Origin of the sequence: Myroides marinus, from assembly GCF_900109075.1 — a bacterium.
Lineage (GTDB): Bacteria > Bacteroidota > Bacteroidia > Flavobacteriales > Flavobacteriaceae > Flavobacterium > Flavobacterium marinum_A.
In genome coordinates this window covers 46039-103709 of record NZ_FNYS01000009.1, presented here as the reverse complement: position 1 = coordinate 103709, position 57671 = coordinate 46039, and the positions used below count along the sequence as shown (strand labels likewise).

At 33.3% G+C, this 57671-nt stretch carries 59 protein-coding genes and 1 tRNA gene (1 of these 60 running past the window's edge); 43 read left to right on the top strand and 17 right to left on the bottom strand.

Annotated features, from left to right (window positions below; genetic code table 11):
- Positions 1 to 360, top strand: the final stretch of a protein-coding gene (locus tag BMX53_RS10885; RefSeq protein WP_074746282.1) for a tyrosine-protein phosphatase. It extends 378 nt beyond the left edge of the window; 360 of the gene's 738 nt are visible here — the last part of the coding sequence; the start codon falls outside the window, past its left edge; the stop codon is at positions 358 to 360.
- A gap of 78 nt (positions 361 to 438) precedes the next feature.
- Here BMX53_RS10885 and BMX53_RS10880 read toward each other — a convergent pair whose 3' ends face one another.
- Positions 439 to 828, bottom strand: coding sequence for a DUF1573 domain-containing protein (locus tag BMX53_RS10880; protein ID WP_063174995.1), 390 nt, complete (start codon positions 826 to 828; stop codon positions 439 to 441).
- Between the two features lie 230 nt (positions 829 to 1058).
- Between BMX53_RS10880 and BMX53_RS10875 the strand changes: the two genes are divergently transcribed.
- The 3 genes from BMX53_RS10875 (at position 1059) to BMX53_RS10865 (ending at position 5184) form a co-directional block, all read left to right on the top strand.
- Complete coding sequence (locus tag BMX53_RS10875) at positions 1059 to 3692, top strand: valine--tRNA ligase (RefSeq protein WP_074746280.1); 2634 nt, start codon at positions 1059 to 1061, stop codon at positions 3690 to 3692.
- Between the two features lie 106 nt (positions 3693 to 3798).
- A complete protein-coding gene (locus tag BMX53_RS10870) occupies positions 3799 to 4434 on the top strand; it encodes a TatD family hydrolase (RefSeq protein ID WP_074746344.1) in 636 nt (211 codons plus the stop codon).
- A gap of 33 nt (positions 4435 to 4467) precedes the next feature.
- Positions 4468 to 5184, top strand: a complete 717-nt coding sequence (locus tag BMX53_RS10865) for a tRNA threonylcarbamoyladenosine dehydratase (protein ID WP_074746278.1) — start codon at positions 4468 to 4470, stop codon at positions 5182 to 5184.
- A 138-nt stretch (positions 5185 to 5322) separates the two neighbouring features.
- Here BMX53_RS10865 and BMX53_RS10860 read toward each other — a convergent pair whose 3' ends face one another.
- The 3 genes from BMX53_RS10860 to BMX53_RS10850 form a co-directional block, all read right to left on the bottom strand.
- The gene (locus BMX53_RS10860) at positions 5323 to 5979 is read right to left on the bottom strand and encodes an NAD(P)-dependent oxidoreductase (RefSeq protein WP_074746276.1); all 657 of its coding nucleotides are present in this window, start codon (positions 5977 to 5979) and stop codon (positions 5323 to 5325) included.
- A gap of 125 nt (positions 5980 to 6104) precedes the next feature.
- Positions 6105 to 7304, bottom strand: coding sequence for an aromatic amino acid transport family protein (locus BMX53_RS10855; protein WP_074746274.1), 1200 nt, complete (start codon positions 7302 to 7304; stop codon positions 6105 to 6107).
- 48 nt (positions 7305 to 7352) lie between these two features.
- Entirely contained in the window at positions 7353 to 8558 is a 1206-nt protein-coding gene (locus BMX53_RS10850; RefSeq protein ID WP_074746272.1) for an aromatic amino acid transport family protein, read from the bottom strand.
- A 203-nt stretch (positions 8559 to 8761) separates the two neighbouring features.
- Here BMX53_RS10850 and BMX53_RS10845 point away from each other — a divergent pair, with 203 nt between their 5' ends.
- Positions 8762 to 9178, top strand: coding sequence for a Fur family transcriptional regulator (locus BMX53_RS10845; protein WP_038986213.1), 417 nt, complete (start codon positions 8762 to 8764; stop codon positions 9176 to 9178).
- On the opposite strand, the gene BMX53_RS10840 is transcribed toward BMX53_RS10845, so the two are convergent.
- The 4 genes from BMX53_RS10840 to BMX53_RS10825 form a co-directional block, all read right to left on the bottom strand.
- Positions 9175 to 10158, bottom strand: a complete 984-nt coding sequence (locus tag BMX53_RS10840; RefSeq protein ID WP_074746270.1) for a YpdA family putative bacillithiol disulfide reductase — start codon at positions 10156 to 10158, stop codon at positions 9175 to 9177. The genes BMX53_RS10845 and BMX53_RS10840 overlap by 4 nt on opposite strands.
- A 122-nt stretch (positions 10159 to 10280) precedes the next feature.
- Positions 10281 to 10985, bottom strand: a complete 705-nt coding sequence (locus BMX53_RS10835; RefSeq protein WP_038986211.1) for a YceI family protein — start codon at positions 10983 to 10985, stop codon at positions 10281 to 10283.
- A gap of 246 nt (positions 10986 to 11231) precedes the next feature.
- Complete coding sequence (azu, locus tag BMX53_RS10830; RefSeq protein WP_038986209.1) at positions 11232 to 11744, bottom strand: azurin; 513 nt, start codon at positions 11742 to 11744, stop codon at positions 11232 to 11234.
- A 101-nt stretch (positions 11745 to 11845) separates the two neighbouring features.
- Entirely contained in the window at positions 11846 to 12346 is a 501-nt protein-coding gene (locus tag BMX53_RS10825; protein WP_074746268.1) for a DcrB/PsbP domain-containing protein, read from the bottom strand.
- A gap of 154 nt (positions 12347 to 12500) precedes the next feature.
- Here BMX53_RS10825 and BMX53_RS10820 point away from each other — a divergent pair, with 154 nt between their 5' ends.
- The 29 genes from BMX53_RS10820 (at position 12501) to recN (ending at position 37632) form a co-directional block, all read left to right on the top strand.
- On the top strand, positions 12501 to 13076 hold the full coding sequence (locus BMX53_RS10820) for a DJ-1/PfpI family protein (RefSeq protein ID WP_074746266.1): 576 nt from the start codon (positions 12501 to 12503) through the stop codon (positions 13074 to 13076).
- A 121-nt stretch (positions 13077 to 13197) separates the two neighbouring features.
- Entirely contained in the window at positions 13198 to 14058 is an 861-nt protein-coding gene (nadC, locus tag BMX53_RS10815; protein WP_074746264.1) for a carboxylating nicotinate-nucleotide diphosphorylase, read from the top strand.
- Between the two features lie 12 nt (positions 14059 to 14070).
- Positions 14071 to 15450, top strand: a complete 1380-nt coding sequence (locus tag BMX53_RS10810) for a hypothetical protein (RefSeq protein WP_074746262.1) — start codon at positions 14071 to 14073, stop codon at positions 15448 to 15450.
- 1 nt (position 15451) lies between these two features.
- On the top strand, positions 15452 to 16453 hold the full coding sequence (locus tag BMX53_RS10805) for an SPFH domain-containing protein (RefSeq protein WP_074746261.1): 1002 nt from the start codon (positions 15452 to 15454) through the stop codon (positions 16451 to 16453).
- A 3-nt stretch (positions 16454 to 16456) separates the two neighbouring features.
- On the top strand, positions 16457 to 16696 hold the full coding sequence (locus BMX53_RS10800; protein WP_074746260.1) for a hypothetical protein: 240 nt from the start codon (positions 16457 to 16459) through the stop codon (positions 16694 to 16696).
- Between the two features lie 23 nt (positions 16697 to 16719).
- The gene (locus tag BMX53_RS10795) at positions 16720 to 17619 is read left to right on the top strand and encodes a YihY/virulence factor BrkB family protein (RefSeq protein ID WP_074746258.1); all 900 of its coding nucleotides are present in this window, start codon (positions 16720 to 16722) and stop codon (positions 17617 to 17619) included.
- Between the two features lie 38 nt (positions 17620 to 17657).
- Positions 17658 to 18086 (top strand): DUF2147 domain-containing protein, encoded by a 429-nt coding sequence (locus BMX53_RS10790; RefSeq protein ID WP_038986194.1) that lies wholly within the window; start codon positions 17658 to 17660, stop codon positions 18084 to 18086.
- Positions 18087 to 19069: 983 nt separating this feature from the next.
- Complete coding sequence (locus BMX53_RS10785; RefSeq protein WP_083394412.1) at positions 19070 to 19639, top strand: DUF2306 domain-containing protein; 570 nt, start codon at positions 19070 to 19072, stop codon at positions 19637 to 19639.
- Positions 19636 to 20568 (top strand): YARHG domain-containing protein, encoded by a 933-nt coding sequence (locus BMX53_RS10780; protein WP_074746254.1) that lies wholly within the window; start codon positions 19636 to 19638, stop codon positions 20566 to 20568. Before BMX53_RS10785 ends, BMX53_RS10780 begins: the two co-directional genes overlap by 4 nt.
- A gap of 282 nt (positions 20569 to 20850) precedes the next feature.
- Positions 20851 to 21117 carry a hypothetical protein gene (locus tag BMX53_RS10775; RefSeq protein ID WP_074746252.1) on the top strand — a complete coding sequence of 89 codons (267 nt, stop codon included), beginning with the start codon at positions 20851 to 20853 and terminating at the stop codon, positions 21115 to 21117.
- 7 nt (positions 21118 to 21124) lie between these two features.
- Positions 21125 to 21496: an immunity 22 family protein gene (locus BMX53_RS10770; protein WP_074746250.1), complete on the top strand. Its 372-nt coding sequence runs from the start codon at positions 21125 to 21127 to the stop codon at positions 21494 to 21496.
- Between the two features lie 74 nt (positions 21497 to 21570).
- Positions 21571 to 22014 carry a hypothetical protein gene (locus BMX53_RS10765; RefSeq protein ID WP_074746249.1) on the top strand — a complete coding sequence of 148 codons (444 nt, stop codon included), beginning with the start codon at positions 21571 to 21573 and terminating at the stop codon, positions 22012 to 22014.
- Between the two features lie 26 nt (positions 22015 to 22040).
- Positions 22041 to 22541: a hypothetical protein gene (locus BMX53_RS10760; protein ID WP_074746248.1), complete on the top strand. Its 501-nt coding sequence runs from the start codon at positions 22041 to 22043 to the stop codon at positions 22539 to 22541.
- A 330-nt stretch (positions 22542 to 22871) separates the two neighbouring features.
- On the top strand, positions 22872 to 25322 hold the full coding sequence (priA, locus tag BMX53_RS10755; RefSeq protein WP_074746342.1) for a replication restart helicase PriA: 2451 nt from the start codon (positions 22872 to 22874) through the stop codon (positions 25320 to 25322).
- A gap of 26 nt (positions 25323 to 25348) precedes the next feature.
- Positions 25349 to 25888, top strand: a complete 540-nt coding sequence (locus tag BMX53_RS10750) for a DMP19 family protein (RefSeq protein WP_038986183.1) — start codon at positions 25349 to 25351, stop codon at positions 25886 to 25888.
- A 112-nt stretch (positions 25889 to 26000) separates the two neighbouring features.
- The gene (gene rpsF, locus BMX53_RS10745) at positions 26001 to 26342 is read left to right on the top strand and encodes a 30S ribosomal protein S6 (protein ID WP_038986181.1); all 342 of its coding nucleotides are present in this window, start codon (positions 26001 to 26003) and stop codon (positions 26340 to 26342) included.
- A gap of 5 nt (positions 26343 to 26347) precedes the next feature.
- Positions 26348 to 26644 carry a 30S ribosomal protein S18 gene (rpsR, locus tag BMX53_RS10740; RefSeq protein WP_010256901.1) on the top strand — a complete coding sequence of 99 codons (297 nt, stop codon included), beginning with the start codon at positions 26348 to 26350 and terminating at the stop codon, positions 26642 to 26644.
- 65 nt (positions 26645 to 26709) lie between these two features.
- Complete coding sequence (gene rplI, locus BMX53_RS10735; RefSeq protein ID WP_038986178.1) at positions 26710 to 27153, top strand: 50S ribosomal protein L9; 444 nt, start codon at positions 26710 to 26712, stop codon at positions 27151 to 27153.
- A 220-nt stretch (positions 27154 to 27373) separates the two neighbouring features.
- Positions 27374 to 28015, top strand: coding sequence for a hypothetical protein (locus BMX53_RS10730; RefSeq protein WP_074746247.1), 642 nt, complete (start codon positions 27374 to 27376; stop codon positions 28013 to 28015).
- Between the two features lie 61 nt (positions 28016 to 28076).
- Positions 28077 to 28550, top strand: a complete 474-nt coding sequence (locus BMX53_RS10725; RefSeq protein WP_038986175.1) for a DUF6495 family protein — start codon at positions 28077 to 28079, stop codon at positions 28548 to 28550.
- A 14-nt stretch (positions 28551 to 28564) separates the two neighbouring features.
- Positions 28565 to 30562 (top strand): NAD-dependent DNA ligase LigA, encoded by a 1998-nt coding sequence (gene ligA, locus BMX53_RS10720; RefSeq protein ID WP_074746245.1) that lies wholly within the window; start codon positions 28565 to 28567, stop codon positions 30560 to 30562.
- Positions 30563 to 30627: 65 nt separating this feature from the next.
- Entirely contained in the window at positions 30628 to 31137 is a 510-nt protein-coding gene (locus BMX53_RS10715; protein WP_074746242.1) for a DUF6913 domain-containing protein, read from the top strand.
- Between the two features lie 14 nt (positions 31138 to 31151).
- On the top strand, positions 31152 to 32033 hold the full coding sequence (gene dapA, locus BMX53_RS10710) for a 4-hydroxy-tetrahydrodipicolinate synthase (protein ID WP_074746240.1): 882 nt from the start codon (positions 31152 to 31154) through the stop codon (positions 32031 to 32033).
- 11 nt (positions 32034 to 32044) lie between these two features.
- Positions 32045 to 32560 carry a ferritin gene (locus tag BMX53_RS10705; protein ID WP_038986167.1) on the top strand — a complete coding sequence of 172 codons (516 nt, stop codon included), beginning with the start codon at positions 32045 to 32047 and terminating at the stop codon, positions 32558 to 32560.
- A 162-nt stretch (positions 32561 to 32722) separates the two neighbouring features.
- Positions 32723 to 33529, top strand: a complete 807-nt coding sequence (locus BMX53_RS10700; protein ID WP_038986165.1) for an outer membrane protein assembly factor BamD — start codon at positions 32723 to 32725, stop codon at positions 33527 to 33529.
- 14 nt (positions 33530 to 33543) lie between these two features.
- Positions 33544 to 33861 (top strand): DNA-directed RNA polymerase subunit omega, encoded by a 318-nt coding sequence (locus BMX53_RS10695; protein WP_038986164.1) that lies wholly within the window; start codon positions 33544 to 33546, stop codon positions 33859 to 33861.
- Positions 33862 to 33873: 12 nt separating this feature from the next.
- On the top strand, positions 33874 to 35082 hold the full coding sequence (coaBC, locus tag BMX53_RS10690; RefSeq protein ID WP_074746239.1) for a bifunctional phosphopantothenoylcysteine decarboxylase/phosphopantothenate--cysteine ligase CoaBC: 1209 nt from the start codon (positions 33874 to 33876) through the stop codon (positions 35080 to 35082).
- Positions 35075 to 35959 (top strand): type IX secretion system protein PorD, encoded by an 885-nt coding sequence (porD, locus tag BMX53_RS10685; RefSeq protein WP_038986161.1) that lies wholly within the window; start codon positions 35075 to 35077, stop codon positions 35957 to 35959. The genes coaBC and porD overlap by 8 nt, the downstream gene beginning before the upstream one ends.
- A gap of 17 nt (positions 35960 to 35976) precedes the next feature.
- The gene (gene recN / locus BMX53_RS10680; RefSeq protein WP_074746235.1) at positions 35977 to 37632 is read left to right on the top strand and encodes a DNA repair protein RecN; all 1656 of its coding nucleotides are present in this window, start codon (positions 35977 to 35979) and stop codon (positions 37630 to 37632) included.
- Between the two features lie 33 nt (positions 37633 to 37665).
- Here recN and BMX53_RS10675 read toward each other — a convergent pair whose 3' ends face one another.
- Complete coding sequence (locus tag BMX53_RS10675; protein WP_074746233.1) at positions 37666 to 38514, bottom strand: DUF4249 domain-containing protein; 849 nt, start codon at positions 38512 to 38514, stop codon at positions 37666 to 37668.
- 5 nt (positions 38515 to 38519) lie between these two features.
- The gene (locus BMX53_RS10670; RefSeq protein ID WP_244154502.1) at positions 38520 to 40868 is read right to left on the bottom strand and encodes a TonB-dependent receptor; all 2349 of its coding nucleotides are present in this window, start codon (positions 40866 to 40868) and stop codon (positions 38520 to 38522) included.
- 382 nt (positions 40869 to 41250) lie between these two features.
- Here BMX53_RS10670 and BMX53_RS10665 point away from each other — a divergent pair, with 382 nt between their 5' ends.
- Together BMX53_RS10665 and BMX53_RS10660 are read left to right on the top strand one after the other, a co-directional pair.
- On the top strand, positions 41251 to 42063 hold the full coding sequence (locus tag BMX53_RS10665; protein WP_244154501.1) for a sensor histidine kinase: 813 nt from the start codon (positions 41251 to 41253) through the stop codon (positions 42061 to 42063).
- Positions 42039 to 42737, top strand: coding sequence for a LytR/AlgR family response regulator transcription factor (locus tag BMX53_RS10660; protein WP_074746229.1), 699 nt, complete (start codon positions 42039 to 42041; stop codon positions 42735 to 42737). The genes BMX53_RS10665 and BMX53_RS10660 overlap by 25 nt, the downstream gene beginning before the upstream one ends.
- A 60-nt stretch (positions 42738 to 42797) precedes the next feature.
- On the opposite strand, the gene BMX53_RS10655 is transcribed toward BMX53_RS10660, so the two are convergent.
- The 6 genes from BMX53_RS10655 to BMX53_RS10630 all read right to left on the bottom strand — a co-directional run bounded on the left by BMX53_RS10655 (position 42798) and on the right by BMX53_RS10630 (position 51250).
- Positions 42798 to 45017: an NADP-dependent isocitrate dehydrogenase gene (locus tag BMX53_RS10655; protein WP_074746228.1), complete on the bottom strand. Its 2220-nt coding sequence runs from the start codon at positions 45015 to 45017 to the stop codon at positions 42798 to 42800.
- A 240-nt stretch (positions 45018 to 45257) separates the two neighbouring features.
- Positions 45258 to 47657, bottom strand: coding sequence for a GumC family protein (locus BMX53_RS10650; protein WP_074746227.1), 2400 nt, complete (start codon positions 47655 to 47657; stop codon positions 45258 to 45260).
- A gap of 4 nt (positions 47658 to 47661) precedes the next feature.
- Positions 47662 to 48447, bottom strand: a complete 786-nt coding sequence (locus BMX53_RS10645; protein WP_038986291.1) for a polysaccharide biosynthesis/export family protein — start codon at positions 48445 to 48447, stop codon at positions 47662 to 47664.
- A 231-nt stretch (positions 48448 to 48678) separates the two neighbouring features.
- Positions 48679 to 49419, bottom strand: a complete 741-nt coding sequence (gene lptB, locus BMX53_RS10640; protein WP_038986149.1) for an LPS export ABC transporter ATP-binding protein — start codon at positions 49417 to 49419, stop codon at positions 48679 to 48681.
- Between the two features lie 18 nt (positions 49420 to 49437).
- A complete protein-coding gene (gene tatC / locus BMX53_RS10635) occupies positions 49438 to 50283 on the bottom strand; it encodes a twin-arginine translocase subunit TatC (protein ID WP_240485489.1) in 846 nt (281 codons plus the stop codon).
- A gap of 1 nt (position 50284) precedes the next feature.
- The gene (locus BMX53_RS10630; protein ID WP_074746222.1) at positions 50285 to 51250 is read right to left on the bottom strand and encodes a KpsF/GutQ family sugar-phosphate isomerase; all 966 of its coding nucleotides are present in this window, start codon (positions 51248 to 51250) and stop codon (positions 50285 to 50287) included.
- 89 nt (positions 51251 to 51339) lie between these two features.
- Between BMX53_RS10630 and BMX53_RS10625 the strand changes: the two genes are divergently transcribed.
- Positions 51340 to 53535 (top strand): RecQ family ATP-dependent DNA helicase, encoded by a 2196-nt coding sequence (locus BMX53_RS10625; protein ID WP_038986147.1) that lies wholly within the window; start codon positions 51340 to 51342, stop codon positions 53533 to 53535.
- 83 nt (positions 53536 to 53618) lie between these two features.
- Positions 53619 to 54068, top strand: coding sequence for a hypothetical protein (locus tag BMX53_RS10620; protein WP_167357247.1), 450 nt, complete (start codon positions 53619 to 53621; stop codon positions 54066 to 54068).
- 599 nt (positions 54069 to 54667) lie between these two features.
- Here the strand turns inward: BMX53_RS10620 and BMX53_RS10615 are convergent.
- Complete coding sequence (locus BMX53_RS10615) at positions 54668 to 54904, bottom strand: hypothetical protein (protein WP_038986143.1); 237 nt, start codon at positions 54902 to 54904, stop codon at positions 54668 to 54670.
- Between the two features lie 258 nt (positions 54905 to 55162).
- Between BMX53_RS10615 and idi the strand changes: the two genes are divergently transcribed.
- The 5 genes from idi (at position 55163) to BMX53_RS10590 (ending at position 57669) form a co-directional block, all read left to right on the top strand.
- Positions 55163 to 55690 (top strand): isopentenyl-diphosphate Delta-isomerase, encoded by a 528-nt coding sequence (gene idi / locus BMX53_RS10610; RefSeq protein WP_038986141.1) that lies wholly within the window; start codon positions 55163 to 55165, stop codon positions 55688 to 55690.
- A 4-nt stretch (positions 55691 to 55694) separates the two neighbouring features.
- Positions 55695 to 56108, top strand: coding sequence for a 6-carboxytetrahydropterin synthase (locus BMX53_RS10605; protein ID WP_038986139.1), 414 nt, complete (start codon positions 55695 to 55697; stop codon positions 56106 to 56108).
- Positions 56109 to 56216: 108 nt separating this feature from the next.
- Positions 56217 to 57185 carry a type I phosphomannose isomerase catalytic subunit gene (locus BMX53_RS10600; RefSeq protein WP_074746218.1) on the top strand — a complete coding sequence of 323 codons (969 nt, stop codon included), beginning with the start codon at positions 56217 to 56219 and terminating at the stop codon, positions 57183 to 57185.
- A 65-nt stretch (positions 57186 to 57250) separates the two neighbouring features.
- Positions 57251 to 57514, top strand: a complete 264-nt coding sequence (locus BMX53_RS10595; protein ID WP_038986136.1) for a hypothetical protein — start codon at positions 57251 to 57253, stop codon at positions 57512 to 57514.
- Positions 57515 to 57595: 81 nt separating this feature from the next.
- Positions 57596 to 57669: transfer RNA gene (locus BMX53_RS10590), tRNA-Thr, on the top strand.
- Positions 57670 to 57671 lie beyond the last annotated feature (2 nt).

The window sequence follows — 57671 nt, the reverse complement described above, 5'->3', positions numbered from 1 at the left end:
TCATACATCAATCCACCTATACAACTGATGGATATCCTGTTTCACTTAAAGTCTAATGGATACGAGATAGTCCTAGCACATCCAGAGCGTTATAACTTCTATCACAAGAATACAGAGATGTATAAGAAATTGAAGAAGGCAGGGTGTAAGTTTCAGATGAACTTATTATCTACTACTGGATATTACGGAGGGCATGTATTAGAAGCGGCTAACTATCTATTGAATAATGATATGATAGATTTCGTAGGATCAGATATCCACCATACAAAACACATAAAAGGATTTGAAGCTAAGATCCAAATCAAAGCAGTAAACAACTTTGAGAAAGCGATAGCTAATAATGTGTTCTTTAAGAAGTAAAAAAATAACTCGAAAAGAGGTACTAATAAAAAAGGGATTGCATTTGCAATCCCTTTTGTTTTTCTGTCTATTTTGTAATTAGTTGTTTACAACTTCACCTTTAATGCGTAATGCTACTACACCGTTAGTATAGTTAACCGCATTAGACTCTACAGTAATAGTTCTGCTGATCTTACCAGGAGCCATATTATACTGTACGTCTATTTTACTTTTTTGACCAGGTAAAATAGGTTCTTCTGGTTTAGAAGGTACTGTACATCCACAAGTAGATCTAACTGCTGTAATGATTAATGGCTCATCACCAACGTTAGTAAACTCAAAAGTTCTAACTCCATTATCTTTTCCTCTTACAACTGTACCGTAATCGATTGTGTTGTTTTCTGCCTTAAACTGAATTTTAGGTCCTTTTTGTGCGAATGTTACTGCACTTGTCAAAACCAAAACTAATAATGCTAAAATGTTTTTCATTATTTTTCTATTTGTTGTTTTGTAAAATTAAAAACTTTAGGATTACGTGCAAATAAAAATAAACATTTAAAGTAATGTGTTATCTTTTGTAATTACGTAGTAATCCATATTTTTGCATATAACAAAGATACGTAAAAAGAAGTAGTGCTTAAATTAAAATTTGATTAAAGTATTGTTATCTTTGATTACGTCTTTAAATAATGTTAAAAACAAGTAAAATTAATAAGTAAATGACAATTCCTGCACAATTTGACGCGAAGCAAGTAGAGCAAAAATGGTATCAGTACTGGATGGAAAACAACTTTTTCCACTCTACACCTGACCACAGAGAGCCTTACACGATTGTAATCCCTCCACCTAACGTGACTGGGGTATTACACATGGGACATATGTTGAACAATACGATTCAAGATGTATTAATACGTCGTGCTCGTTTAAAAGGGCTTAACGCTTGTTGGGTACCTGGAACGGATCACGCCTCTATCGCTACTGAAGCTAAAGTCGTCGCAAAATTGAGAGAGCAGGGTATCAATAAAAACGATTTAACACGCGAAGAGTTCATGGCACATGCGTGGGAATGGAAAGAAGAGTATGGTGGAGTAATCCTTGAGCAGCTTAAGAAGTTAGGATGTTCTTGTGATTGGGATCGTACGAAGTTTACCATGGACCCAGAGATGTCTGAGCAAGTGATAAAAGTATTTGTTGACCTATATAATAAAGGATTAATCTACAGAGGATACCGTATGGTAAACTGGGATCCTGAGGCTAAGACTACTTTATCTGATGAGGAAGTAATCTACGAAGAACGCCAAGGGAAACTATACCACTTAAAATACCAAATAGAAGGAACTAATGACTATTTAGTTATCGCGACTACTCGTCCAGAGACTATCTTAGGAGATTCAGCTATCTGTATTAACCCTAATGATGAGCGTTATGCACACTTAAAAGGGAAAAACGCTATCGTACCGATCTGTAATCGTGTAGTGCCTATCATCTTTGATGAATACGTAGATATGGAGTTCGGAACAGGATGTCTTAAAGTTACTCCTGCTCACGATGTGAATGATAAGGATTTAGGAGAAAGACATAATTTAGAGATTATCGATATCTTTAATGCTGATGCTACTCTTAATGAATTAGGATTACACTATGTTGGTAAAGACCGTTTCGTAGTTCGTAAAGAGATCGAGACTGAGTTACAATCTATAGGAGCTTTAGATAAAGTAGAAAACTACGTGAATAATGTAGGAACTTCTGAGCGTACTAAAGCTGTTATTGAACCAAGACTTTCTGACCAATGGTTCCTTAAGATGGAGCAATTGGCTAAGCCTGCTCTTGATGCTGTAATGGAAACTGAAGATGTGAAGTTATATCCAAGTAGATATAACAATACTTATAAAAGCTGGTTAGAGAACATCCGCGACTGGAATATCTCTCGTCAGTTATGGTGGGGTCAGCAGATTCCTGCATATTACTATGGTGCTGGTAAAGAGGACTTCGTAGTAGCAGAGAATATCGAAGCAGCTGTAGAATTAGCGAAAGTGAAGTCTGGTAATGCAGCTTTAACAGCAGCTGATCTTAAGCAAGATGAAGATGCGTTAGATACATGGTTCTCTTCATGGTTATGGCCTATGTCTGTATTTAACGGAATTACACAGCCAGATAACGAAGAGTATAACTACTACTATCCAACAAATGACTTAGTGACTGGTCCAGATATTATCTTCTTCTGGGTAGCGCGTATGATTATGGCTGGATATGAGTACACTGGTAAGAAACCATTTACGAATGTTTACTTCACAGGTATTGTAAGAGATAAACAACGTCGTAAGATGTCTAAGTCATTAGGAAACTCTCCTGATGCATTAGGATTAATCGACAAGTTCGGTGCTGATGGTGTACGTGTAGGATTATTATTATCTGCGTCTGCTGGTAATGATATTATGTTTGACGAGGAGTTATGTGCTCAAGGTAAAGCCTTCACTAATAAAGTGTGGAACGCGTTCCGTCTAATCAAAGGATGGGAAGTATCTGAAACATTAGCACAACCTGAGTCTGCTAAAGTATCATTAGCATGGTATGAAGCTAAGATGCAAAGTGCATTAGTAGAGATAGAAGATCACTTCTCTAAATACAGAATTTCGGATGCGTTAATGACTATCTATAAATTAGTATGGGATGACTTCTGTTCTTGGTTCTTAGAAATGATTAAACCAGGATACCAACAACCAATTGACAAAGCTACTTTTGACAAGACTATCGAGTTATTAGAAGCTAACCTTAAGTTGTTACATCCATTTATGCCATTCTTGTCAGAAGAGATTTGGCAACATATTAATGAGCGTACAGCTGAGGATGCATTAGTAGTATCTTCTTGGCCAGAGATGAAGTCATTCGATGAGAACTTGATTAAAGAGTTCGAATTCGCAACTGAGGTTATCGCTGGTATCCGTACAATCAGAAAAGACAAAAACATTTCGTTTAAAGAAACGATTGATTTAAAAGTAATCAATAACGAGAAAACGTCTTCATACTTTGACAGTATCATCTCTAAGTTAGGAAACATCGTTTCTATAGAGTATGTGACTGAGCAAGTAAGCGGGGCGCTATCTTACCGTGTGAAATCTAATGAGTACTTCATTCCTGTAACAGGAAGTGTAAACTTAGAAGAAGAAATCGCTAAGTTAGAAGAAGAGTTGAAATACTTAAAAGGATTCTTGAAATCTGTACAAGGGAAACTATCTAACGAGAAGTTCGTAGGTGGAGCTCCTGCTCAGGTTATCGAGAACGAAAGAAAGAAAGAAGCAGATGCTTTAGCTAAAATAGCTACTATCGAACACAGCTTAGCTGGACTGAAATAGTAAGTAATCTCTCAGATATAAAGCTCCTAATTAGCAATAGTTAATTAGGAGCTTTTTTTATTCATAGTATTAGGCTAATGTGTTATCAGGTTTTATCTTCGTATTTATGAAAATCAATGTACACACACATCATCCTAAAGGACTGTCAAAAGGAGTAGAGATCGTTAATCAGTACCTTGCTACTTTAGACAATAGTTTGCCTGCATATTCTGTAGGTATCCATCCATGGTATATCAATGAAGATACAGTAGAGGAGGAATTAGCCTTATTAGAGCAGCAGATACAACAACCTAATTGTATAGCGTTAGGGGAGTGTGGGTTAGATAAGAAAACCAATATTTCGTTAAATCTTCAAGTAGAAGTATTTAAGAAGCAATTACTACTTGCAGAGAAGTATAAAAAAGCAGTAATTTTGCACGTCGTTTCAGCTTATCAAGAAGTTATAGCTATAAAGAAAGAGATGAATATTACAGTTCCTCTTATTGTTCATGGCTTTAATAAGAAGGAGCAAGTAGCAGAGAGCCTTTGGAAGAATGGCTTTTACCTGTCTTTTGGTAGGCATCTGATTTATAACGAAGGATTGAGAAATACCTTTGTCAATGTTCCGAGAACACAAGTGTTCTTAGAGACAGATGATACAGAAGATATAACCATAGATGAGGTATATGTGGTAGCTACTTCTTTAGACAGAGAGATCGAAGCGATTATAGAGCAGAATTATAAAACAGTATTTAATAAATAACATCAGTCTTAGATTGATATAAAAATAGAATTAATGGCAATTTGGCAAGAAAGAGCAGAATTACTTTTTAAAGAAGAAGGATTGCAAAAATTAAAAGATGCAAAGGTATTAGTAGTAGGATTGGGAGGAGTAGGATCTTTTGCAGCAGAGTTTTTAGCAAGAGCAGGAGTAGGAAATATGACTATCGTAGATGGAGATACGGTAGATATAACGAATATCAATAGACAGTTGCCAGCATTACATTCTACTATCGGAATGCCAAAGGTGAAGATAGTAGGAGATAGACTGATGGATATTAACCCAGAGCTTAACTTAATACGTATAGAAGAGTTTATCTCTCCTGAGCGTGCACATGAGATCGTAACAGAGGACTTCGATTATGTGTTAGACTGTATCGATAGTATCACACCTAAGATTAATTTAATCTTAGCGGCTAAACGCAAGAGAGTAAAAGTAATCAGTGCGATGGGTGCAGGTGGTAAGATGATGGCTAATAAGATAGTGGTAAAAGACATCAGTAAAACAGATGTGTGTCCATTAGCTAAACAAATCAGAAAACGCCTAAAGAAAGAAGGTATTTCTTCTGGAGTTAAGGCAGTATTCTCAACAGAGAAACCAGATGAGAGTAGCTTAAAGATGACGGATGGTACTAACTTTAAAAAGTCGTTCTTCGGTACGAATAGTTGGATGCCAGCATTGTTTGGGTTAAACTCAGCAGAACAAGTAGTGAGATATATTATATCTAAATAAAAAGAAAAAGGCTGTATCGGTTAGTGATACAGCCTTTTTTAGTAAAGGAAGAATTGCTATTATTTGTTGTTGATATGTTGTTTCCTTATGTGGGGACTTATTTGTTGTTTTCTTTTATGGGGACTTAGTATATATTTATTAATATCCTATTGTAAATTGTCTGTTTAAGAACTGACCATTCTCTACTTCATCTGCGATAGTTACGGCTACGTCTTCCACAGATACTCTACTTCTACACTCACTATCGTATACGGGAGCATTAGTACCTAATCTGAAGTGTCCTGTGCGTTTACCAGGGTTTAAATAATTCATCTCTATAGCAGGGCTAAAGTATGTCCAAGCAAAGCTTTCTTCTTTGCTTAGTATATTCTCAAAGTAGTCTCTTACTGCTGTAGCTCCGGGTTTTATAAACTCAGGAAAGTCCGCAGAGTCTACTAGTTGTAAACCTGGTTTGATATACAATGTTCCCGCACCACCTATAACGATTAATCGCTTCACTTTAGCTTCTCTTACAGCATTGTGTATAGTTTGTGCTCCCGTTGTAAAGTCATCGTATAAGTTAGGATTATTCCATCCTGCGTTAAATGCACTGATGACAACATCTGCACCTTTTAATGCTTTTACTAGTTCTGCTTGATTAGTGATGTCTAATGCTAACTTTTTGACTAATGTATTATTGGTGATAGATGAAGTATTTCTTGCAATAGCAGTTACTTCATTTTGGCGGTGAATTAATTCGTTTAATATAGCTGAACCTACATATCCAGTTGCTCCAATCAAAACTATATTTTTCATATTTCGTTGTTTTATAGTACAAATGTACTGAGGAGTAACGCTTTAAAATAAGAAAGCCGACTTAATCTAGAAATTTCTTAATCTAGATTAAGTCGGCTGCTATATTGTATATAGTTGTTTTAAGCTTAGTATGCTGGTATAATCTCAGCTACCATAAGACCTTGAAGTAAAAATATAAGAGCAGATAGAGCCCATAAGAATAAGAAGGCTATTTTCTGTGTTATAGGTTGTTTTACTCCTGCTTGTTTTTGAGCTTTAGAGAGCATTAGCATAGGCATAATCAACGCTAATACTACTAAAGGAACAGAGGCATACCCTAGAGCTATGACAAAACCATCAGGATAGAATATAGCAAATACTAAAGGTGGAATAAACGTCAACAACATTGCAGAGAAAGTGTTTTTAATTAATGGTTTATTCTTTCCTAAGTCTTGTATATAATCTTTTAAGGCCATTGCTACTCCCCAGAAAGAAGTTAGTAATGCTGCAGAGGCAAATAGTGTAAAAGATACGCGTATCATATCAGAATCATTTACCTGTCTTACTGCTTTTACTAAACCGTCTAATTTAGAGTTTTCGTTAAGTATAGTTACGAATGTATTACTGTCTAGATTACCTAAGAATGTAAGTTCCCATACTAGGTATAAGATTAGAGGAGTAATACTTCCTATCAGAAATACCATTTTTAGCTGTTTAATATTACCCTCTAAGTATTTCACTAAGCTTGGTATTACAACGTAGAACCCAAAGCTAGTAAAGATAACAGGGATAGTCGCTAGTACAGGAATACTTGTGCTAGGCATATGTTGTAAGTGTATAGCTTCTATTTTTGGTAATAGTAATGCCATAACAATACATAAAAAGAATAGCTTGATAGAGAAAACAATCTTATTACTAAAGTCAACTACTCTCGTACCAAAAGCAATAATACTCCCAAAGACAGCAGAGAATAAGAAAGCTGATATATGAGAAGAGATCTCTATATCTAACCAGTTCTCTAAATTTGTTCTAAGTATTTCACCTCCTCCAGTGATATAAGCACTTACTAAAGCGTACATTAATACTAACATACTGATTGCCGTTACTACTGCACCTGAGTTACCTAGGTATTTTACAGTAAGTGTATTTAGCCCATCAGTAGGAGGGTTATATTTATAGACATCTACCAAAAGTATAGCAGTATAATACATAGCAAACCAGATACAGAACAAGATAAAGGCCATAAAGGTAAAGCCTACACTTGCTGAGATAATTGGCATTGCTAACATTCCTGCTCCAATTGTCGTACCTGCGACAATTAGGATACTTCCGATAATTTTTTGCATTTCTATTTGTTTAAATTTATTTAATTCGTTGAATTAGTTTTTGTTTCATTAATCTAAGATTGGGAGAATTCCCGCTGTCATTAATACTTGTATTACCAAGATGCTCGTTCCAAAAGCAAAAATCAGGCTAAAAGCTATCTTTTGGAATAAAGTTATAGATTCTTTTCTCTCTTGTTTTACTTTAATGTACATCAGTACAGGAATAAATAGAGACGTGATCACTACAGATATCGCTGCATAACTAAGAGCTATTACAAAGCCTTTTGGGTAGTACAAAGCAAATAGTAAAGGTGGAATAAATGTGATTAGGTATATAATCACTGTGTTTTTTCCAAATGACTTTTTCTTACTCAGGTCTTTCACATAATCAAATAAAGCCAGTGCAACTCCTAAGAATGAAGTAAGGATAGCTGCTGCAAAGAATATGTTTAATGGTATATTCATCCATTTAGATTCAGATACTCCATTTACAGCTATGATTACAGCTTCTAATCCTTTAGTCTCTTTGATAATAGTGAAGAACGTCTCTGGTTCTATACTACCTAGGATTGACAATTGCCAAATAACATATACGATAAGTGGTAATAAACTTCCGTAGATAAAAGCCTTTTTCAGCATCTTGATATCTCCATCTAAGTATTTTACCATACTAGGTACAACAATATGAAAACCAAATGAAGTGAATATAACAGGAATAGAAGAGAAGAACAGCTTACTCTCTAAGGGCATTTGTAATAAATTGTCTATTTTGACATGTCCAAAGATTACCACAATTACCACAAATAGAAATAATAGTTTGATGACAAATATCCATTTTGTCGCAATATCTACTATACGAGCTCCAAGACCAACAATACCTCCAAATAATACGGTGAATATAAAGGCTGTTATCTGTGGGCTAATATCAGCACCTAGCCATTTGCTTAGATTTAATCGTAGAATATCACTACCTCCGGCAATATAGGCACTTACTAATGCATACATTAACGTTAACATACTAATTCCAGTAACTATAGAACCTGCTTTACCTAGATATTTATATGTCATGGTGCTTAGTCCATCTTCGGGATTATTGTCTTTATAAGTTTCTACTAATAGAATAGCGGTATAACACATCGTTAACCATATTAGTATCATTACTATTGTGATGCCTATAAATCCTACACCTGATGATATAATCGGCATGGCTAACATTCCACCACCGATTGCTGTACCTGCTATAATAAGGGAACTCCCTATAAGTTTACTATTCACTTTGAGTTTATATTTTTAGTTTGATTGTTGTGAAAAAATAAATATATGTTTTTATTTTCTACTATAACAGTCAAATATGTTTATTTTGATTAAATAATTCTGATTGTATTTAAGCTAAGATGTTGTTAAATAGAATGTCGGTGAGATAAACTGCACAATCGATAAACAATGTTTATCTTTGTTATTACACAAAATGAAATAAAATGAGTACACTTAGTTTAGAGCAAGAATTAGAAGCTAAAAAGATTAATCCTACTGCGATGCGTTTATTGGTGCTGAAGTTTCTGAAGAAACAAAAAGGTGCAGTATCACTTGCCGATATAGAAGCAAGCTTTGAACAATCTGATCGAGTGACTTTATATAGAACAGTAAAAACCTTTGAAAGCAAAGGACTGCTTCATAGTATTACGACTAATAATGTTACTCAATATGCATTATGTGCTCAGGAGTGTGATGAAGATCATCATCACGATACTCATTTACATTTTGTGTGTAGCAATTGTAAAAAGACAATCTGTCTAACACAAGTGTCTATTCCTAAAATAGAAGTTCCAGCTGGTTTTCAGCTAGATGATATAGACGTTGTAGCTAAAGGAGTGTGTAAGGAATGCAAGTCCTAAAATCGACAATATCGATACTTAGAGATGATGTGTGTAAGAATGGTAACAGCGTGAATTCTAGAGTTCTCAATAAACCAAGTGTGCGTGTTTAAACCACCGCATACTACACCTGCTAAATATAAGTTCGTCACATTTGTTTCCATAGTTTCTGTATTGTAAGTAGGAGTTCTATTCTCATCATTAGAAATAGATACACCTAATTGTTCTAAAAACACAAAGTTAGGACGATATCCCGTAAGTGCAAGGACAAAGTCGTTTTTTATTGTGATTTCTTCGTTATTATTGTTGATTACGACTGAATTATCAGTTATTTCTTTAATATTACTGTTGAATAGAGCAGTGATACTTCCTTCTTTAATTCTGTTTTCTATATCAGGTTTTACCCAATATTTAACGTGTGAACTAATCTCACTATCTCTGACTACCATTGTTACTTTAGCTCCTTTGCGGTAGCACTCTAGTGCAGCATCCACAGAAGAATTACTTGCACCAACTACGACTACATCCATACCAGCATAGTAATGAGGATCTGTATAGTAGTGTGATACTTTAGGAAGGTTTTCTCCTGGAATGTTTAGCGGATTAGGAATGTCATAAAAACCAGTAGCGATAATAACATCTTTAGCTGTATAGCTATCCTTAGACGTTTTTACGTGGAATATACCTTCTTTGTCTTTTTGAGTTTCTATAACAGCCTCAAATAAGTTGATGTTAAGCTCATTTGTAGTAACTACTCTACGGTAGTATTCTAAAGCTTCGCTACGACGAGGTTTGTTCTCCTTGCTGATAAAAGGGATTTTATCTAATTCTAATAGTTCAGAAGACGAGAAGAATTGCATATTGACAGGATAGTGATAAAGTGAGTTCACTAGACATCCTTTCTCAATGATAAGATAAGACAATCCGTTTTTCTTTGCTTCTATCCCACAAGCTATACCTATAGGGCCACCCCCTATAATTATAATGTCAAAATGCTTCATAATATTTAATCTCTATTCAGATTATCAAAGTTACGGCTTTATTCTTTTAACCGTTTTAGAATTAGCAATAAAAAAAGAGTTACTCATTTGAGTAACTCTTTGTATAGTATGTTTTAGAGTAATTATTCAGCTACTTTATCAGCTACTAAATGAATACCAATTTCCATATCTTTACTGATAGCCCAATCAGCTGGGTTAAGAGCTGCACCTGAATCTTTATCAGTAGTACCGAATACTAATCCCCATTCTGTACGGTCAGCTACGAATGAAGCATCCATAACAGCTTTACCGTTTTCTACAGTAACTTTAGCAGGGAAAGTGATGTTTACAGTTTTTCCTAAGATAGTTAAGTTTCCACTTACTACTTTGTTAGCTCCTTCTACTTTGCTAGTATGTTTAGCAGCGTCGAAATCTTCTACTTTAGTGATTTTAAAATCAACAGTAGGATTAGCTTCTACGTTAAAGAAGTCAGCACTTTTTAAGTGTCCTTCTAAATCTCCTTTTTTAGTTGCGTCATTATCTACAGAAGCGATATCTGCATTGATCGATGTCATATCGATAGTGTAAGAACCAGCATTTAACCCATTAGCATCGATAGCGATATCACCAGCTTTTAAAGTTAAAGTACCATAACGAGGATTTACTCCTCCTTTGTGACCTACTTTCCAAGTTACATTACTCTCAGTTAAGTTGATAGAGTATTTATCTCCTTGTTCTACAGCAACTTCTTGTTCAGTAGTAGTTGTTGCCTTATCTGCATTTTTGTTTCCACAAGATGCAAGAGTCAACGTAGCGATTACAGCTAATGACAATACAATTTTTTTCATTTTATATGCTAATTTGTTGAACACAAATATACACGCTTAAATAAGAATAACCAATTAGTCAGAAAAATATGACTGCATATTTTGAGGTAAAATGACCTTAAATCGTCATATTTAACATATTTTATGCTTTTTTATAGTAGAATATAGGGTATTCCTATTAAGAGGAGAAAGTCGCACTCTAAGAATAGGGTAATAAAAAAGGAGCTGCCCATTGAGCAACTCCTTCTAATATTGAATGTGATAATACTATTCAGCGATTAATTTACCTTGCATCATAGCGAAGTGAGCTGGGAAAGTACATAAGAAATCGTAAGTACCAGCTTCAGTGATTGTGAATTCTACTGTAGTAGTTTCTCCACCACCGATAGTTTTAGTATGAGCAACTACTTTATCTGCATCTTTAGCAGCGATATAATCTGTATCAGCAGCTTGAGAAGCGTCAGTAGCAAAAGCAGTCATATCAGTACCTGGTTTTAATAATACCCAGTTGTGTCCCATAACAGCTTTGTCCATTTTACCTGTGTGTTTTAAAGTTAAAGTAACTTTTTCTCCTACAGGAACTTTGATTTCGCTTTGGTCAAACTTCATATCATCACCAGCATTGATAGTGATTTGTACACCAGTTACTTCTTCTGGAGCTGCAGGAGCCTCAGCAGGAGTTTCTGTTGGAGTAGTTGTAGTATCTGCTTTTTTCTCACCACAAGAGAATAACATAGTACTTGTTGCTAATACTGCTAAAGCTAAATTTAATTTTTTCATAATATTTTGTATTTAACTATTTAGTGCTTTTAAGCACTCATTTTGAGTACTATAAAGGTACAACAAAAGCCATCTGTTAATGTTTAAACTTTGTTAAAATATTATTGTTCTTTAAAAGATGCTAAAGTATTTAAGAAATTATCTTTTTGAGCTTGTCTGTTCTCTCCAGTTGTCCAAGTAATATATTGATAATTAGCTTTTTTACCGTCTAGCATTACCTGTATCATATACATCATATCCTTTTCTTGAGACATTTGTATTTCATAGCGTTTACCTGCTATCCCATTTATGCGCACATCCTCTTGATTGATGATCTCATAATTAGGTCTTTTATTATATCCAGCTAGACTCTTCGTTACATACTCATCGAAGTTAGCAGTTTTAGATTTATCTTCATGTGTAGTTACTAGATACATTTGTTTAAATGTATTTCCGTATTGTATATCTGCATTAGGATATAGTTCTTGCATTGCTGCAAATGTACCAGGTACTTCTATAGTATATAGGTCTTGAACTTTTACATTTTGAGTAGGAGCTACTTTTTGGTTACAGCTAACTAATGTAGTTACTGCAAGCGCTAACATGGCAATTTTTGATTTCATAGGGATGATTGTATTTTAAGTTGTTCTTGATTTTGTTTAAAATTACTAAAAAGTATGAGTGAATAAGCATTTTTAGCCTCTTTTTTTAGAATGATAACACAGAAGATACATTTAAATAATTATCTTAGAAGCATATTAATCAAAAAGAATAAAAATGGCAAAATCAGTTTTAATGTTAGCAGGTGACTTCGTAGAAGATTATGAAGTGATGGTACCTTATCAAGCACTATTATCAGTAGGTGTACAGGTAGATGTAGTATGCCCAGGTAAGAAGAAGAATGAAGTAATCGCTACAGCAGTACACGACTTCGTAGGATTTCAAACTTATGCAGAACTAAGAGGACATAATTTTGTGATTAATAAATCATTTGACGAGGTGAATATTTCAGATTACGATGGACTATATATCTGTGGAGGAAGATCATCAGAATATATTCGTCTTAATAGTAAGGTGATTGACTTTGTAAAGTACTTCTTTGAGAAGAACTTACCAGTAGCAGCTATCTGCCACGGAATACAAGTATTGACTCCTGCAGATGTATTAAAAGGAAGAACCTTAACAGCATATCCTGCAGTAGGACCAGAAGTAACTCTGGCAGGTGGCACATATAAGGAAGTAGGCGTTGATAAAGCAGTAGTAGATGGTAACTTAGTGACTTCTCCAGCTTGGCCAGGTCATCCAGATATCCTTAGAGAATTCTATAAAATGTTAGGAGTAACTATCGGATAATCTCATAAAATAATAGTTAGGATATACATAGAATCCCAACTACTCAACTCATAGTTTGCGATGTTCTATAATAAGATTTGGTAAAACATTTCTTATTTTAGCATCGCAAATTTTTTTTAATATGATTTCAGAAGAGCAATTTAAAGCAGAACTAGATATAATTATAAAGAACGCTATACGCGAAGATGTAGGAGATGGAGACCATAGCTCATTAGCATGTATTCCTGCTACAGCTACAGGTAAAGCGAAGTTATTAGTAAAAGAAGACGGATATATAGCAGGTGTAGAGTTTGCTAAGATGGTATTAGCTTATGTAGACCCTACTTTAGAAGTAGAAGTATGTATAGCGGATGGAGCAGAAGTGAAAGTAGGAGATGTTGTACTATATGTATCAGGATCGTCTCAATCTATCCTTAAAGCAGAACGTCTAATGCTTAATGCTATGCAACGCATGAGTGCTATCGCTACGAAGACACGCGTATTCGTTAACTTATTAGAAGGAACAGGTACTAAGATATTAGATACACGTAAGACTACACCAGGTATCAGAGCTATAGAGAAGTGGGCAGTGAAGATAGCAGGAGGTGAGAACCACCGTTTCGCTCTATACGATATGATTATGCTTAAAGATAACCATATTGACTTCGCTGGAGGGATTAAACAAGCTATCGATAAGACGAATCAATACTTAAAAGACAATAATAAAGACCTAAAGATTATCGTGGAAGCACGTAGCATCGATGAGGTAAGACAAATCTTAGCATGTGATAATGTACACCGCATTCTACTAGATAACTTTGATTATGAGATGACACGTGAGGCAGTAGCACTTATCGGAGATCAATGTCAGACAGAGTCATCAGGTAATATCGATGAGAGTACGGTCAGAGAATATGCACTATGTGGAGTGAACTATGTTTCTTCAGGAGCATTGACACATTCAGTACACAATATGGACTTAAGCCTAAAAGCAGTTCTATAGTAAAACAAAAGCATGGCCAAAACAATCAAGAAAATAGTATGTCCGCAGTGTGGTAGCAATCAAGTCGATGAGACTAAGAAAGATCACTATATCTGTAGGAGCTGTAATACACAGTTCTTTTTAGATAATGATGATATTACTATTAATCACAATTACAATAAAGGAAGTTATAACCCAGAGCAAGGAGTACAAGTAGCGAAGAAAGCAATGATAGGATTATCTATCGTTATTTTTGTCTATTTTGCTTATCAGGTAACTTCTTTCTTAATGACAGATTCAACACCAGAGAACGTTAATTCTACTGGTTATAATACCACTCCGCCGCCAGCGAGAGACGTAAGATATGTAAATGCTTCAATTAATGAAGTAGATATGATAAAAGACCCTAAAGGGAATGAAGTTATTGTTTACACAGGATGGTTTAATGATATTTTTGCAGAAAAAGGCAAGGAGAATAGTGTGATCACTGTCATCTTAGACGCTAAGACAGGAGAAGAAATAAGTCGAAAAGCAATAGAAGTAGATTTATCAGTTATAGGAGCAGGGACACAGAGTACTAGGCTAGACTATTATAGAGGAGCGAATGATGAATTATTCTTAATCGTTAACCACTATTATTTATTCTTATACAATCCATCACATAAAGTGTTTGAAAATGTAACAGATACTTTCTTTGTCAAGTATCCAGAATTTGCTGGAGGTGTAGCAGCTGTTGAATCTAGAAATTTTGACGGATGCTTAACAGTAACTAATAATAAGGGAAAACAGTATGTATTGTATGATTCTATAGGAGTAGTGCTACCTATAGATAAGGTGTCTAATATATATGACAGACAGTTACCAGATCCTGAGAAGACTACTTCGTATAAATTTTCTAGCGTGAGTCATGATTTTCCAGATGAAGAAATACAGTTGATACAATATGAGCATATGACTCAGCGAGGATATCCACAGTACAATGTCAACTTTGGATGGAGAAAAGATTATGGAGGATCTGGAATATTCACAGAGAGATCACCTTATAAAAAAGTTTTGGTGATGCCTTATACTAAAGCAAAGGCTAAAATAGTTTCTATAAAAGACCTAACACCTAATCACACTTATGTAGATGGAGGAAAGATATTAGCAAGTGATGCAGAGTCTGTAATCATCGCTATCAAGATGTCAGTTTTAGAAAAAGAGACTATTACGTTACAAAAGATTAGTAGCTTAGATGGAAGTGTCATATGGACTAAGAAGACAGACTGGACACAAGTGCGTTCTTCTAGTGTAGAAGGTGATAATATCTTAGTCAGACTAGATAGTACTAAGATTGTAGTTGTTAATAAAGAGGGAGACATACAGATGGCTTCTGATTTATACGAAATTAAGACAATAGGTAAAGAGTTATAATATGGGAATATTCAATCTTTTTAAAAAGCAGTTAGCATCAGTTATTGAGTGGAAAGACCAACAATCTAATGTGTTGTGGTATCAGTTTCCATCGCCTACAGATGAGATTAAGAATGCCTCTAAGCTAATCGTAGCACCTAGTCAGGGATGTGTATTAGTCTATGATGGTAAAGTACAGGATGTACTGTTAGAAGAAGGCGTGTTTAGCCTATCTACAGCTAATCACCCTTTTATTACTACGTTATTAAATATTCGTCAGAACTTTGAGAGTGAGCATAAGTTGAAGATTTATTTCTTCAGACAGTCACAAGTCTTAAACCAACCTTGGGGTACACCATCTGCTATAAAGTATGTAGATAAGCAGTATAATATTCCAGTAGAGTTAGGAGTTAACGGAACTTATTCTTTTAAGATACAGGATATTAATTTCTTGTACCGAGATATTATTAGCAATGCTAGTGTATTTACAGCAAATGATTTTAAAGAGATAGTTACTAATCGCATTCCGCAGATAATTACGAGTTATTTGTCTTCAGTATCTTTTGGATATACAGAAATAGATAGTAACTTAGATACAATATCTGTTGATTTAAAGAGTAAAATAAACGAAGAGTTTAGTGCTCTAGGAGTAGTATTAACGGACTTTAAAGTGATAGGAACTGTATTCGATAAGCAGACCCAAAAGCGAATAGCTACTGTGTCAGATATTACTTCTGATGTCAAAGCTGCTGAGGTGGCAGGTCTATCTTATGAAGAATTAGAGAAATTAAAAGCTCTAAGAGATGCAGCACGTAATCAAGGTGGTTTAGCAGGAGCAGGAGTACAGATGGGAGCAGGATTAGAATTAGGAAAGCAACTGAGTATGGCTTCTAATCAAGTCTTGTCTCAAGGAGATACAGATGGTTTAACAACACTAAAGAAGTTAAATATCCTGTTGCAGGAGGGGATTATCAGCCAAGAAGATTACGATAGTAAGAAAAAAGAAATCTTGTCTAAACTTTAGTATATGAAGTATATAATAGGATTTATCGCTTGTGTAGTCGTATTGACTACTGCACTATATATAGTATTAGGATTCTGGGATATTTCACTTTTTGATCCCCAATATTTGACTAATACTTATAAAACGATTGGAGTTATAGCAGTAGTGGCTATACTTTTAATTTTGATTATCAGCTTTTTTTTTAAAGCTAATCACAAGGGATATGATACATCAAAAGGAAATGTAGCTCATCCTCAAAAATAATATGAAATAAGAAAAGAGAAGTAATGTCGCAGGAAATTGAAGAAAGACTAGATAGAATACCAATTATAAGAACGATAGTTAGAGCGCTAAAATGTGTTCGATTTAAGGTTTTAGAAGGGTATTCTCTTTATGATCTCGTAGAGTTGTATTTGTTAGGTATTATTAAAGGAGCGTTCTCCTACCGAGCAGGATCTATTGCTTTCAGCTTTTTTATGGCCTTATTTCCCTTTGCCTTATTTATCCTTAACCTTATCCCATATATTCCTATTGATAACTTTCAGGTAGACTTTATGCAGTTTATCGCTAGTTCGGTTCCTCCGAATACCTTTGATGCGATAGAGTCCATCCTGAGTGATATTATGAATAACAGTTATCGTTCCTTACTATCATCCGGATTTTTGTTATCCATTTTCTTAATGACTAATGGAGTATTTGCTATTATCGGAGGTTTTGAGTCTTCTTATCACATTACCATTTCGCGTAATTTTTTTAGACAGTATTTAGTAGCATTAGTGCTATCCGTGTGTCTAGCAGTTATGTTGATTTTCTCAGTAGCCTTCTTTGTAATACTAGAGATTGTGATGTATAAGTTTCATATCAATTTTATGTTGATACAGTGGTCTAGAAGTATTTTCTTATTACTAGTTGTACTATTCACCACATCTGTACTATATAAGTTCGGAGCTAAGGAGACTAAGCAGATGTCGTTTATCTCTATCGGGTCAGTATTCACGACTATACTCTATATTTTGACTTCTTATTTCTTTGGTGTTTATGTACTTCGCTTCGCTAGATATAACGAATTATATGGATCTATCGGAACTCTATTAGTAGTAATGTTCTACTTGTGGATTAACTGTATGATTCTATTATTAGGTTTTGAATTAAATTTAGCTATAAATAAATTAAAGTCAAAAAAATAGCTATATTTGGAGTATAACGACTAAAATAACTCCAATCTATGAAGAATTTTTTAACAGCAATTGTTTTGGTATTAGCAGTGTCTATATCAGCACAAGCACAGAGTATAGTAGGTAAGTGGAAAACGATAGATGACAGTACTGGAAAGGAAAAATCTATTGTCGAAATTTACGAGAAAGACGGTAAGTATTACGGTCAGGTGAAGAAGTTATTAAATCCATCTAAGCCAAATCCTAAATGTGATAAGTGTGAAGGAAGCGATAAAGGGAAGCCTATCGAAGGACTTGTAATCATCAAAGGTTTAGAGAAAAAAGGGGATGAATATACAGGAGGTAAAATCACAGATCCAGAGAGTGGAAAACAATACAAATGTACTGTGAAGCTTAATGGAAAGGATAAACTAGATGTAAGAGGTTATGTAGGTATCTCATTAATGGGGAGAACACAGACTTGGAAAAAAGCAGACTAGTGTTAGGTTCACAGTGTACAGTTAACGGTTCACAGTTTTTTGCCTTTACAGGCATTAATATACATTGATTAAGGAGTTCTGTTTGAATTAGTTCTCAGTTAACAGTTCACAGAAGTGTAACAGTATAAACAGAAAACATTCTTAAAAAATATAAAGGTCATTAGCAGCAGCTAGTGACCTTTTTTTGTGTCTTTTCTTTTGTAATATTTTAATCTCAGTCTAAGTTTAAGTAAAATCTACAGAAATATTTATAAGAAGTATAGAGTGTTTTTAAGTGTAATATGTGTGATAGTTTCTTCCAGGATAGTTCCATAGTTCTTTTACAGTTCTTTCACAAAACGCCTCTCTAGTAGAGCAAAATGGGAGAATCATGGGAGAACTGTGAAAGGAATTGCTTCGAAAGCCTGTGGTTACTGGGATAAGAGAGCGTTTAGTGTTTTGGAGTATTTTGATTTTATTTTGTATAAGGTGTTGTTGTTGAGTGTTTTGTGTTGTTTTTTAGTCTTTTAGTGCGAGAAAAAAGTGAACTACTTTTTTACTTTTTGGACGTGTAAACCCCCTTTTTATTTAAAAAAAGAGGTGTTTTCTCCATTTTAGAGATACACAGTAAGTAATTAAGAGTTTAAAATAACGGTTAGTAGGTGAAGATACGAGTGAGATGTTTCTTTCGTCAACATGATATAAGCGCGTGAAAAAAGAATGTAGAGACAGATGATAATCTGTGTCACGCAAGCTATATCTATATGTTTTTTTGCTTTTATGGAAGGAGTATGAGTTTTTTATGAGTTGTCTGTTTTTAATTTGATAATTATTGTTAAATAATATTATTTTTGTTATTTGAGTATGTGTGGTTTTTTGAAGTTTTAAATTGTTTTTAGACTTGGAAGGCATAAGGAATAGTTAATTAGGAAATATTGAAAAGTATAAAATCTAGAATAGGTCAATTATTGATCATTAGTAGTTGGCTCTATTTTTTCGTGTTGATGTTGCAAATAACATTAGCTTATTTTCCGATTAAGGATGATGTAGCTTTTCTAGCGATTAAGCAAGAAGAGGTTCATGAATTATCTCCTTACTTGACCATCTTTTACATACATGTTATCACTTCCATTTTTGTACTACTGATAGGATTCTTTCAGGTATTTCCCAATTGGAAGTTGTATCCGATGAGGTGGCATAGAGTGTTGGGGTATATCTATGTAATCTTATTGTTGTTTTTTGCAGGGCCTTCAGGGTTGTATATAGGGTATTATGCCAATGGAGGGCTGTTAGCACAGATAGCCTTCTTATTATTAGGAGTTCTTTGGTTGTTCTATACAGGGCGAAGCGTAAGAAGAATATTGAATAAAGATATTGAAGGACATCAGTATGATATGTGGCGTAGCTATGCTCTAGCCTTATCTGCTTTGACATTGCGTATGTGGAAAGTGGTTATCGTGTATCTGTTTCAACCTAGACCATTAGATGCTTATATCATTGTTGCTTGGTTAGGCTGGGTACTTAATTTGATAATGGTAGAATATTTAATAAAACGAAAAAAAGAAAATAGATGAAAAAGTTAGGTTTAGTAATGTTGTCGTTGATATTATTGACTTCTTGTAAGAAGGATAAGGTCAATCAGTTGGAGACAAATGATCAAGAGGAAGTTTATGCAAAAGAAAGTGATTTAGGGATTATATCAGATTTTGACAAGAAGTATGGGCTTTGGTCAGGTGATTTTGAAGCAGATGTTGTGAATCATGAGAACTCTGGGGTATATTCTTCGTTGAACATTTTTACTATTGTTGTTCAGAGCATTAAAGGTAAAAAAGTAGAAGGATATAGCGTTTCTGCTGGTAATGTTAGACCATTCATAGGAGAAGTTGTAGAGACTACAGCTGCTGGACAATACATTGTAGTTAAAGAACCTGGAGATCATAAGTATGATGGAGTATTTAAGTTTACGATTTCTCCTGACAAGAGTTCTATTAAGGGTAATTGGTATTCTAATCGTAAGGACTTACCTGTTATCTCTAGAAAGTTTGATATTAAGAAGAAAGATTTTAATTATGATCCTACAGTGATGTTGAAACCTTATATAGAAGAAGTAGATGGATATGAAGAGGAATCGACTATGGTAGATTGGATAAATGATAGAGAGAAAATTATAAAATACGATGGAGGAGAGTATGTAACTAGTGTAAATAGAGCTGCTTCTGAAGAGATTTATAGAATCAATGCTTCTACTAAAAAACTTAGTGAAAAGGAATTAAAGAATTTACACAAGTTAGATTTAGAAATTATCCGTAATACTATCTATGCTCGTCATGGCTATACTTTTGCTAACAGAGGAGCTCGTCAGTTTTTTAACTATGTAGATTGGTACATTCCTTTATACAATAATGTTGAGAATGAGTTAACTGATGTAGAGAAAAGCAATATTAAATTAATTAAGAGATTAGAGAAATATGCTGAAGATTATTATCAGCAGTATGGAAGATAAGATGAAAAGACCCAATAGGGTCTTTTTTTATGTATTTAGGTGAATAATGGAGATTTAGGATAATTCTTACTAGGTGGAAATATGAGTGCGATGTTTCCTTCGTCAACATGACATAAGCTATATCAACAAAGGTTGTTGTTTTTATGGATGGAGTGGCTCACTGGAATCTACGTTAATTATATCATTAAATATAAAATGATAAACATAATCAAATAGGATATCTGTCTTGTAATTAATGTATTATAAAAATAAGTATCTTTAAATGAATAAAAAATAAAGAAAGTGAAAATAGAAAACGAACAAGAAAATAAAGCTGTGATAACATCAAGAGATATTATTAATGGTAAGTCATTTATTAGTTATGTATATTATGATGAGGATGGGGATTGGCAATTCTTTGACGGAGAAACTATAAAAGAACAGGATGCTGCGGTAATATCTATACAACAGATTTTGACATTGGATACCTCATTACGTAATTTGCCAGAAATGGAAATAGATACTTGTGTTACTCGTAATAGTGTTGGTGATACCTGGCAAATAGGATAGTTTGTAGATGGAAAAAATACATGTATGGATCGGTACCTTTTCTGGAACAGAAGAAGAGTTTAACGCCTATTTTGAAATAGATAAAAAACGTGTGGAATTGGGAATAGGAGGAAGTCAGTTTGATCGTGATATTGGGATAAATTGGTATGATGATGATCACATAGGTGTTTATTGGACTTCTGATCACAATTTATTACGGCATGTTGTGGATGAGGTTATTGGATCAAAAGAGACCTTGGAAGAAATATATAAAGATTGTTTGAGTAAGGGATTGGTATCAGCGAATGCAATGATATATTATTTTGATGATGATATTGATGTTGTTAGTGATAATTCATTATCATTAGGACTTTTCTATATTGGAAAATATGAACTTTAGGGTTCTGACTTCAGGAATATATTAAATTACAATATTTAAACATTTAACTATAATTAAAATTAGATACATAATCAATGGATAAATACATTTTTGCAAATCTAAATTTAGATGAAATAGGTTTTGATTTTTCTAAGATTGAAGATTTTGATTATGCTGGTATTAAAGGAAAAGCTGATGTAGTAGGTTATCATATAATTCTATTCTACAGAGATGGGTTAGAAGCTTTGTCTTTAGATTGTATAGATGTAGGATTAAGAGTTAAAACAATTTCTAATCAAATATTGTATCATTTAGAATGTGATTTAGAAATTGGACAAACCTATTTATTAAAGAGTTTGTCTGATAAATTTAATCAACATATATACAAAAATAGTTTGTTAGAGCATAATACGCAGTATTATTACTTACATGATAATTTTCTGTATGTGTTAGGTCTTTCAGATTCTAATGTACTGGAGTATGTAGAGATTATAGGAAATAAAGAAATTATCCAGAGTAAATTAAGTATATTTAAGTGATATGTGTTGAGAAAATAGATTGTAGAATGAAGGAAAATAGATTTACATATGAGGTTTATAATACGTTATCTGATTTGGATAAGGTAGAATTTATAACGGATTTAGAATGGGAAGAGGGCGACTCTAAATGGGAGTTGTATAATATAATTCTTTGTGATGAGAGTGATTTTGATTTGGCACGAATTGAAGTGTTAAAGATCATGGAGGTAACACCAATGCCTATATTGCTAAAAAACAAGCTTTCAGATAGTTTAGCTGAGGTTATACAAAATACTACAGATGAAGATGTGCTAGAATATGCAGTGATGTGTGCTAGTAGCTTTATCACATATCCTTTAATTGAGGAGTTAGTTATACTACTTTTATTAGATAATACTAGATATAGTAATTTAAGACACTGTGCTTTGTCAGCTATTGAAAAAATAGAAAATAAGGAAAAGAGAAAAAGAATATTAGAGCAGTTGATAGATGATCCAGAGTTTGCAAAATATGCTCAGCGTCTATTGGAGAAAATCGCTAGTGATTAAAAATATGCTTACTACCCTTAATTTCAAATTAAGAATTCAGAGTTACGGTTACGAGAGGAAAATACGAGTGAGATGTTTCCTTCATCAACATGACATAAGCGCGTGATAAAGACAGATGATAATCTGTGTCACGTAAGCTATATCTAAAGGGATTAAGAATGTGTACAATGTTTTATCTTAGATATGTGATACATACTTCAAGTTTATTTACTAGTCAGTAGATACTTCCTTTTTGCGATAAATAAGGGCTAATCGCAGGGTGAGATATAGAGATAAGTTTTAAACCACTTATCTTTGTATTTATTGATTTCTAAAAATAGTATGGTTAGTATGAATTACTTTGTTGAGGTTATTGTTCCATTGGCTTTAGATCCTACGTTTACTTATGCTGTAAGTGAGGCAGAATACGAGTTTATCCAAGTGGGTATGCGTGTAGCTGTTCCTTTTGGGCGTTCTAAGGTATATACGGCTGTGGTAATAGAAAAGCACAATAGAATACCTCAGTACTATGAAGCAAAAGAGATTAATGAAATCATCGACCTGACACCTGTAGTGACTGAGAAGCAGATAGCACTGTGGAAGTGGATAGCGGATTACTATATGTGTACAATAGGAGATGTTTATAAGAGTGCAATGCCTTCTCAACTCTTGTTAGAGAGTGAGACGCTAATACAGTATAATCCTACGAGTAAGATAACTCCTGACGAATTAGACGATGCTGAGTATTTAATCTATGAGGCGCTGCAAGTACAGTCCATCTTAAAGGTAGAGGAAATTATAGCTGTATTGAATAGAAAAAAGGTATTTCCTGTTATTAATTCTCTTTTAGATAAAAAGGTAATCTTCTTACAAGAAGAGATGGTGGAGAAGTATAAGCCAAAACAGATTAGATATGTGAAGTTAGCTGAGCAGTATCTAGCTGAGAATGGGTTAACTGATCTGATGGAGATAGTCTCTCGATCTGAGAAACAGAGAGAGATGATCTTAAAGTATTTTCAGTTGCAGGCTGTACACAAGAAACCGATTACTGTAAAGCAATTAGTGGAAGAGTCTGAATCTACTTCTGCTGTGGTGAAGACTTTGATTGATAAAGAGATATTTGAAGATTATTACTTAAATCAAGACCGCGTAATTTTTGGTGATGCAAGTCAAGATATTATTGAGTTAAGTGATGAGCAGAGTAAAGCACTGTGGGAGATAGGGCAGTCACTTGAGACGAAGGATGTGACTTTGCTACACGGAGTGACTGCGTCAGGTAAGACTGAGATTTATATAAAGTTAATCGAGAAGTATATAGCAGAAGGCGGGCAGGTATTATTCTTATTGCCAGAGATTGGGTTGAGTACACAGCTAGTGATGAGGTTGACGAGTTATTTTGGTAATGAGGTGGCAGTGTATAACTCTAAATATTCTCACAATGAACGTCTAGAGGTGTGGGACCAGGTATTGAACCAATCTGAAAAAGCTAAGGTTATTATTGGTACGAGGTTATCAGTGTTTTTGCCTTTTCAGAATCTGCAGTTAGTTGTGGTGGATGAAGAACATGAAGGAAATTATAAACAGCACGATCCTGCTCCGCGTTATCACGGTAGAGATAGTGCTATTATCTTAGCTAAACAACACGGGGCTAAAGTAGTGTTGGGTTCAGCTACTCCTAGTTTAGAGACGTACTACAACGCTACTCAAGGTAAATATGGGTTAGTAGAGCTGACTAAGCGATATACAAATGTGGTATTGCCAGAAGTTGTTTTAGTAGATGTAAAAGATAAATATAAACGAAAACAAATGACAGGGCATTTCTCCGATTATTTAATCGATGAGATTAATATGGCGTTGTCATTAGAAGAACAGGTAATCTTGTTTCAAAACAGGAGGGGATTTTCTCCTGTGGTAGAATGTATGACTTGTGGAGCTGTACCTGAATGTCCGCACTGTGATGTGAGTTTGACTTATCACAAGTATAAGAATGAGCTGAGATGTCATTACTGTGGATTTACATTGCCTATGCCTAAGCAGTGTTTTCGCTGTCATAGTGTAGATCTGAATACGAAAGGATTTGGTACAGAGCAAGTAGAAGAGGAGTTAAAAGAGCTTTATCCTAATAAGCGTATCGCTCGTATGGATCAGGATACGACTCGTGGGAAGTATGGTTTTGAGAAATTAGTAGAAGCTTTTCAAGCACGGCAGATAGATATTTTAGTAGGGACTCAGATGCTGGCGAAGGGATTTGATTTTGACAATGTGAATTTGGTTGGAATTATGAATGCAGACAATAGTTTGTATCATCCTGACTTTAGAGCACATGAACGTGCGTATCAGATGATGACTCAAGTAGCGGGTAGGGCTGGAAGGAAAGAGAAAAAAGGTAAAGTAGTCATTCAAACATTTAATCCTTATCACAATATTATACAGCAGGTGACTACCTATGATTATATGGGGATGTATAAGGAACAGATGTATGAACGCTATAATTTTAAGTATCCACCGTTTTATAGATTGGTAAAGTTAACTCTGAGACATAAGGAGTTTGAGAAGTTGAAGGAGGCATCTTTTTGGTTATATAACAATCTGAAGGAACAACTAGGAATACCTGTATTGGGGCCAGAAGAACCTGCGATTAATAGAATACGCAATCAGTACATTAGAGTAATCCTAATTAAGATTCCTCAGAATGTACCCTTAGTAAAAACAAAAGAAAACGTAAGAAGAATATTAAAAAGCTTTGAGGCAATAGGAGCCTATCGCTCAGTAAAGGTGGTGGCTAATGTTGATTTTTATTAATTCAAAGTTTGTAAAGAAAGAAAATTATGGAGTTGAAAATTGTAGTTTCAGAAGATTCATTTAAAAGTGCAGACGCATATGATATTGTTTATTCAAATATCTCATTTATTAACTTGGTAAGAGACGAAGGTGGAGTAATGGGAGAGGTAATTCACCCAGATGCTATCATGAGTTATTATCTAGATTATTATTTAGCACAATATAAAAATGGAAACTTCTCTCAGATCGTTTGGAACACACAAGCGGACTATGAATTCTTTGATGATATTGCTAAAGGATTAGAAAAGATAGGAGCTGTACAAAACTTAGCATTATTGAATAAACAAGTTGAGGTATTAAAAGGATTAGATGAGACAGTGCTAGAAGCGTTCTGCGAATCGGATTATTTTGGTACTAATCCAACTAGAGATCTACTGAAGAATGATGATTTTTATAACCTAGAAGAAGACATAGTAGAACTAAATGCAAAATGGTTAAAGAACCATCCTGATTTAGAAGTGTTGTCTATAGAGGAAATGTTTGTGAAGGCAGAGACTTTGTTGGATAAGAAAATTTCTAGGGAGTAAGAAATAGGCATGTAGTTCAAAAAAAGTTCATTAAAGAACAAATTAGTTTTGGATAGTATGTATAAAGTTGTATTTTTGCACCCAATTTTGTAACAAATAAAATTTAGTATTTATGAATCATTATGAAACTGTTTTCATCTTGAATCCCGTTTTATCTGAAACTCAGATAAAGGAAACAGTAGAGAAATTCGAAGAATTTCTTACTTCTAGAGGAGCTGAGATGGTAGCTAAAGAGGACTGGGGCTTAAAAAAATTAGCTTATGAGATCCAACACAAGAAAAGTGGATTTTATCACTTATTCCAATTCACAGCACCAGCTGATATCATCATCAACTTAGAGACTGAATTCAGACGTGACGAAAGAGTTATGCGTTTCTTAACTGTAGCTTTAGACAAACACGCTGTATCTTGGGCTGAGAGAAGAAGAGAGAAATTAAAATCTAAAAAAGCTTAATTGTTATGTCAAGTATAGAACAATCTGCAAAAGGAAAAAAAGACGGAGATATCAGATATCTAACGCCTTTAAACATTGAAACAAACAAAACTAAAAAGTACTGTCGTTTCAAAAAATCAGGAATTCAATACATCGACTATAAAGATGCTGATTTCTTATTAAAATTCGTAAACGAGCAAGGTAAAATTTTACCACGTCGTTTAACTGGTACTTCTTTGAAATTCCAAAGAAAAGTATCTGTAGCAGTAAAAAGAGCACGTCACTTAGCTTTAATGCCATACGTAGCTGATTTATTAAAATAATAAAAAACTAAGGTTGTTGGTTTTCACTCGTGAAACCTAACTTCTTTTAAAAAAGGACATCAACAATGGAAATTATCTTAAAACAAGACGTTCAAAAGTTAGGATTTAAAGATGACGTAGTAACTGTTAAACCAGGATACGGACGTAACTATTTAATCCCTCAAGGAATGGCTGTATTAGCTACTCCATCTGCTAAAAAAGTTTTAGCTGAGAACTTAAGACAAAGAGCGCACAAAGAAGCTAAAATAGTAGCTGATGCTAAAGTTATCGCTGAGGCGTTAAAAGCTTTAGAGATCAAAATCGCTGTTAAAGCTGGTGGTGAGAAATTATTCGGATCTGTAACTAATGCAGATATCGCTGAAGTTTTCGCTAAAAACGGTCAATCAGTTGACAAAAAATTCATCACTTCAGGAGTTATCAAACGTTTAGGTAAATATACTGCTAACGTTCGTTTACACCGTGATGTAATCGTTGAAGTTGACTACGAAGTAGTTGCTGAGCAAGAATAGTCTTAAAAGATTATATATAGAAAAGGCCTTCCGTATGGAGGGCCTTTTTTTTTGCTATATAATTTAGCTAAATAAAATATTGGAGCTTAGTTTGGTTAATAGTCTTTTTTGTATCTTGGATGTGCCTAATAAAAGAGTTTAGTTGTCTTTTATATAGATTGTCTATGAGATGTTTACGTTCTTTTTGATTAGGTGTGAACGATAAATAAAAGAAAAAGATATGAATAGAGTAGTAAAGTTTTTAGGAGTTTTGGTTTTAGGGCTGTCTTTGTTTAGTTGTAAGGATGAAAAGAATACAACTGATGGTGAAGGAGAGACTATAGAGAATGTAACACCAGAAGAAGTGCCAGTAGAGTCTATAGATGGTGGTGATTTAAAAACTACAGAAGGTATTGCTCCTTGGGAAAACTTATATGTACAAGAACCTACTATTTTAAAAAATACGACTAAGATCTTAAAAGTAGATCAAAAGAAAGCGGTAGAGTTAATGAGTGAGGCTAATAAGGTAGAGGTTAGTAAGGATGGATTAGAGACTGTTATCGCTGCACTTAAAACTACAGCTGCTAAGGATTACTTAAGTGACGAGTTTAATAAAGCTATTATTGAAAATGGAGGAAAAGGTGTGGGGTTAAGAGTTGATGTTTCTCCAAATGCTAGTGAGGATGGTTCTGATAAACGTGGTAATTACTATCAATTTACTGTTTATGAGAATTACGAGGATCGCATTGTGACTGTTGGGACATTTATCTTTGATATTAGAACTTTATCATTCTATGAAATGGATGTGGTAGAGGCTGATTATGTTCCTCTAAAATATGCAGTGGCTAAGAAGAAAGAGTTAGCAGCAATTATTAAGAATTAATTTATCGAATTATACGAATTGGAATGAAGGTATTATCTTTGTTTCAAATGCAATTTATATTATGAAATACACTAGGCTTACTAAAGAGCAGTTTGAAGAGTTACATCCTGAGTTTATTAATTTTTTGGCTTCACAGCAGATAGATAAATCGGAGTGGGATAAGATAAAAGAAGAAAAGCCAGAAGTAGCAGAGCAAGAGTTAGATATATTTTCTGATTTGATTTGGGAAGGTGTTCTAAATACAGCAAAATACTTAGAACATTATTCTAAAAACTATATATTCTTGTTTGGTTTTGATGATAAGGAGATTAAAACTATCGTTATCAAAGCAAAACAAGCTGATATTGACTTTTTGACTAAAGAAGGGTTACAGTGGTTATCAGATGCAATATTTACTGATGATGTTGAGGTAAGACATGGTGGTAAGAACTTTGGTACAGATAGAAACGAAGAGATATTTAACTTAATCCAACAGGGAGCTATCTTAAGTGAAGGTCATCTGTATAATCAGTTTAAAGAAATGCTTAAACTATAAATTAGTTGTTTTCAATGGAAGTTAAAGGACAAATAGAGTTATTGCGAAAAGAGTTAAATGACCATAATTATAATTATTATGTGTTAGATAACCCTACTATTTCTGACTTTGAGTTTGATCAAAAACTAAAAGAATTAGAAAAATTAGAATTAGCTCATCCAGAATATTTTGATATTAATTCGCCTACGCAAAGAGTAGGTGGCGCTGTGACAAAGAATTTTGATACAGTAGTACATCGTTATCGCATGTATTCTCTTGATAACTCTTATTCTAAAGAAGATTTATTGGATTGGGAGCAACGTGTTCAAAAGGTTTTAGGAGATGTACCTGTAGAGTTTACTTGTGAGTTAAAATACGATGGAGCTTCTATTAGTATTACTTATGAGGATGGTGTGCTAGTGAGAGCTGTGACTCGTGGAGATGGTGTGCAAGGTGATGATGTAACGAATAATATTCGTACGATTAAATCTGTTCCGATTAGACTGAAGGGTGATTATCCTGGTACATTCGATATTCGTGGAGAAATTGTATTGCCTTTAGCGGGATTTGAAAAAATGAATCAGGAACTAATCGAGATAGGTGAAACGCCTTATTCTAATCCTAGAAATACTGCTTCTGGAAGTTTGAAGTTACAAGATAGTGCAGAGGTTGCTAAAAGGCCTTTAGACTGTTTATTATACTATGTAGTAGGAAGTGATTTAGGTGTAACAACACAATATGAAATTTTAGACAAGGCTAGAGAATGGGGATTCAAAGTTCCTACTATCTCTAAGCTAGCTAAGAATATAGATGAAGTGTTTGAGTTTATTTCTTATTGGGATATACATAGACATGAATTACCTTATGAGACAGATGGTGTAGTAATTAAAGTGAATTCATTACATTATCAAGAGGAATTAGGGTATACATCAAAAGCTCCTAGATGGGCTATTGCTTATAAGTTTAAGGCTGAGCAGGCAGAGACTGTATTAAATTCTATTTCATATCAAGTGGGACGTACAGGAGCTATTACTCCAGTGGCAAATTTAGAACCTGTACAATTAGCGGGTACTATAGTGAAGAGAGCCTCTCTACACAATGCTGATCAGATAGCGAAGTTAGATATTCGTGTGAATGACTCTGTATATGTAGAAAAAGGTGGGGAGATTATACCAAAGATTGTCGGTGTGAACTTAGATGTTAGACCTGCTGACTCTGAACGTACTGTGTATATCAAAGAGTGTCCTGAGTGTGGAACTAAGCTAAAAAGAAATGAAGGTGAGGCTCAGCACTACTGTTCTAATGTATATGGATGTCCTCCTCAAATAGCAGGAAGAATACAACACTTTATCTCTCGTAAAGCTATGGATATAGATGGCTTAGGAGAGGAAACAGTTGTATTGTTATACAAGAATGGTTTGGTAGAGAACTATGCAGATCTATATGAATTAAAAAGAGAACAGATTCTCGGATTAGAACGTATGGGAGAAAAGTCTGCTGATAACTTGATCAAAGGAATAGAGGTATCTAAACAGATACCATTTGAACGTGTTCTTTATGCTTTAGGTATTCGATTTGTTGGAGAGACTGTAGCAAAGAAATTAGCTAATCACTATAAGACAATAGATGCTCTATCTGTAGCTCCTTTAATGGAGTTAATCATGGTAGATGAAATCGGTGAGCGTATCGCACAGAGTGTGATAGATTTCTTTAGTAATGATATAAATAAAGAAATTATTGCTAGATTAAAATCTTATGGCTTACAATTTGTTTTGGAAGAAAAAGAATCTACTGTTGTATCTGATGTTCTATTAGGAAAGACCTTGGTGGTGTCAGGAGTATTCGAACAGTTGTCTCGTGATGAGATTAAACAAGCTATAGAAGATCACGGAGGAAAAGTTGGTAGTTCTATTACATCTAAGACTGACTATGTGGTAGCTGGTGATAAAATGGGACCATCAAAGTTAGAGAAAGCAACTAAATTAGGTGTTACTATCTTGAGCGAACAAGAGTTTTTAGATCTTATTCAATAATTCGATGTTAAAAATGGTATTGCCTATTTAGCTATTTGTTTATCTTTACAAAAACAGTAACTTATATGTGGTTTAATACTTTAAAGAAAAGATCACTCAAAAAAGTAGTAGAAAAGGCAAAGTTAAATGCATTACCTGTTGATTTTAAATATGATTTTAAGGAGATAGGTATAGTTATAGATAAAGCAGATGCTCGTTTTATTCCTGATTTAATCAAGGCATTTGAGAAAAGAGGGGTGAATAGTCATAAAATAAAGATTTTAATTTATACTTCAGAAAATAAGAAGAAGTTGGATCAAGGTCATTTTGGATTAAAGGATTTTACTATTTCGGGTGGCACGGAGAATATCGAGGTACTTGACTTTATAGATAAAAAGTTTGATTTATTAATTAGTTATTACAGTGTAACTACGTCTCCATTAACCTGGGTGACAGCTAAGTCAAATGCAATATTTAAAGTAGGTGTATCGGATGAGAATACAGAGCTAAATCACTTTAGCTTGACTTTAAAAACACTTGAAGTCGAAGGTTTTATAGAGAATTTATTTAAATATATAAACGTTTTTAAACATTAATAATTAGAAGAACTATGCAATCACTTATTGGTACGGGAGTGGCATTAGTAACGCCATTTAATAGCGATTACTCTGTAGATGTAGAGGCATTACAGAATTTAGTAGAATATACAATAGCAGGAGGGGTAGAATACTTAGTAGTATTAGGAACTACAGGTGAGTCTGCAACACTTAGTAAGGAAGAAAAACAGTTAGTCAAGCGTACCGTAATAAAGGCTAATAAGCAACGATTGCCATTAGTGTTAGGAGTAGGAGGAAATAATACACATGCTGTATTAGAGGAGTTAACAGAAGAGAATTTAGAAGGATTTGATGCTATTTTATCAGTATCTCCATATTATAATAAACCGACTCAAGAGGGAATCTATCAACATTTTAAATTGATAGCGGAGAAGAGTCCATTGCCTATTATTTTATATAATGTTCCAGGAAGAACAGGAAGTAATATGGCTGTAAGTACTGTAGTTCGTTTAGCGAATGAGTACAGCAATATTATCGGAATTAAAGAGGCAGCAGGAAGTATTGTACAAGGGATGGAATTAATCCGTCAAAGTACTCGTAAAGATTTCTTAGTGATATCTGGTGATGATGCTATTGCATTACCATTAGTATTAGCTGGTGGTGCAGGTGTTATCTCAGTAATAGGGCAAGGAACACCACAGAAGTTCACAGATATGATCCGTTTAGGGTTAAAAGGTGAAATAAAAGAGGCGTTTGAATTACAATATCAGTTAATGCCCATTATTGATATGATTTTTGAGCAAGGAAACCCTGCAGGAATAAAAGAAATTCTAAAGGTAGAGGGAGTAATGAAAGATACTTTGCGTTTACCTTTAGTAAATGTAGATGCGGATCTAGCTTCTAGATTAGAGAAAGAATACAAATCGCTTAAATAAAAAAGAAAATTATGTTATCAGAAAATTTAGTAAAAGCGCTTAACGAGCAAATTAAAATAGAAGGGGATTCATCACAAATTTACTTAGAGATGGCTTCTTGGGCTGAAATTCAAGGATTTGAAGGAATTGCTACTTTTATGTTTGCTCAATCAGATGAAGAGCGTCAACATATGTTGAAGTTAGTAAAGTATGTGAATCAAAGAGGGGGAGAGGCTGTGATACCAGCTGTAACTAAACCTGAATTAGACCATACTTCGTTTAAAGCTTTGTTTAAACAATTATTCGATCACGAAGTTTTTGTTTCACAAAGTATTAATGAATTAGTACACGTAGCTTTACAAGAGAGAGATTATGCTACGCATAACTTCTTACAGTGGTATGTAGCTGAGCAAATAGAAGAAGAGGCTACTGCACGTACTATTTTAGATAAGATAAACCTTATCGGAGATGATAAAGGAGGTTTATATTTATTTGATAATGATATCAAAAACTTTAACCAACAAGCGAATACTAACGCTGCAATTTAATCGTTTAAGATATAATGATTTATAGAAAAAGATGTCATTTTAGACATCTTTTCTTTTTAATATAAAAAGCTTTTTGTATAATGCAATTATTAATTTAAATTTGCATTTGCTTTTACAGGACTATCTTGGAAATGCTTTTGTCAAAAACAACGAAAAACATTTATGAAAAAATATATTGGTTTATCTATTCTGATGCTTTCAATAGCAAGTTGCGGTCCTATGCAAAAGGCTTTGAAAACTGATGATCACGAGTATAAAAAAGAAGTTGCGAATCAGTTTTATGAAAAGAAAAAATATAGAAATGCTATTCGTTTATATGAACAATTAGAAACTGTTTATAGAGCAAATCCAAAGGCAGAAGATATGTTTTTTAATTTCGCTATGGCAACTTATATGACAAAAGATTATGAATTGTCTTCGCCGCGTTTTAAAAACTTTGCTGCGACATATCCAAGAAGTGAAAGAAGAGAAGAGGCTTTGTTAATGGAGATTAAATCTGGTTTAGCTATGTCTCCTGTGTATTCTTTAGATCAAAGAGTTACATTAGAAGTAATAGAGAAGCTACAGAAGTTTATCGACCAATATCCTGGTTCAAATTATGTGTTCGAAGCGAATACTATCATGTTAGATTTGAATAAGAAATTGGAGAAGAAGGCTTATGAGAATGCAAAACAATTAAATACAATAGGGGAGTATACAAGAAATTATAATGCGGCAATTGTAGCATTAGATAATTTTATATATGATTTCCCTGGAACAGAATATAAAGAGGATGCTCTATTTTATAAATTTGATTCTGCTTATAAATTAGCAATGAATAGTGTGAGATATAAAATGGAAGAGCGTCTTAAAACAGCTAAATCAATGCATGATGTATTAATTAGATTTAACGCTGAGACAAAATATAAAAATCAAGCAACTAGTATGCTTGAAAATATCAATACAGAATTAGCAAAATTTTCAAAATAACTTAAGCGAAAGAGATGGATTTAAAGAAAACAAATGCTCCAGTAAACACAATTACTTATAACAAAAGTAAGATTGAAGAGCCTACAGGAAATATTTATGAGGCGATTACTATAATTGCTAAGAGAGCAAACCAAATCAACACAGACATCAAGAATGAATTGGTTGATAAGTTGGAAGAGTTCGCTACTTACAATGATAGTTTAGACGAGGTATTTGAAAATAAAGAACAAATTGAAGTTTCTAAATTTTACGAAAAGTTACCTAAGGCTCAAGCTTTAGCTGTAGAAGAGTGGTTAGAAGGTAAAGTTTCTTATAAAGAAGTAGAAAATTAATAATACTTAGTGATGTCAGGTCTAGGCGGTAAAAAAATAATACTAGGTGTAACTGGTGGAATTGCCGCGTATAAGACGGCACACTTAGTACGTTTACTTATAAAAGCAGGTGCAGAGGTTCAAGTAATCATGACACCTGCTTCTCATCAATTTGTAACTCCTTATACATTATCTACACTATCAAAAAAGCCAGCGTATACAAACTTCTTTAATGATGCTGGTGAAGGAGGAACATGGAATAATCACGTAGATTTAGCATTATGGGCTGATATTATGGTAGTAGCTCCTGCTACTGCTAATACGTTAGCAAAAATGGCTAATGGTTATTGTGATAATCTTTTAATGGCTGTATATCTATCTGCAAAATGCCCTATAATGGTGGCTCCTGCAATGGATTTAGATATGTATATACATCCAACAACTAATAGAAATTTAGAGTTATTAGAAAGCTTTGGTAATATTGTAATTCCTGCAGAGGATGGTGAGTTAGCAAGTGGACTTATAGGGAAAGGAAGAATGGCCGAACCAGAGACTATAGTTAAGTCTGTGAGAGATGTGCTTAATACTGATCTTCCGCTTAGAGGTAAAAAACTTCTAATTACTGCTGGTCCAACATACGAACCAATAGACCCTGTACGTTTTATAGGTAATCATTCTTCTGGAAAGATGGGGTATGATATCGCATTAGAAGCAGCTAAGAAAGGAGCCAAAGTAGTATTAGTCTCTGGTCCTTCTAATCAAAAGATTTCTCATGAGAATGTAGAAGTTGTGAAAGTGTTGTCTGCTTTAGAAATGTATGATGCTTGTCATAAGGTTTTCTCAGAAGTAGATGTTGTGGTAGCTGCTGCTGCTGTAGCAGACTATAGACCAAAAGAAGTAGCTACAGAGAAGATTAAAAAAGATAGTGAGGAATTTATCATTACAATGGATAAAAATCCAGATATCTTAGCTTCATTAGGCGCTATTAAAAATGAACAATTCTTAGTAGGTTTTGCATTAGAAACACAAAATGAAATAGAACATGCTAAGGCTAAAATCAAGAAAAAAAACCTTGATTTGATTGTTTTAAATTCTTTAAAAGATGAAGGAGCAGGTTTTGGAAAACCAACTAATAAAGTTACCTTTATAGATAAAGATTTTAATATAGAACCTAAAGAATTAAAATTAAAGGAAGAGGTTGCTCAAGATATTATAAATAAGATAGTGAAACATTATGAATAAACTTATTTGGCTTTTCGGTTCGTTTTTTATAGTTCTTAGTAGTTATGCTCAAGAACTTAATGCAACAGTAACTGTAAATTATAGTCAAGTAGGTAATACTCATCAGGCTTATTTTAAGTCTTTAGAAAAATCACTAAAGGATTTTATTAATAATACTAGTTGGGGAACTAAGAAGTTTTCTCCTCAAGAGAGGATTGAATGTATGTTTTTTTTGACTGTGACTACATATGGTAATAATACCGTATCAGGTACATTACAAGTAAAATCTTCTCGACCGGTGTATAATTCTAGTTATTCTACTCAAGTTTTGATGTTTAATGACAAGGATGTTACATTTAATTATGTGGAGTTTGAATCTTTATATTATAATCCTACATCATATGAATCAAACCTTACTTCATTACTAGGTTTTTATGCTAATCTTATAATTGGATTAGATGCAGAAACTTTTAGTGTAGGAGGAGGTAATAGCTATCTTCAAACAGCTAATTCGATAGCTTCATTAGCTCAACAAGGAAATTATCGCGGATGGAAACCAGGAGATGGTAGTAATACACGTTCTACGTTTATTACTGATCTTTCATCTGGAGTTAGTACTCCTTATAAGGAAGCATTATATAAATATCACAGGGTAGGATTGGATAAGATGAGTGATAATATAAATGAAGGAAGAGATGGAATTCTTTTAGCTCTAGAGGCTTTAGATGTTCTTAATTCTTCTAGACCAAACTCTTTCTTAGGACGTGTTTTTTTTGATTCTAAAACAGAAGAATTAATCGGTATTTACGGAGGAGTAACAGATAGGAATAAAAGACGCGTGATAGAATTATTGAATAAATTATCACCTCTTAATGGATTAAAATGGAATAGTTTGTAGTTATTAAACTAGAGTATATGCTTATATCATTAACAATCAGAAATTTTGCATTAATAGATTCGTTAGAAATTGATTTTTCTAAAGGATTTTCTATTATTACTGGAGAAACTGGTGCTGGTAAATCTATTGTTTTAGGAGCGCTTGGTTTGTTACAAGGAAAACGTGCTGACTTATCTTCTCTAAAAGATAAGGAAGTTAAATGTGTTATTGAAGGACATTTTAGCGTTGCAAAATACGGTCTGAATGAAGTATTCAAAGATCTTGAGATAGAGTATGAGGATATTACTATCATAAGACGAGAAATATTGCCTTCAGGTAAATCACGTGCTTTCGTTAATGATAGTCCAGTAAATCTATCAGATTTGCAGAAATTGACAGAGCATTTGATTGATATACATTCTCAACATCAGACTATGGAATTGTCTGATGAGAATTATCAAATGCAGATCGTAGATGCTGTGGCGAATAATGAAAATGTATTGAGTAAATACAAGGAGAATCTAATTGTTTATAAAAAAGCGCAATCTCAATTAAAAGAACTTATTCAGAAGCAAGCTGATTTATTGAAAGAACAGGATTATAATGCGTTTTTGTTAGAGGAATTAGTTCAAGCTAATTTGGACAGTTTAGATCAATTGGAATTGGAGCAAGAATATGAGAAGCTTAATAATGTTGAGTTTGTTCGTGAAAGCTTTGGCCAGTCTATAGGATTGTTATCTGATGACGAAGTAGGAGCTGTTCATCGTCTTAAAGAAGTAAAACAGATTTTACAAAAAACGAGTGGTATTTCTAAAGATTATGAAGAGTTATACAATCGTATTATAAGCGTTGAAATAGAACTAAAAGATTTATCTGATGAGATAGAGAATCAATTAGAAAGTGTATCTGCTGATCCAGAACAATTGAATCTAATTAATGAACGTCTTCAACTTTTGTATAATTTGCAAAGAAAGCATCAAGTGACAACTGTAGAGGAATTATTAGTTATAAGAAGGGATTTAGAGGAACGCGTTGATTTAGCTAGTGGTATAGATGATAAGATTGGTACTTTAGAGAAGGAAATTATTAAAATAGAAGAGATTCTAAATAAATACGCAGGAGAATTATCTGTATCTAGAGAAAAAGCTGTGCCTACTTTAGTAAAACAAATTTTAGAAATACTTTCTTTAGTAGGAATACCAAATGCAAACTTTAAGTTTGACTTTACTACTGCTAAAAGCTTTTTAGCAAACGGAAAAGATGAGTTACAACTGTTGTTCTCTGCTAATAAAGGAATGGATTTTGGAGTATTAAAGAAGGTGGCTTCTGGTGGAGAATTATCTAGAATTATGCTTGCTATTAAAGCTATATTAGCTAGATATTCGAATTTACCTACTATCATCTTCGATGAAATCGATACAGGAGTATCTGGTGAGGTAGCTGATAAGATGGGGGTGATTATGAAAGATATGAGTGAACATATGCAAGTATTTGCTATTACTCACTTACCGCAAATTGCTGGAAAGGGTAATCAGCATTACAAGGTATTTAAAACTTCTGATGATGAAACGACCACATCACAATTAGTATTATTAAACTATGAGGATAGAGTGCGTGAAATAGCTCAGATGTTATCAGGAAAAGATATAAGTGATTCGGCATTAGTACATGCTAAAGAATTATTGTCAAAATAGAAAAAGCCATCTCATTAGAGATGGCTTTTTTATTTAAGGTTTCGGTTGTTCGTATATGGTGTGAATTACTGTTTGTTTTTCTGTAATTCTAAAGTAACCTAGTGCTTCTTTTTCTGGTCGTGTAAGGTTTTTTACATTTCCTTTTATTTTTGTAATTGGCGTTTCAAATGGCCCGCCACCGTTGTTTATTGTACTAATAAGTAAGGACATATAATCGTAGTAATTTCTTGATATTTGATGTAGGTCAATTAATACTTTATCTCCTACTTCAAAGTCTTCGTCTAGAAAGATAGATTCTATTATTTTGTTTTTACTATACTCATTAGTTTGAATTTTTAACTCAGGTTTCTCATTGTTTCTCTGAGAGAATGAATAATAGTAGTTTAAGTTTGAACTTGGTCTTGGCGTATCTTTATAATAGATGCGGATAGTATAATAATCTTTGTTAAAGAACTTCTCTCTTCTTTGTTCTACTTGTTGTATTTCAGGTGTTGATAAAAGTACATCTGTAGCTTCGTAGATATCGTTATCATACTCAATGTGAAGTTTATATTGATTTTTAACGAAGTCTTTCTTTACTTTAGTGTTTATATAACGTCCAGTATTTTTTATCTCTTCAAAAGGGTATCTATTACCTTCTCCATCTTCTACCCATACAATAGCATTGTGTACTTTAGGTGTAGTAGGATTATAGAAATCAGTAGTTAGTGATAACTTAACACTTAATGTATCAGGAGTATTATCTGTATTAAAGTCAATGTTACCTTCAACAACAAGTTTAGGTGGCGCGGTAGGTAATTCTAAATCAATTACTTCTTCACATGATGTAAAGTACATCGCTAAAGAAAGTATACCTATATATTTTAATGTTTTATTGATCATTTTTCTTAGAATTTGAAATTGTACGTTACACTTGGTACTAGGCCAAAAATAGACATCCTAACTGCTTCGTTTTGTCCTCTGTAATCTTTATTCTCTCTAAAAGAAATTGAAGCAGCGTTAGCTCGTCCATAAAGATTGTATATACCAAAAACCCATTCACTTTGCCATTTACGGTTACTGTTTTTAGTAGGAATATAAGTAGCTGATACATCTAAATGATGATATGCAGGTAGGCTATAAGCTCCTCTTTCTCCAAATTTAGGAACACTCTGACCTAAATAGTCATATCTGCCCTCAGGATATGAGGTAGGGCGTCCAGTTTGGTATGTGAAACTAGCACTTAGACTCCATTTCTTGTTAAGCTCATATATTCCAGTGATAGAAAGGTCATGTGTCTTATCATATGGAGTTCTGTACCAATCTCCATTATTGATTCCTGGTTCATCTGGAGTTCTGCCAGGAGTGCGTTGCTCTGATTTAGATAAAGTATAAGATACCCATCCTGTTAGGCGTCCTAGATTTTTTCGCACCATTAACTCTAGGCCATAGGCTCTAGATTCTCCGACTAAGACAACTCTTTCAATAGCATCGTTACCTATTAATTGTGCTCCATCAATATAATCTATTCTGTTGTCTCCTTTTTTATAGAATACTTCAGTTTCTAAGCTATATTTCCCTTGTTTGAAATTTCTAAAGTAACCTAATGCTACTTGATCAACTATTTCTGGTTTAATGTACTTGCTACTTGGTGTCCATATATCTAATGGAGTAGGCGCTGCTGTATTAGACATTAAATGAATATACTGAGCCATTCTATTATAACTTGCTTTAATAGATTGATCATCGTTGATTATATATGCAATTCCTAATCTTGGTTCAAAGTTGTTATAGTTTTGAATACTCTTTCCGCTATTATAAGATTCAGTACCGATAATATCTGCCATCTTATAGACTCCTAAAGTAGCATCGTAATGTACAGGTTGGTTATTTTGGTATAGATTAATAGTCTCTTTTCCTAAATTAGAAAAGGTAGAGAATCTCGCTCCATAATTTAAACTTAAATGCTGACCGATGTTTTGCTCTGCTTCTAAATATATACCTCCTTCAAAAGCATATTTGTTGTCAATTTTTTTATAGTTTATTGGAGAATCTGGTCTTGTAGGTTTGATTATTCCAGGAGAAAATACATGGTAGATACCACTGATACCATATTTTAGTTGAAAATCAGGGGTAATATCATGTGTAAAATCATATTTCAATTGAAAGTTTTTAATATCAGAATCCCATTTAAACTTCGCTAGTTCCATATCCAATCCATAAACATAATCACTATAGCTCAATGTAAGCTTAGACGAAAGTGTCTCGTTGAATAAATGATGCCATTGTGTATTTATTACTGTATTACCAAAGTTATTTTTTAGTAAATCAGCAAAACTAAATACATCTCTACCAAAATATCCTGAGAATGTCAACTTGTTATTGTCGTTTAGATTGAAGTTTAATTTAGTATTTAAGTCGTAGAAATAAGCTGAATTCTTATTATCAGAAAGTTTTAAGAATAAGTGAGCATATGAAGCTCTACCAGCAACAAGAAAAGATGACTTTTCTTTCTGTATTGGCCCTTCTGCCATTAATCTACTAGATATAACACCAATTCCACCAGTACCGTGATATTCGTTTATATTGCCATTTTTTTGGAACACTTCTAAAACAGAAGAAGCTCTTCCTCCATATCTAGCAGGTATTCCTCCTTTATAAAGTTTTAGATCTTTTAAAGCGTCTGAGTTGAAAACTGAAAAGAAACCGAACAAGTGCGAAGAACTAAATACATTAGAGTCATCAAGAAGTACTAGATTCTGCCCAGCACTACCTCCTCGAACGTTAAATCCTGCAGCACCTTCTCCTGCATTAGTTACACCAGGTAACATTAGTATAGACTTAAGTACATCTGTTTCGCCTAGTACTACAGGCATTTTCTTTACATCTTCGACAGAAAGTTTGTTTACACTCATTTCAGGTGTTCTAATTTCTGCTTTAGTAGTGTTTTTGATAATAACTAGCTCATCTAGTTGTGAATTATCTTCTTTTAGGGAAATATTTAGTGTTTTATTATCCGTTAGAGTTACCTTATTATTTTGAGTAGTATAACCTAGGTAGGAGATTGATATAGTATATGTTCCTTCAGGTAGACTAAAAGAGAATTGTCCGTTCTCATCTGTCATATCTGCTTTAGTAAGTTCCTGAATAGTGATGGTAGCTCCTATTAACGGAGTGCTTTTATCTTTTACAAAACCATTCAGTCTGTAATTTTGTTGTGCATATATTAGTGTGTTTCCTAATAGTAAGAACAACATACAAATAGAGGAACGTGCTTTAAGTTTGAATTGTATTAACATTTCTTTTTTATCATTTTATGAGACAAATGTAGTTAGGATTATAACGTGATTAGTCGTAAAATATTTATTGCGTTACAGTTATTATGTAAAAGGTATTAGAATAATTTTTTTTCATGTACTTTTAAGTAAATCTATCTTTACACAATTAATTATTTTTTCAATGAAATGGTATGCTAATTATTGGATAAGAAATGTTACCACTGTCTTTTTTCTAGTTAGTATTTTTACTTATGCTAACTATGTAAATACGGAAGGAGAGAGGACTATGGTAGGTGCTTTAATTGATATGTTACCTACTTTTTGTCTTGTGTACTTTTTTATTAGTGTACATAACATATGTATGGTTAAGCGTTATTTATTGACCAAAAGGTATGAGGTATATTTTTCGTTAGCACTCGTTTTTTGGAGTATTGTTGTAGTTGTTTGTGGGAAGCTAGCTCAAGTCTATGATGAGTTCGTTTCTTGGCCTATAGAAGTAGTAAATGTCTTGTTTCTTGGCTTTTTAGGGATGGGAGCTTATTTCATCCACCTTTGGATATTCAATGATATTACTGTCAGAGAAAAGAGACTAGTAAATACCGAAGCAGAATTAGATTTTTTAAAGATGCAGCTAAACCCTCATTTTTTGTTGAATGCCATGAATAATTTATATGGCGAAGCTTTAACTAATCCTAGTGAAACACCTGAACGTATCCTTCAATTATCCTTACTACTTAGATATCAATTAGAAGCTACCAAAAAGGAGTTTATAACATTGGATCAAGAAATAGAATTTTTAAAAGAATATTTTAATTATTATAAATTTCGTACTAATAGTTTAGTAGTTGATATTAAGTATGATGGAGACACAGGAAACTATAAAGTACCTCCATTGTTGTATTTTAGTTTAGTGGAGAATGCTGTAAAGTTTGCTATTCAAACGGAGTTTCCTTATATCAAGTTAAGAGGAAATATAGTGGAGGGGCATTTGTATTTTGAACTTGAGAATAGTTGCCTTTCTGATGAATTGATACAAAAGGGAACAGGGTTAGGCCTTATTAATTTAGAGAGGCGCTTAGAAGTCTCTAGTTTGAAATATAGATTTGAGAAAAACAAAACAAAGAATTATTATAAAACCACTTTAGAATTATGGGAGTTACCTACAAATGTTTAATAGTAGATGATGAAAAACCAGCGCATCAAGTGCTGTTGAGCCATATTAAACAATGTGAGGATTTAGAATGTATAGGCAATGCCTATAGCGGAAAAGAAGCATTAACTTTTTTGCAGAATAATGAAATAGATATCTTGTTTTTAGATATTAATATGCCACTAGTATCTGGATTAGAATTATTAGAAATGTTACCAGTGAAACCTTCTACAATCGTTACGACGGCTTATTCTGATTTTGCTTTAGAATCCTATCAGAATGATGCTATAGATTATTTATTAAAACCTATTTCTTTTAGTAAGTTTTTGAAAGCAGTAGAAAAAGCAAAAATATTCTGTAAAGACAGAAAAGAGAATAAAAAGAAAAGTGTTCCTCAGAGTGTATTGATTAAAGAAGATGGCTTTGACTATTACATAGATATGACTGATATTATATATGTAGAAAGTGCAGGTAATTATATTAAGATTTTTACAAAGAGTAGACGTAAGAGTTATTTTGTATATGGTTCTTTAAGCGGTTTTAAGACCGAATTAATCGGAGATAACTTTGTACAGGTACATCGTTCTTTTATTATTAATAAAGAGTGTATAAAAGAACGTTTTATGAGCAAAGTCGTTTTGATTAACGAAGACGAAGTTCCTATTGGACGTAAGTATCAGATTTTATTAGATCAGTAATGTGTATAAAAAAGGTCATCAGTTAATGATGACCTTTTTATTTTTCTATCTATTCTATTATTAAATAGCGTCGATGATATTGTTTAAAGTTGCACTTGGACGCATAGCTTTTGCTGTGTTAGCAACATCTGATTGGTAGTATCCACCGATGTTTTGCTCTTTTCCTTGTGCAGCGATTAATTCTTCATTAATCTTAGCTTCACCTTCAATCATAGCTTTTGCTATTGGAGCAAATGTAGCTTTTAATTCAGCATCTTTAGATTGATTAGCTAAAGCCTCTGCCCAATACATAGCTAGGTAGAAGTGAGAACCACGGTTGTCAATAGAACCAACTCTACGAGCAGGAGATTTATCATTGTCTAAGAATTTAGCAGTCGCTTCATCTAAAGTTTCTGCTAATACCATAGCTTTTGGATTATTTTGAGTTTGACTTAAGTGTTCGAATGAAGCTCCTAAAGCTAAGAACTCTCCTAATGAATCCCAACGTAAGTATCCTTCTTCTATGAATTGCTCGATGTGTTTAGGAGCAGAACCTCCAGCACCAGTTTCGAATAATCCTCCACCATTCATAAGAGGAACGATAGATAACATCTTAGCTGATGTACCTACTTCTAAGATAGGGAATAAGTCAGTTAAGTAATCACGTAATACGTTTCCTGTTACAGAGATAGTATCAAGACCTTGACGAATTCTTTCTACAGATACTTTTGTAGCTTCTACAGGGTTTAAGATTCTAATGTCTAATCCTGTTGTATCGTGATCTTTTAAGTAAGTGTTTACTTTAGCAATGATTTCTCTATCATGAGCTCTGTTTTCATCCAACCAGAAGATAGCAGGAGTCTCAGATAAACGAGAACGGTTTACAGCTAACTTAACCCAGTCTTGGATAGGAGCATCTTTAGTTTGACACATTCTGAAGATATCTCCAGCTTCTACGTTTTGTTCGAAGAAGATGTAACCTTTATCATCAGATACACGGATAACACCATTTGCTTCAGCTTGGAAAGTTTTGTCATGAGAACCATACTCTTCAGCTTTTTGAGCCATAAGACCTACGTTAGGAACAGATCCCATAGTAGTAGGGTTATAAGCACCATTAGCTTTACAGTCTTCAATTACAGTTTGGTATACACCAGCATAACAACGATCTGGAATAATAGCTAAAGTATCTTGTGATTTACCTTCAGCATTCCACATTTGACCAGAAGTACGAATCATAGCAGGCATAGAAGCGTCTACGATAACGTCAGATGGTACGTGTAGGTTAGTAATTCCTTTATCAGAGTTAACCATTGCGATAGCAGGTCCATTAGCAATAGCAGCATCGATAGCAGCTTTTACTTCTGTTTCTTGAGCGTGTCCAGCTAATTTAGCGAATAAGTCACCTAATCCATTGTTAGGAATAATTCCTAGTTCAGCGAATAAAGTAGCATATTTAGCATATACCTCTTTGAAGTAAACCTCTACTACAGCACCAAAGATGATAGGGTCAGATACCTTCATCATAGTTGCTTTTAAGTGAGTAGAGAATAAGATGTTTTTAGCTTTAGCTTCTTCTTTACATTCAGAAACGAAAGCTTTTAATTTATTTACATTAAGAACAGAAGAATCAATGATCTCTCCTTTTAATAATGAAGCGAAGTCTTTTAATAATTTAACTGCTCCATCTGTTCCGATGAATTCAATTTTGTATTTACAATCATTAGCAACAGTTGCTGATTTTTCAGTTCCATAGAAGTCACCATCAGTCATAGTAGCAACTCTTGTTTTAGAATCTGCAGACCATGCTCCCATAGAGTGAGGGTGTTTCTTAGCGTAGTTTTTTACAGCTTTTGGAGCTCTACGGTCAGAGTTACCTTCACGTAATACTGGGTTAACAGCAGAACCTAAGATTTTAGCGTATTTAGCTTTGATTGTTTTTTCTTCATCCGTTTTAGCTTCTGCTGGATAATTAGGAACAGCAAAACCATGTGCTTGCAATTCTTTAATAGCAGCGTTTAACTGAGGAATAGAAGCAGAGATGTTAGGAAGTTTAATGATGTTAGCTTCTGGAGTCTTTGCTAGTTCACCCAATTCAGCTAAAGCATCACCGATTCTTTGCTCTTCTTTTAAGAATTCTGGGAAGTTAGCAAGAATACGACCTGCTAGTGAAATATCTCTTGTTTCAACGTCAATATTTGCTGTTTTAGCAAATGCTTGTACAATTGGTAAGAACGAATACGTAGCTAACATAGGAGCCTCGTCAGTAAACGTGTAAAGGATTTTAGATTTTTGTGTCATTTTTTTTCTACTTTAAATGAAAACAATTTTATCGTTATATATATTTTGTTTAAACCTTGAAATTTATATAGCAAATATACTAAATATGAATGTTAATGCTAAAGCTTAATAGTCTTTTTAGAGTTGAATTATGAATTTGATAATTCAGACTTTGTATATTTCTGTTTTGGTATATTTTGCTATAATATTTTATCATATTAATGAAAAAGGTCACCCCTATTAGGAGTGACCTTTTCTATATTAGTTTATGTTTAATAGTTTTTTCCACCAAGGACGTTTATCCTCTTCTGCATCTTGACCATATCCATAACCGTATCCATATCCATAACCATAACCTTTGTTAGTTTCCGTGTCATTTAATATGATAGACATATTTGGAAGTTTACCTTCTTTATGTAGATCATTTGGAAGTTTCAACATACGTTTGTCTAGGTAATTTGCTCTTGCTACATAGATAAATGTATCAGCATATTTAGCTATTAATAATGTATCTGTTACTAAACTTACTGGAGCTGTATCCACAATAATGTAATCATATTGTTTTTTCAGTTCTTCGAACATATTACCTATTTTATCACCCATTAATAATTCAGCAGGGTTAGGTGGGATAGTACCAGCAGGAAGAGCATACATATTTTCGTATCCGTCTATTTTTACAACATATTGATTAATATCATCTTCTTTTTTCAATAAGAAATCAGATACCCCTTTAGTAGGTAACATGATATAATCATCTAATCTAGGATTACGTATATCTAATCCGATAAGTAATGTTCTCTTACCTGATAAGGCAATAGTAGCAGCAATATTAACAGATGTAAATGTTTTACCTTCTTTAGGGAAAGTCGATGTTAAGAAGATCATCTTAGCATCACCTTCTTTTACGCGACTAAGCATAAATTCAAGGTTGGTTCTGATAATACGAAGTGCCTCTGCTGTACTTGTTCTACTCGCAATATTAACAATTTTAGAATTGTCATTAGAGTGTGGAATATCTCCAAGGAATGGTACAGAAGTATTCTCTTCGATATCAAATCTACTCTTAACCTTAGTATCCAATAATGAACGTAAGTAGATAATAGCAAAAGGAATTAACCCACCCATAATTAAAGCAGCTAATAAGATAATAGCTTTTTTAGGAGCTACTGGTTTATCAGAGCTTTTAGCCATATCTATTACTTTAGCATTTTGATCTGTAGCAGCTAATGCGATAGCTGTTTCTTCACGTTTTTGGAATAAGTATAAGTAGATAGCTTCTTTTACTTTTTGTTGTCTGTCTATAATTCTAAACTCTCTTTCTTGTTTAGGTACTAGTGATAGTTTAGACTTTAATTCACCTTCTTTAGCTGCTAGTTCTCTATGAGTAATTTTTAAATTACTTTGAGCTCTTAAAAGACTTTCTAATACAGAAGCTTTCATAGAGTTAATCTGATCATCTAACTTTACTATAGTAGGGTTCAGTTTAGTTGTACTTGTACTTAGTTTGTTTCTGTCTAATACTAATTGGTTGTATTGATTGATTAAGCTGTTAGAGCTAATATCAGTTGATACAATGTTACCAGGTAGTAATTCGTTTGGCTTGCTATTTTTCAAGAAATCAATTAGAGAAGAGACAACCTTTAATTCTGTTTCATTCTCAATAATTTGTTTCTCGTAAACATTAGCATTTTCTAAGTGAATTTTTAATTCAGTAGGAATATCAGTAATACTATTTCTAGCTTTATATCCTTCTACATTTTTCTCTACATCACCTAATTCTTCTGTAATAAGAACTAAACGAGAGTCAATGAATTCTGATGTCTTTTCTGATACAAAACGTTTATCAGCGATAGCACCATCGTTGTATAAAGTAATCATTGTATTAAGGTAATCAATAGCTTTAGCCGGAGTAGCATTTAGCAATGATAATTCTAATACAGTTGAAAACTTATCAGTAGGAGCAATTTTAACTTCTTTTACATAGTAATCAACTACTTTTTGGATAGGAGCAATTTTTACTAGTATTTCATTTACGTTTTCATTAGACACTTTTTTCTTTAAGTCATCTAATGTTCCTTTTTTCTTAGGTGTATTTTTAGTAACTATAAGTTTACCTAAGATAGTAGTTACAGGTTCATTGTATTTAAATGTACCTATTTCGTTTTCTTCTTCATCTAATAAAGTAAATGAAGTATCTGTTCTATCTTTAATATAAAACTCATAATCTAATTCGTCAAAGTCAAAAACTCTTTCTACAAAGTTGATTGAAATAGGACTATTCTTATATAAATCAGATTTTACAAATCGATCATTGTTGATATAAGAAATGTTTAATTGTAATCTTCTAACTGTTTTTTCTGCTAGACTTCTTGATTGTAATACTTGTGTTTCGTTCTCTACGTTACTTTTTCCTCCAGAGAACATACCTAAGTCTGCGAAAGCTGCCATTTCAGAAGCAATACCACCACCTCTTTTTTCATCTTTTACAATGATTGATGTACTGATAGAGTAGATCTTTTGGCTGTAACGCAAATAAACAAATGCTAGTGCTACAGTGATAAAAACACTTAATACAAACCATCTCCAGTGAACTAAGTATTTTTCTAGTTCCTCTCTGATGTTAATATTAGAATTTTCTTGATTGTCAAATTTATTTTCCATTGTTCTATTTTACAGCTAGGGCAATTACAGTTACTAAAAGTGATAACGCAGAAATAGCTAAACTTAAGTTAGGTCCAACTACAGATGAGTTAATTTTAGTTTTATTAGGTTCTACATATACTATATCGTTTTGATTTAAATAGTAGTACGGTGATACCATAAAATCAGCTTTAGTCATATCTACGCGGATAGGAACTCTTCTTCCATCTATTTCTCTTATTAGAAGAATGTTATCTCTTTTACCATACACTGTTAAGTCTCCAGATAAAGCGATAGCTTCAGCTAAAGTCAATCTTTCGCTATTAATAGTGTGTACTCCTGGTTTGTTAACTTCACCTTGAACTGTCACTTTGAAGTTCATGATTCTCATGTTAACAATAGGGTTTGTGATATATTGGCTTATTTGTTTAGTCAATAGACTAACGGCTTCTTCTTTATTTTTTCCTCCTAATTTAATAGTACCTAATACAGGAAACTCAATATTACCATTACCATCTACTAGATATAACTGTTGTGTCATCGTTCCACTAGCTGCAGGTGTATTAGGGTTCGTAGTCATTGTATTCATTAAGTTGAATGGAGCTGCTGCTTCAGGATCTTCAGCAGAAACAATAATCATTAATAAATCATCTGCTCTTAAACGAGTCTCAAACTTATTGTCATTAGATTCTTTAAGTAGAACATCTTCCACATTCTGGTAGTATACAATCGTTTTCTTGTTAGCACATGATCCTAGAAGGAACATGCAACCTAAGATAAGAGATAGTTTTAGTGCGATTTTATTTTTCATTGTTTTTTTTGCAAATATATAGTTTCTACATAGTGAATAAAAGGCATGCCTTTATTAAAAGTGCCAAATATAACTTTTTCTGAGTATAGCTAAAATCAAAGATTTATAAAAATCAAAGTAATTGTTACTAAAAGCTGTTTTTTTATAAGTTAAAAACGAGTAGTTTTTACTTTTTAAAACTAACAGTGTTTTTTATTTAGTAAATCTATAAAAGTGATTAAGCTATGGTATTTAGAAAATAATCTTCTTTTTACGTAATTCAAAGTTTTGTCCTAAATATACTTTTCTTACCATTTCATCTTCTGCCAACTCTTCAGGAACTCCAGCTTTAAGGATGCCTCCTTCAAACATTAGATATGTCTTATCAGTAATTGCAAGGGTTTCTTGTACGTTGTGGTCAGTGATTAAGATACCAATATTTTTATTCTTAAGATTGGCTACAATTCTTTGAATATCTTCAACAGCAACAGGGTCAACACCTGCAAAAGGTTCATCTAATAGAATAAACTTAGGGTCAGTAGCTAATGCTCTTGCAATCTCAGTACGTCTTCTTTCACCACCTGACAATACATCTCCTCGGTTGGTACGAACGTGATCTAGATTAAACTCACTAATCAGCGATTCCATTTTTTCTACTTGCTCCTTTTTAGAAAGGTTAGTAAGTTGTAGTACACTTAAGATATTATCTTCTATACTAAGTTTTCTAAAGATAGAAGCCTCTTGTGCTAAATAACCAATACCGTGCTGTGCACGTTTATACATTGGGAAATCTGTAATATTAGTGTTGTCTAGATATATATTACCACTATTAGGTTTTACTAGACCTACAATCATATAAAAAGAAGTGGTTTTACCTGCTCCATTAGGACCTAATAAACCAACGATTTCACCTTGATTAACCTCTACAGAGACTCCTTTTACTACTTTTCTCTTTTTGTATATCTTAATAAGATTTTCTGCTCTTAATTTCATAATTGATTAAGTAATAAATTATTGAACTTCTTTATTTTTTCCTTCAGCTATTTCTTTATTTTTCTTCTTAGTAACGAAGTATGAAATATAAATACTCACTTCATATAAGATAAGTAGAGGTATAGATACGATAATCTGGCTTACTACATCTGGAGGCGTAATGATTGCTGCAATAATTAGAATAAGTACTATAGCATATTTTCTATATTGTCTTAAGAACTGTGGAGATACTAAACCTAATACAGATAAGAAGTAAATGATAATAGGAAGTTCAAATACTAATCCACACGCTATCGAAGTTGTTTTTACTAATCCTATGTAAGAGTTTATATCTATTTGATTTTTAACTATTTCACTAACTTGTAGGTTTGCTAAGAAGTTAATAGATAAAGGTGTGATTACATAGTAACCAAAGATTACTCCTAAGAAGAATAAGAATGATGATACAACTATAAAAAGTCTAGCATATTTCTTTTCGTTTTTATATAGTGCTGGGCTGATAAATTTCCATATTTCCCATAAGATAAAAGGAACTGCAATAATGAAACCAGCCGAAATACAAGTCCAAATTAACACAGAAAATTGACCATCCATCGTTCTGTTTTGAATCTCGAAAGGAAGGTCTTGTAAACAGAAACTACGATCAAAATTAAACTTTTGCGCTAGTTTACAGAAGAATTGATAAGTAACGAAATCACTTTTCTTTGGAGCGAAAATTATCTTGTCAAAGATGAAATCGCTAAAAATAAAAGCGACTACACCACCACTTAAGATAAATATTGATGATCTAACTAATAACCATCTTAATTCTTCTAAGTGGTCAAGGAAAGACATTTCCTTGATAGATTTCTTTGAGTCTGCCATATTATACTATACCTTCTTTTAATATATCATGTAAGTGGATTACACCTACATATTTGTTGTTTTCTGTTACTAATAATTGGGTGATTGAGTTGTCTTCTAATATTGATAAAGCTTTAGAAACATGTTCGTTACTGTCAATAGACTTAGGGTTGATAGACATGATGTCTTTGGCCTTATACTCATTTAGATTAGCACTTTTTTGAAGCATACGACGTAAGTCTCCATCAGTGATAATTCCAATTAATTTGTCATCTTCTACTACAGCGGTTACACCTAATCTTTTTTCTGAAATTTCTACGATTACGTCTTGAATTGTAGATTCAGGAGAAACAGAAGGTTTGTTTTCGCTTTTTAGAATGTTTCTGACCAAAAGTAGTAATTTTTTACCTAAAGCCCCACCTGGATGATACATCGCAAAGTCTTCTGCTGTGAATTGTCTCATCTGAATTAGACAAGCAGCCAAGGCATCACCTAGTACTAATTGAGCAGTAGTGCTATTCATTGGAGCTAGATTATTTTGTTCTGCTTCTCTGTCTACTTTAGATAGCAAGATATAGTCAGAACTCTTCGCTAAAAATGAATTTTCATTAGCAGTAATTGCTATAAGTTTATTACCGTGTCTTTTTAATATTGGAGCTAGTACTTTAATTTCTGGGCTATTTCCACTGTTAGAAATACAAATAATACAGTCACCAGGCTGTATTAATCCTAAATCTCCATGCATAGCTTCAGCAGCGTGCATATAGATAGAAGGAGTACCAGTTGAATTAAAAGTAGCTACTATTTTCGCTCCAATTAGTGCACTTTTGCCTATTCCTGTCACAATTATTCGCCCATTGCAGTTATAAATTGCTTCTACTGCTTTCTCGAAATCAAGTGTTAAGTAGTTTATAAGTTTTTTAATGCTCTCACTCTCAGATAATAGAGTGTTTTTGGCGGTTTCTAATATGTTGATTACTGTATTCAAAATGAGCGAATGTTAAATATTATGTTTGAACTAAAGAAATTTTGTACCTTTAGGTACTGCAAATTTATGTAAAATACCATACAAAAATAATGAAATCAACTGAAATTGACTTGCACAAAGAGTTAAAGAGATATTTTGGATTTTCACAATTCAAAGGTCTTCAGGAAGATGTAGTCAAAAGTATAATCTCAGGACACAATACTTTTGTAATTATGCCAACTGGAGGAGGTAAATCTCTTTGTTATCAATTGCCTGCATTAGTGTTAGAGGGAACTGCGATTGTTGTATCACCATTGATTGCATTGATGAAGAATCAAGTAGATGCTATTAGAAGTTTATCTTCAGAGCATGGTGTAGCGCATGTACTTAACTCTTCTTTAACTAAAACTGAAATAGCTCAGGTAAAGGAAGATATTAAAAGCGGAGTCACTAAGTTACTTTATGTAGCTCCTGAATCTTTAACTAAAGAGGAATATGTTAGCTTTTTACAAGGAGAAAAATTATCTTTTGTAGCTATTGATGAGGCTCACTGTATCTCTGAATGGGGACATGACTTTAGACCAGAATATCGAAATCTACGTAATATTATAAGAAGTCTTGGAGATATACCAATTATAGGACTTACTGCTACGGCAACTCCTAAAGTACAAGAGGATATCTTAAAGAACCTAGAAATTCCAAATGCCAATACATTTAAAGCGTCTTTTAATAGACCTAACTTGTTTTACGAGATACGTCCAAAGACTAAAAATGTAGAGACAGATATTATTCGTTTTATTAAACAACACCAAGGTAAGTCAGGTGTGATCTATTGTTTAAGTAGAAAGAAAGTTGAAGAAATTGCACATGTATTACAAGTGAATGGAATTAGTGCTGTTCCTTATCATGCTGGGTTAGATGCTAAGACTCGTGCTAAGCATCAAGATATGTTCTTAATGGAGGATGTAGATGTAGTAGTAGCTACTATTGCTTTCGGTATGGGAATTGACAAGCCAGATGTACGATATGTAATACACCATGATATACCTAAATCATTAGAGAGTTATTATCAGGAGACTGGTAGAGCTGGACGTGATGGCGGAGAAGGACATTGTTTAGCCTATTATTCATATAAAGATATTGAGAAGCTTGAGAAGTTTATGGCAGGTAAGCCTATAGCGGAACAAGAGATAGGATTCGCATTACTTCAAGAAGTGGTAGCTTATGCAGAAACATCGATGTCTAGAAGAAAGTTTATCCTACATTATTTCGGAGAAGAGTTTGATGAAGTTAATGGTGAAGGAGCGGATATGGATGACAATATTCGTAACCCAAAAACTAAAGTTGAAGCTAAAGATAGTGTTGTTGAATTATTAAAAGTAATTAGAGACACTAAACAAGTATATAAAACGAAAGAAGTAGTCTTTACTTTATTAGGTAAGGTAAATGCATTACTTAAAGTAAATAAGACAGATACTCTAGACTTCTTTGGATGTGGTAAGTCACATGAAGAGAAGTATTGGGTTGCTTTAATAAGACAGGTTCTGGTTGCTGATTTATTACGCAAGGATATTGAAGCTTATGGAGTACTAAAATTGACAGAGTCTGGGCTGAAGTATATTGATAATCCATCGTCATTTATGATGACAGAAGATCATGAATACTCTGATACAGAAAATGAATTAGACGTTGTCGCTAGTAAAGCAAGTCTTGTGATAGACGAAGCTTTGATTAGTATACTAAAAGATTTGCGTAAGAAAGTTGCCAAAAAATATGGTGTACCTCCTTTTGTCGTTTTCCAAGACCCTTCATTAGAAGAGATGGGACTTAAGTATCCTGTTAACTTAGAAGAGATGTCTAATATAATAGGTGTAAGTGAAGGTAAAGCGAAAAAGTATGGTAAGGAATTCGTAGATGTTATTAGTAAATATGTAGAGGATAACGATATTATTAGACCAGATGATCTAGTCGTTAAATCTACAGGAGCTAATTCTGCGTTAAAACTTTATATTATTCAGAGTGTGGATAGAAAGTTATCTTTACCTGATATTGCTAGTGCTAAAGGACTAGATATGGATGGGCTACTAAAAGAAATGGAGCAAATCGTATATTCAGGGACTAAACTTAATATATCATATTGGATAGATGAAGTATTAGACGAAGATCAACAGGAGGAAATCTATGATTACTTTATGGATTCGGAAACCGATAATATCAAGTCTGCCATGGCAGAGTTTGATGGAGACTTTGATACCGAAGAATTAAGATTAATGCGTATTCAGTTTATCAGTAAAGAGGCAAACTAATATTAAAGTATATATAAGAGAAAAAAATCCTCAGTAGAAATCTACTGAGGATTTTTTTATGCGTAATGATAATTGCATTTATAATGAAATTTAGTTCAGTTTTTAATCAGAGTATTATTGTTAGGATAATTGTTGGTATTGTGCTTATTGCAATTATTGATGTTGTTTTGATAAGTCTGTTTTTTATGGTCTCAAAAGGTATAATACAGGCGACGAGTATTGAGTCTGTTATACTAACTATAACCATCATGACACTGTTATTGATTTATATCCTTAATATTAGTTATAAATATCTTAATCATATAAGTATAGATAAAAAGGAGATTATAATAAAAACCGTATTAGGAAAGCGCTTTGTGTTTAATACAGAAAGTAATGAAGTCAGGATACATTTTAGTACGCTGTCTATAATTGGAAGTGATAAAGAAGGCTGTATCACTATTAGTGAAAGAGCAAAAAAGATTGTACTCTTAGAAGGTTATTATAAAAATTATGGAGACTTTAAAAGCGAATTATTAGCTTTAACTAAATAGTGTTATAAATAATATGTAGATGTCTATAAATGGCATCTTTTTTTATGTCTTTTTTTTGGAAACTATAAAGTTTACAAATGGAACTCACGTAGTAACTTATAGGAGAATAAGTGAAGTATACAAGGACAATCCATGGGCAAACATAGTCTTAGGTCAACTAATCTCTAGCTATTGTCCAAGAATTGTCCAAGGAAAGGCATTGAGCCCTTATAAATACTGGGTTTAGAGATGTAACTATATTTATAAGGTTATCTGTTTTAAACTGTAAGTTGTTGTTTTTTAATATTATATGTTCTTTTGGTGTTTTTGAATTTAAAAAAAGTGGTACACATTTTTTTGATCTTTATTATGAAATACACTTTATATAGGTTAAATAAGGAAAAAGTAGATAAAAATGTGTCTGTAAAGACTTTTGAAGTATAGTAAAATGTGGATAAATTAAAAAAGCAGGAGTTGTTTTTTTATAACAAAGGAAGTAGTGGTGTTTTTTAAGAAGATGTTATTATAAAGAGATAGTTATCACAGTGAAGGTGCAGAAAAAACAGAGGAGATATAACTTAAGTTGTTGTATCTCCTCTGTTTCTTGTTATTAGTAAAGCTTATTCATAAAGCTCTCCTCTATGCGGTTTTAAGATATCTCTTAATAGTCTCATTTGTTCATCGTTTACCACCATATAAGCGATAGAATGCTCAGGAGCTAATACTTTATATTCTATTATAGTAATAGGTAGTTTTTCGATAGCTACATATTCTTTTAGATGGATGACATGATGTTCTGCAGTTCTTTCTCCTGCAGGCCCCTTGAAATCCCATATTAGTTTTATTTGTCTTTCCATTTGATAATCATTGTTTGTACAAAAGTAGTTAAAAATAATATGGGCTAGAATAAATGTAGAGAAGGAAGAGAGGGGGGAGTATTGATTTTTGGGTATATATATAATTTGATATATAATGTAGAGATAAATTTTTGATGGGAAGAGTGTTGTGAATCAGTTAAGTAGTTCGCATATTTGATTATAGTTAATGGATATGCTAAATGGATTAGTAATCCCATATCTTTTTTGTATTTTTGAGGTTGATATAAATTTATAGGTATGAAAGAAGAGTTAGTGATATTAGTAAATGAACAGGATGAACAAGTAGGAGTAATGGAAAAAATAGAAGCTCATAAACAAGCTTTATTACATCGTGCTTTTTCTGTTTTTATATTGAATAAAGACAATGAGGTAATGTTACAACAACGTGCCTCTGAGAAATATCACTCACCTTTATTATGGACTAACACATGCTGTAGTCATCAACGTGTAGGAGAAACTAACGTAGAAGCAGGTAGACGTAGATTGATGGAAGAGATGGGCTTTGAGGTACCATTAAAGGATGTATTTAGTTTTATATATAAAGCACCATTTGACAATGGACTTACTGAACATGAATATGATCATGTGATGATTGGGTATTATGATGCTGAACCAAAGATTAATTTAGAAGAAGTAGAGTCTTGGAAATGGATGTCTATTGAAGGTATTAAAAATGATATGGAAGCACATCCAGAAGTATATACAGCTTGGTTTAAAATAATTTTCTCTAAGTTTTATCATTTTATTGAAGCACAAAAACAATAGTGTTATGAGATTAACCGTTAGTAGAAAGGCCCATTTTAATGCAGCTCATCGTTTGCATAGAAAAGAATGGTCAGATGAGAAGAATCAATTGATCTTTGGGAAATGTAATAATCCTAATTTTCACGGTCATAATTATGAGTTAATTGTTCAAGTAACAGGAGAACTAGATCAGGAAACAGGGTTTGTGATGGATTTAAAGGAACTATCAGATTTAATAAAATCGGAGGTAGAAGAGCGTTTTGATCATAAAAATTTAAACCTAGATGTACCAGAATTTTTTGAATTGATACCTACTGCCGAAAACATAGCTGTCGTAATATGGCAGTTACTTCGACCTTTTATCCCTAGTGACAAAGAGTTAGAAATAATCTTGTACGAAACAGCTCGAAATTTTGTTTCTTTTAAAGGAGAAAACTAATTATAGGGAATGCTAATAGGAAAAGTCGTAACTTGCACCCTCGTTTTTTTAAGTGAAAAGGAAAGATAAAATAAGTCTAGGCTTATTTCTAATAGAAGTGATTAATATATGAGTTTTAAACAATATCCGATACTATTTCATCCAATTCTGAAAGATAGAATATGGGGAGGAACTAAATTAAAATCAATATTAGGAAAAGATATTGATTCGAATGAGGTTGGAGAAAGTTGGGAGATATCTGGTGTATCTTCTGACATTAGTGTAGTGGCTAATGGAGTGTATGCAGGACTAAACTTAAACGATCTAATTCAGAAATTTCCTGATGAGATATTGGGAGAGGCTATAATAGCACGCTTTGATAAACAGTTTCCATTATTGTTTAAATTCTTAGATGCTAAAGATGACTTGTCTATACAGCTACACCCAAATGATGAATTAGCACAGAAGCGTCACGGTTCTTTTGGTAAGACTGAGATGTGGTATGTGATGCAGGCGGATGAAGGAGCTAGAGTAGTAGTAGACTTTAAAGATGGAGTAAGTCAAGAAGACTATCTAAAACATCTAGAATCAAAAACATTGCCTTCAATCTTAAAAGAAATCCCTGTTAAAAAAGGAGATGTGTTTTTTATAGAGACAGGAACTGTACATGCTATAGGTGGCGGAGTATTATTGGCCGAGATCCAACAAACATCTGATATTACCTATAGAGTATATGATTGGGATAGATTAGATGCTCAGGGTAACTCTAGAGAATTACATATAGATTTAGCTTTAGAGGCTATTAACTATGACAAGAAGAATGTAGAGATAACATATAATAAGGTTGTTAATACAGATAATCATATTTTAGAATGCCCTTTCTTTAATGTAAATTATATACCCTTATCTGATATGTATACTAAAGTTAAAGATAAGAGTAGATTCTATTTATATGTATGTACAGAAGGAGAAGGTGAGATAATAATAGGAGAGGAGAAGTATGAGCTACACTGTGGACAGACTATCTTTATTCCTGCTGTGGTATCAGAAGTGATACTAAAAGGAGAGGCTACTGTATTAGAAATATTTGTTTCTTAAAAGAGTAGTTTACTCTATTTTTAAATTGTAGATTTGCGTAAAATTAATAATAAATAAAGGAAATTATGGCAAGCGTAAAAAACCTTAAGAAAGATATTCACTATGTATTAGGTGATATTATTCAAGCGATTTATATTCAAGAAATGACAACAGGTGGACCAACTCCAGAGACTAATGCATTACTTGAAGAAGCATTCGTTTCATTCGACGAATTGATCGGAGATGTAAATGCAAAGAATGTTGAGAATAAAAAAGCACATTTTAAAGGAGTTTATAAAAAACTTGAAGATGTTGCTGGTCAATTAGTTGAGAAAATCAACGCAATGTAATTGAAAAAAAAGTAAAAAAAACATACGTTTTGTGTTGCAAGATTGGAAAACCATGCTATCTTTGCACTCGCAAAATGAGTCGCCGGTGTAGCTCAGCTGGCTAGAGCAGCTGATTTGTAATCAGCAGGTCGTGGGTTCGAGTCCCTCCATCGGCTCA

What these genes read in the sequence shown, in the direction of transcription:
- BMX53_RS10880 (WP_063174995.1), bottom strand. Translation starts at nt 828, where the DNA reads ATGAAAAACATTTTAGCATTATTAGTTTTGGTTTTGACAAGTGCAGTA.
- BMX53_RS10875 (WP_074746280.1), top strand. Translation starts at nt 1,059, where the DNA reads ATGACAATTCCTGCACAATTTGACGCGAAGCAAGTAGAGCAAAAATGG.
- BMX53_RS10870 (WP_074746344.1), top strand. Translation starts at nt 3,799, where the DNA reads ATGAAAATCAATGTACACACACATCATCCTAAAGGACTGTCAAAAGGA.
- BMX53_RS10865 (WP_074746278.1), top strand. Translation starts at nt 4,468, where the DNA reads ATGGCAATTTGGCAAGAAAGAGCAGAATTACTTTTTAAAGAAGAAGGA.
- BMX53_RS10860 (WP_074746276.1), bottom strand. Translation starts at nt 5,979, where the DNA reads ATGAAAAATATAGTTTTGATTGGAGCAACTGGATATGTAGGTTCAGCT.
- BMX53_RS10855 (WP_074746274.1), bottom strand. Translation starts at nt 7,304, where the DNA reads ATGCAAAAAATTATCGGAAGTATCCTAATTGTCGCAGGTACGACAATT.
- BMX53_RS10845 (WP_038986213.1), top strand. Translation starts at nt 8,762, where the DNA reads ATGAGTACACTTAGTTTAGAGCAAGAATTAGAAGCTAAAAAGATTAAT.
- BMX53_RS10840 (WP_074746270.1), bottom strand. Translation starts at nt 10,158, where the DNA reads ATGAAGCATTTTGACATTATAATTATAGGGGGTGGCCCTATAGGTATA.
- BMX53_RS10835 (WP_038986211.1), bottom strand. Translation starts at nt 10,985, where the DNA reads ATGAAAAAAATTGTATTGTCATTAGCTGTAATCGCTACGTTGACTCTT.
- azu (WP_038986209.1), bottom strand. Translation starts at nt 11,744, where the DNA reads ATGAAAAAATTAAATTTAGCTTTAGCAGTATTAGCAACAAGTACTATG.
- BMX53_RS10825 (WP_074746268.1), bottom strand. Translation starts at nt 12,346, where the DNA reads ATGAAATCAAAAATTGCCATGTTAGCGCTTGCAGTAACTACATTAGTT.
- BMX53_RS10820 (WP_074746266.1), top strand. Translation starts at nt 12,501, where the DNA reads ATGGCAAAATCAGTTTTAATGTTAGCAGGTGACTTCGTAGAAGATTAT.
- nadC (WP_074746264.1), top strand. Translation starts at nt 13,198, where the DNA reads ATGATTTCAGAAGAGCAATTTAAAGCAGAACTAGATATAATTATAAAG.
- BMX53_RS10810 (WP_074746262.1), top strand. Translation starts at nt 14,071, where the DNA reads ATGGCCAAAACAATCAAGAAAATAGTATGTCCGCAGTGTGGTAGCAAT.
- BMX53_RS10805 (WP_074746261.1), top strand. Translation starts at nt 15,452, where the DNA reads ATGGGAATATTCAATCTTTTTAAAAAGCAGTTAGCATCAGTTATTGAG.
- BMX53_RS10800 (WP_074746260.1), top strand. Translation starts at nt 16,457, where the DNA reads ATGAAGTATATAATAGGATTTATCGCTTGTGTAGTCGTATTGACTACT.
- BMX53_RS10795 (WP_074746258.1), top strand. Translation starts at nt 16,720, where the DNA reads ATGTCGCAGGAAATTGAAGAAAGACTAGATAGAATACCAATTATAAGA.
- BMX53_RS10790 (WP_038986194.1), top strand. Translation starts at nt 17,658, where the DNA reads ATGAAGAATTTTTTAACAGCAATTGTTTTGGTATTAGCAGTGTCTATA.
- BMX53_RS10785 (WP_083394412.1), top strand. Translation starts at nt 19,070, where the DNA reads ATGTTGCAAATAACATTAGCTTATTTTCCGATTAAGGATGATGTAGCT.
- BMX53_RS10780 (WP_074746254.1), top strand. Translation starts at nt 19,636, where the DNA reads ATGAAAAAGTTAGGTTTAGTAATGTTGTCGTTGATATTATTGACTTCT.
- BMX53_RS10770 (WP_074746250.1), top strand. Translation starts at nt 21,125, where the DNA reads ATGGAAAAAATACATGTATGGATCGGTACCTTTTCTGGAACAGAAGAA.
- BMX53_RS10765 (WP_074746249.1), top strand. Translation starts at nt 21,571, where the DNA reads ATGGATAAATACATTTTTGCAAATCTAAATTTAGATGAAATAGGTTTT.
- BMX53_RS10760 (WP_074746248.1), top strand. Translation starts at nt 22,041, where the DNA reads ATGAAGGAAAATAGATTTACATATGAGGTTTATAATACGTTATCTGAT.
- priA (WP_074746342.1), top strand. Translation starts at nt 22,872, where the DNA reads ATGAATTACTTTGTTGAGGTTATTGTTCCATTGGCTTTAGATCCTACG.
- BMX53_RS10750 (WP_038986183.1), top strand. Translation starts at nt 25,349, where the DNA reads ATGGAGTTGAAAATTGTAGTTTCAGAAGATTCATTTAAAAGTGCAGAC.
- rpsF (WP_038986181.1), top strand. Translation starts at nt 26,001, where the DNA reads ATGAATCATTATGAAACTGTTTTCATCTTGAATCCCGTTTTATCTGAA.
- rpsR (WP_010256901.1), top strand. Translation starts at nt 26,348, where the DNA reads ATGTCAAGTATAGAACAATCTGCAAAAGGAAAAAAAGACGGAGATATC.
- rplI (WP_038986178.1), top strand. Translation starts at nt 26,710, where the DNA reads ATGGAAATTATCTTAAAACAAGACGTTCAAAAGTTAGGATTTAAAGAT.
- BMX53_RS10730 (WP_074746247.1), top strand. Translation starts at nt 27,374, where the DNA reads ATGAATAGAGTAGTAAAGTTTTTAGGAGTTTTGGTTTTAGGGCTGTCT.
- BMX53_RS10725 (WP_038986175.1), top strand. Translation starts at nt 28,077, where the DNA reads ATGAAATACACTAGGCTTACTAAAGAGCAGTTTGAAGAGTTACATCCT.
- ligA (WP_074746245.1), top strand. Translation starts at nt 28,565, where the DNA reads ATGGAAGTTAAAGGACAAATAGAGTTATTGCGAAAAGAGTTAAATGAC.
- BMX53_RS10715 (WP_074746242.1), top strand. Translation starts at nt 30,628, where the DNA reads ATGTGGTTTAATACTTTAAAGAAAAGATCACTCAAAAAAGTAGTAGAA.
- dapA (WP_074746240.1), top strand. Translation starts at nt 31,152, where the DNA reads ATGCAATCACTTATTGGTACGGGAGTGGCATTAGTAACGCCATTTAAT.
- BMX53_RS10705 (WP_038986167.1), top strand. Translation starts at nt 32,045, where the DNA reads ATGTTATCAGAAAATTTAGTAAAAGCGCTTAACGAGCAAATTAAAATA.
- BMX53_RS10700 (WP_038986165.1), top strand. Translation starts at nt 32,723, where the DNA reads ATGAAAAAATATATTGGTTTATCTATTCTGATGCTTTCAATAGCAAGT.
- BMX53_RS10695 (WP_038986164.1), top strand. Translation starts at nt 33,544, where the DNA reads ATGGATTTAAAGAAAACAAATGCTCCAGTAAACACAATTACTTATAAC.
- coaBC (WP_074746239.1), top strand. Translation starts at nt 33,874, where the DNA reads ATGTCAGGTCTAGGCGGTAAAAAAATAATACTAGGTGTAACTGGTGGA.
- porD (WP_038986161.1), top strand. Translation starts at nt 35,075, where the DNA reads ATGAATAAACTTATTTGGCTTTTCGGTTCGTTTTTTATAGTTCTTAGT.
- recN (WP_074746235.1), top strand. Translation starts at nt 35,977, where the DNA reads ATGCTTATATCATTAACAATCAGAAATTTTGCATTAATAGATTCGTTA.
- BMX53_RS10675 (WP_074746233.1), bottom strand. Translation starts at nt 38,514, where the DNA reads ATGATCAATAAAACATTAAAATATATAGGTATACTTTCTTTAGCGATG.
- BMX53_RS10670 (WP_244154502.1), bottom strand. Translation starts at nt 40,868, where the DNA reads ATGTTGTTCTTACTATTAGGAAACACACTAATATATGCACAACAAAAT.
- BMX53_RS10665 (WP_244154501.1), top strand. Translation starts at nt 41,251, where the DNA reads ATGGTTAAGCGTTATTTATTGACCAAAAGGTATGAGGTATATTTTTCG.
- BMX53_RS10660 (WP_074746229.1), top strand. Translation starts at nt 42,039, where the DNA reads ATGGGAGTTACCTACAAATGTTTAATAGTAGATGATGAAAAACCAGCG.
- BMX53_RS10655 (WP_074746228.1), bottom strand. Translation starts at nt 45,017, where the DNA reads ATGACACAAAAATCTAAAATCCTTTACACGTTTACTGACGAGGCTCCT.
- BMX53_RS10650 (WP_074746227.1), bottom strand. Translation starts at nt 47,657, where the DNA reads ATGGAAAATAAATTTGACAATCAAGAAAATTCTAATATTAACATCAGA.
- BMX53_RS10645 (WP_038986291.1), bottom strand. Translation starts at nt 48,447, where the DNA reads ATGAAAAATAAAATCGCACTAAAACTATCTCTTATCTTAGGTTGCATG.
- lptB (WP_038986149.1), bottom strand. Translation starts at nt 49,419, where the DNA reads ATGAAATTAAGAGCAGAAAATCTTATTAAGATATACAAAAAGAGAAAA.
- tatC (WP_240485489.1), bottom strand. Translation starts at nt 50,283, where the DNA reads ATGGCAGACTCAAAGAAATCTATCAAGGAAATGTCTTTCCTTGACCAC.
- BMX53_RS10625 (WP_038986147.1), top strand. Translation starts at nt 51,340, where the DNA reads ATGAAATCAACTGAAATTGACTTGCACAAAGAGTTAAAGAGATATTTT.
- BMX53_RS10620 (WP_167357247.1), top strand. Translation starts at nt 53,619, where the DNA reads ATGAAATTTAGTTCAGTTTTTAATCAGAGTATTATTGTTAGGATAATT.
- BMX53_RS10615 (WP_038986143.1), bottom strand. Translation starts at nt 54,904, where the DNA reads ATGGAAAGACAAATAAAACTAATATGGGATTTCAAGGGGCCTGCAGGA.
- idi (WP_038986141.1), top strand. Translation starts at nt 55,163, where the DNA reads ATGAAAGAAGAGTTAGTGATATTAGTAAATGAACAGGATGAACAAGTA.
- BMX53_RS10605 (WP_038986139.1), top strand. Translation starts at nt 55,695, where the DNA reads ATGAGATTAACCGTTAGTAGAAAGGCCCATTTTAATGCAGCTCATCGT.
- BMX53_RS10600 (WP_074746218.1), top strand. Translation starts at nt 56,217, where the DNA reads ATGAGTTTTAAACAATATCCGATACTATTTCATCCAATTCTGAAAGAT.
- BMX53_RS10595 (WP_038986136.1), top strand. Translation starts at nt 57,251, where the DNA reads ATGGCAAGCGTAAAAAACCTTAAGAAAGATATTCACTATGTATTAGGT.